Origin of the sequence: Pseudonocardia xishanensis (assembly GCF_039541715.1) — a bacterium.
In the GTDB taxonomy this organism is placed as follows: Bacteria; Actinomycetota; Actinomycetes; order Mycobacteriales; family Pseudonocardiaceae; genus Pseudonocardia; species Pseudonocardia xishanensis.
Window position 1 is genome coordinate 1 of the sequence record NZ_BAABGT010000034.1, and the last position, 56,002, is coordinate 56,002.

At 74.7% G+C, this 56,002-nt stretch carries 55 protein-coding genes and 3 tRNA genes; 29 read left to right on the forward strand and 29 right to left on the reverse strand.

Annotated elements, in window-relative coordinates; translation table 11 throughout:
• Window positions 1–107: 107 nt before the first annotated feature.
• Window positions 108–422, reverse strand: coding sequence for an EthD family reductase (locus ABD993_RS15295; RefSeq protein WP_345417887.1), 315 nt, complete (start codon window positions 420–422; stop codon window positions 108–110).
• 261 nt (window positions 423–683) lie between these two features.
• On the opposite strand from ABD993_RS15295, the gene cimA reads away from it, so the two are divergent.
• Window positions 684–2,255, forward strand: coding sequence for a citramalate synthase (gene cimA / locus ABD993_RS15300; protein WP_345417890.1), 1,572 nt, complete (start codon window positions 684–686; stop codon window positions 2,253–2,255).
• Window positions 2,256–2,326: 71 nt separating this feature from the next.
• On the opposite strand, the gene ABD993_RS15305 is transcribed toward cimA, so the two are convergent.
• Window positions 2,327–3,625, reverse strand: a complete 1,299-nt coding sequence (locus ABD993_RS15305) for an FAD-dependent oxidoreductase (RefSeq protein ID WP_345417893.1) — start codon at window positions 3,623–3,625, stop codon at window positions 2,327–2,329.
• A gap of 55 nt (window positions 3,626–3,680) precedes the next feature.
• Here ABD993_RS15305 and gltX point away from each other — a divergent pair, with 55 nt between their 5' ends.
• The 4 genes from gltX (at window position 3,681) to ABD993_RS15325 (ending at window position 5,487) form a co-directional block, all read left to right on the forward strand.
• Window positions 3,681–5,147 carry a glutamate--tRNA ligase gene (gene gltX, locus ABD993_RS15310; protein ID WP_345417895.1) on the forward strand — a complete coding sequence of 489 codons (1,467 nt, stop codon included), beginning with the start codon at window positions 3,681–3,683 and terminating at the stop codon, window positions 5,145–5,147.
• Window positions 5,148–5,189: 42 nt separating this feature from the next.
• A tRNA-Gln gene (locus ABD993_RS15315) sits at window positions 5,190–5,261 on the forward strand.
• Window positions 5,262–5,300: 39 nt separating this feature from the next.
• A tRNA-Glu gene (locus tag ABD993_RS15320) sits at window positions 5,301–5,373 on the forward strand.
• A 41-nt stretch (window positions 5,374–5,414) separates the two neighbouring features.
• A tRNA-Glu gene (locus ABD993_RS15325) sits at window positions 5,415–5,487 on the forward strand.
• A 46-nt stretch (window positions 5,488–5,533) separates the two neighbouring features.
• Here ABD993_RS15325 and ABD993_RS15330 read toward each other — a convergent pair.
• From ABD993_RS15330 to ABD993_RS15360, 7 genes are all read right to left on the reverse strand, one after another.
• Entirely contained in the window at window positions 5,534–6,415 is an 882-nt protein-coding gene (locus tag ABD993_RS15330; RefSeq protein ID WP_345417898.1) for a ferredoxin family protein, read from the reverse strand.
• Between the two features lie 56 nt (window positions 6,416–6,471).
• Window positions 6,472–8,064, reverse strand: a complete 1,593-nt coding sequence (locus tag ABD993_RS15335) for an AMP-binding protein (protein ID WP_345417901.1) — start codon at window positions 8,062–8,064, stop codon at window positions 6,472–6,474.
• Window positions 8,065–8,189: 125 nt separating this feature from the next.
• Window positions 8,190–10,349 carry a glycosyltransferase family 39 protein gene (locus ABD993_RS15340; RefSeq protein WP_425569008.1) on the reverse strand — a complete coding sequence of 720 codons (2,160 nt, stop codon included), beginning with the start codon at window positions 10,347–10,349 and terminating at the stop codon, window positions 8,190–8,192.
• Window positions 10,350–10,359: 10 nt separating this feature from the next.
• A complete protein-coding gene (locus ABD993_RS15345) occupies window positions 10,360–11,646 on the reverse strand; it encodes a bifunctional glycosyltransferase family 2/GtrA family protein (RefSeq protein WP_345417904.1) in 1,287 nt (428 codons plus the stop codon).
• A 217-nt stretch (window positions 11,647–11,863) separates the two neighbouring features.
• A complete protein-coding gene (locus ABD993_RS15350; RefSeq protein WP_425569009.1) occupies window positions 11,864–13,867 on the reverse strand; it encodes a glycosyltransferase family 39 protein in 2,004 nt (667 codons plus the stop codon).
• A gap of 187 nt (window positions 13,868–14,054) precedes the next feature.
• Window positions 14,055–15,542 carry a sensor histidine kinase gene (locus ABD993_RS15355; RefSeq protein ID WP_345417907.1) on the reverse strand — a complete coding sequence of 496 codons (1,488 nt, stop codon included), beginning with the start codon at window positions 15,540–15,542 and terminating at the stop codon, window positions 14,055–14,057.
• A gap of 7 nt (window positions 15,543–15,549) precedes the next feature.
• On the reverse strand, window positions 15,550–16,290 hold the full coding sequence (locus ABD993_RS15360; protein ID WP_345417910.1) for a response regulator transcription factor: 741 nt from the start codon (window positions 16,288–16,290) through the stop codon (window positions 15,550–15,552).
• A 110-nt stretch (window positions 16,291–16,400) separates the two neighbouring features.
• Here ABD993_RS15360 and ABD993_RS15365 point away from each other — a divergent pair, with 110 nt between their 5' ends.
• Complete coding sequence (locus ABD993_RS15365) at window positions 16,401–17,930, forward strand: acetyl-CoA acetyltransferase (RefSeq protein ID WP_345417913.1); 1,530 nt, start codon at window positions 16,401–16,403, stop codon at window positions 17,928–17,930.
• Window positions 17,931–18,146: 216 nt separating this feature from the next.
• Here ABD993_RS15365 and ABD993_RS15370 read toward each other — a convergent pair whose 3' ends face one another.
• On the reverse strand, window positions 18,147–18,875 hold the full coding sequence (locus tag ABD993_RS15370) for a siderophore-interacting protein (RefSeq protein ID WP_345417916.1): 729 nt from the start codon (window positions 18,873–18,875) through the stop codon (window positions 18,147–18,149).
• A 13-nt stretch (window positions 18,876–18,888) separates the two neighbouring features.
• A complete protein-coding gene (locus ABD993_RS15375) occupies window positions 18,889–19,455 on the reverse strand; it encodes a TetR/AcrR family transcriptional regulator (RefSeq protein ID WP_345417919.1) in 567 nt (188 codons plus the stop codon).
• Window positions 19,456–19,493: 38 nt separating this feature from the next.
• On the opposite strand from ABD993_RS15375, the gene ABD993_RS15380 reads away from it, so the two are divergent.
• The 5 genes from ABD993_RS15380 (at window position 19,494) to ABD993_RS15400 (ending at window position 25,593) form a co-directional block, all read left to right on the forward strand.
• Window positions 19,494–20,441 (forward strand): o-succinylbenzoate synthase, encoded by a 948-nt coding sequence (locus ABD993_RS15380; protein ID WP_345417921.1) that lies wholly within the window; start codon window positions 19,494–19,496, stop codon window positions 20,439–20,441.
• A gap of 200 nt (window positions 20,442–20,641) precedes the next feature.
• Window positions 20,642–21,601 (forward strand): NAD(P)/FAD-dependent oxidoreductase, encoded by a 960-nt coding sequence (locus ABD993_RS15385; RefSeq protein WP_345417924.1) that lies wholly within the window; start codon window positions 20,642–20,644, stop codon window positions 21,599–21,601.
• A 43-nt stretch (window positions 21,602–21,644) separates the two neighbouring features.
• Window positions 21,645–23,075, forward strand: coding sequence for an AMP-binding protein (locus ABD993_RS15390; protein WP_345417927.1), 1,431 nt, complete (start codon window positions 21,645–21,647; stop codon window positions 23,073–23,075).
• Between the two features lie 28 nt (window positions 23,076–23,103).
• A complete protein-coding gene (locus ABD993_RS15395) occupies window positions 23,104–24,573 on the forward strand; it encodes a CYTH and CHAD domain-containing protein (RefSeq protein WP_345417930.1) in 1,470 nt (489 codons plus the stop codon).
• An 18-nt stretch (window positions 24,574–24,591) separates the two neighbouring features.
• The gene (locus ABD993_RS15400; protein ID WP_345417933.1) at window positions 24,592–25,593 is read left to right on the forward strand and encodes a PHP domain-containing protein; all 1,002 of its coding nucleotides are present in this window, start codon (window positions 24,592–24,594) and stop codon (window positions 25,591–25,593) included.
• A 49-nt stretch (window positions 25,594–25,642) separates the two neighbouring features.
• On the opposite strand, the gene ABD993_RS15405 is transcribed toward ABD993_RS15400, so the two are convergent.
• From ABD993_RS15405 to ABD993_RS15415, 3 genes are read right to left on the reverse strand one after another with little or no spacing between them, the layout of a single operon-like run.
• Window positions 25,643–26,848 carry an RNA polymerase sigma factor gene (locus ABD993_RS15405; RefSeq protein ID WP_345417936.1) on the reverse strand — a complete coding sequence of 402 codons (1,206 nt, stop codon included), beginning with the start codon at window positions 26,846–26,848 and terminating at the stop codon, window positions 25,643–25,645.
• A complete protein-coding gene (locus ABD993_RS15410; RefSeq protein ID WP_345417939.1) occupies window positions 26,848–27,183 on the reverse strand; it encodes a YciI family protein in 336 nt (111 codons plus the stop codon). The genes ABD993_RS15405 and ABD993_RS15410 overlap by 1 nt, the downstream gene beginning before the upstream one ends.
• 44 nt (window positions 27,184–27,227) lie before the next feature.
• Window positions 27,228–27,632, reverse strand: coding sequence for a cupin domain-containing protein (locus ABD993_RS15415; protein WP_345417942.1), 405 nt, complete (start codon window positions 27,630–27,632; stop codon window positions 27,228–27,230).
• 198 nt (window positions 27,633–27,830) lie between these two features.
• Here ABD993_RS15415 and ABD993_RS15420 point away from each other — a divergent pair, with 198 nt between their 5' ends.
• Complete coding sequence (locus tag ABD993_RS15420; RefSeq protein ID WP_345417945.1) at window positions 27,831–28,898, forward strand: glycoside hydrolase family 16 protein; 1,068 nt, start codon at window positions 27,831–27,833, stop codon at window positions 28,896–28,898.
• Between the two features lie 103 nt (window positions 28,899–29,001).
• On the opposite strand, the gene ABD993_RS15425 is transcribed toward ABD993_RS15420, so the two are convergent.
• Together ABD993_RS15425 and ABD993_RS15430 are read right to left on the reverse strand one after the other, a co-directional pair.
• Window positions 29,002–29,955: a carbohydrate kinase family protein gene (locus tag ABD993_RS15425; protein ID WP_345417948.1), complete on the reverse strand. Its 954-nt coding sequence runs from the start codon at window positions 29,953–29,955 to the stop codon at window positions 29,002–29,004.
• A gap of 27 nt (window positions 29,956–29,982) precedes the next feature.
• The gene (locus ABD993_RS15430) at window positions 29,983–30,426 is read right to left on the reverse strand and encodes an SRPBCC family protein (protein ID WP_345417951.1); all 444 of its coding nucleotides are present in this window, start codon (window positions 30,424–30,426) and stop codon (window positions 29,983–29,985) included.
• A 51-nt stretch (window positions 30,427–30,477) separates the two neighbouring features.
• On the opposite strand from ABD993_RS15430, the gene ABD993_RS15435 reads away from it, so the two are divergent.
• The 4 genes from ABD993_RS15435 to ABD993_RS15450 all read left to right on the forward strand — a co-directional run bounded on the left by ABD993_RS15435 (window position 30,478) and on the right by ABD993_RS15450 (window position 34,199).
• Window positions 30,478–31,452, forward strand: a complete 975-nt coding sequence (locus ABD993_RS15435) for a CobW family GTP-binding protein (RefSeq protein WP_345417954.1) — start codon at window positions 30,478–30,480, stop codon at window positions 31,450–31,452.
• Window positions 31,453–31,478: 26 nt separating this feature from the next.
• The gene (locus tag ABD993_RS15440) at window positions 31,479–32,582 is read left to right on the forward strand and encodes an alpha/beta hydrolase (protein WP_345417956.1); all 1,104 of its coding nucleotides are present in this window, start codon (window positions 31,479–31,481) and stop codon (window positions 32,580–32,582) included.
• A gap of 115 nt (window positions 32,583–32,697) precedes the next feature.
• Window positions 32,698–33,294, forward strand: coding sequence for a hypothetical protein (locus ABD993_RS15445; protein ID WP_345417959.1), 597 nt, complete (start codon window positions 32,698–32,700; stop codon window positions 33,292–33,294).
• Between the two features lie 122 nt (window positions 33,295–33,416).
• Entirely contained in the window at window positions 33,417–34,199 is a 783-nt protein-coding gene (locus ABD993_RS15450; RefSeq protein ID WP_345417962.1) for a sigma-70 family RNA polymerase sigma factor, read from the forward strand.
• A 4-nt stretch (window positions 34,200–34,203) separates the two neighbouring features.
• On the opposite strand, the gene ABD993_RS15455 is transcribed toward ABD993_RS15450, so the two are convergent.
• From ABD993_RS15455 to ABD993_RS15470, 4 genes are all read right to left on the reverse strand, one after another.
• Window positions 34,204–34,497 (reverse strand): YciI family protein, encoded by a 294-nt coding sequence (locus ABD993_RS15455; RefSeq protein WP_345417965.1) that lies wholly within the window; start codon window positions 34,495–34,497, stop codon window positions 34,204–34,206.
• 230 nt (window positions 34,498–34,727) lie between these two features.
• Window positions 34,728–36,320 (reverse strand): HlyD family efflux transporter periplasmic adaptor subunit, encoded by a 1,593-nt coding sequence (locus ABD993_RS15460; protein WP_345417968.1) that lies wholly within the window; start codon window positions 36,318–36,320, stop codon window positions 34,728–34,730.
• A gap of 11 nt (window positions 36,321–36,331) precedes the next feature.
• Complete coding sequence (locus tag ABD993_RS15465) at window positions 36,332–37,540, reverse strand: ABC transporter permease (protein ID WP_345417970.1); 1,209 nt, start codon at window positions 37,538–37,540, stop codon at window positions 36,332–36,334.
• Window positions 37,541–37,547: 7 nt separating this feature from the next.
• Window positions 37,548–38,216 (reverse strand): ABC transporter ATP-binding protein, encoded by a 669-nt coding sequence (locus ABD993_RS15470; protein WP_425569011.1) that lies wholly within the window; start codon window positions 38,214–38,216, stop codon window positions 37,548–37,550.
• Between the two features lie 103 nt (window positions 38,217–38,319).
• On the opposite strand from ABD993_RS15470, the gene ABD993_RS15475 reads away from it, so the two are divergent.
• The 7 genes from ABD993_RS15475 to ABD993_RS15505 all read left to right on the forward strand — a co-directional run bounded on the left by ABD993_RS15475 (window position 38,320) and on the right by ABD993_RS15505 (window position 42,850).
• Complete coding sequence (locus ABD993_RS15475) at window positions 38,320–38,457, forward strand: hypothetical protein (RefSeq protein ID WP_345417974.1); 138 nt, start codon at window positions 38,320–38,322, stop codon at window positions 38,455–38,457.
• Window positions 38,458–38,638: 181 nt separating this feature from the next.
• Complete coding sequence (locus ABD993_RS15480; protein WP_345417977.1) at window positions 38,639–39,997, forward strand: mycothione reductase; 1,359 nt, start codon at window positions 38,639–38,641, stop codon at window positions 39,995–39,997.
• Window positions 39,998–40,562: 565 nt separating this feature from the next.
• A complete protein-coding gene (locus ABD993_RS15485) occupies window positions 40,563–41,291 on the forward strand; it encodes a universal stress protein (RefSeq protein ID WP_345417980.1) in 729 nt (242 codons plus the stop codon).
• The gene (locus tag ABD993_RS15490) at window positions 41,288–41,476 is read left to right on the forward strand and encodes a universal stress protein (RefSeq protein ID WP_345418099.1); all 189 of its coding nucleotides are present in this window, start codon (window positions 41,288–41,290) and stop codon (window positions 41,474–41,476) included. Before ABD993_RS15485 ends, ABD993_RS15490 begins: the two co-directional genes overlap by 4 nt.
• On the forward strand, window positions 41,473–41,847 hold the full coding sequence (locus ABD993_RS15495) for a hypothetical protein (RefSeq protein WP_345417983.1): 375 nt from the start codon (window positions 41,473–41,475) through the stop codon (window positions 41,845–41,847). The genes ABD993_RS15490 and ABD993_RS15495 overlap by 4 nt, the downstream gene beginning before the upstream one ends.
• Window positions 41,848–41,905: 58 nt before the next feature.
• Complete coding sequence (locus ABD993_RS15500; protein ID WP_345417986.1) at window positions 41,906–42,490, forward strand: Rv1733c family protein; 585 nt, start codon at window positions 41,906–41,908, stop codon at window positions 42,488–42,490.
• A gap of 165 nt (window positions 42,491–42,655) precedes the next feature.
• Window positions 42,656–42,850: a hypothetical protein gene (locus ABD993_RS15505; RefSeq protein WP_345417989.1), complete on the forward strand. Its 195-nt coding sequence runs from the start codon at window positions 42,656–42,658 to the stop codon at window positions 42,848–42,850.
• A gap of 22 nt (window positions 42,851–42,872) precedes the next feature.
• On the opposite strand, the gene ABD993_RS15510 is transcribed toward ABD993_RS15505, so the two are convergent.
• Complete coding sequence (locus ABD993_RS15510) at window positions 42,873–43,043, reverse strand: hypothetical protein (RefSeq protein WP_345417992.1); 171 nt, start codon at window positions 43,041–43,043, stop codon at window positions 42,873–42,875.
• 208 nt (window positions 43,044–43,251) lie between these two features.
• Between ABD993_RS15510 and ABD993_RS15515 the strand changes: the two genes are divergently transcribed.
• From ABD993_RS15515 to ABD993_RS15525, 3 genes are all read left to right on the forward strand, one after another.
• Complete coding sequence (locus ABD993_RS15515; RefSeq protein WP_345417995.1) at window positions 43,252–44,790, forward strand: HD domain-containing phosphohydrolase; 1,539 nt, start codon at window positions 43,252–43,254, stop codon at window positions 44,788–44,790.
• A gap of 81 nt (window positions 44,791–44,871) precedes the next feature.
• Complete coding sequence (locus tag ABD993_RS15520) at window positions 44,872–45,255, forward strand: nuclear transport factor 2 family protein (protein ID WP_345417998.1); 384 nt, start codon at window positions 44,872–44,874, stop codon at window positions 45,253–45,255.
• On the forward strand, window positions 45,252–45,626 hold the full coding sequence (locus ABD993_RS15525; protein WP_345418001.1) for a DsrE family protein: 375 nt from the start codon (window positions 45,252–45,254) through the stop codon (window positions 45,624–45,626). Before ABD993_RS15520 ends, ABD993_RS15525 begins: the two co-directional genes overlap by 4 nt.
• Window positions 45,627–45,642: 16 nt before the next feature.
• On the opposite strand, the gene ABD993_RS15530 is transcribed toward ABD993_RS15525, so the two are convergent.
• The 5 genes from ABD993_RS15530 to ABD993_RS15550 form a co-directional block, all read right to left on the reverse strand.
• Window positions 45,643–45,774, reverse strand: a complete 132-nt coding sequence (locus ABD993_RS15530; protein ID WP_345418004.1) for a hypothetical protein — start codon at window positions 45,772–45,774, stop codon at window positions 45,643–45,645.
• A 439-nt stretch (window positions 45,775–46,213) separates the two neighbouring features.
• On the reverse strand, window positions 46,214–46,945 hold the full coding sequence (locus ABD993_RS15535) for a VIT1/CCC1 transporter family protein (RefSeq protein ID WP_345418006.1): 732 nt from the start codon (window positions 46,943–46,945) through the stop codon (window positions 46,214–46,216).
• An 88-nt stretch (window positions 46,946–47,033) separates the two neighbouring features.
• A complete protein-coding gene (locus ABD993_RS15540; protein ID WP_345418009.1) occupies window positions 47,034–47,456 on the reverse strand; it encodes a hypothetical protein in 423 nt (140 codons plus the stop codon).
• 55 nt (window positions 47,457–47,511) lie between these two features.
• Complete coding sequence (locus ABD993_RS15545) at window positions 47,512–47,985, reverse strand: STAS domain-containing protein (RefSeq protein WP_345418012.1); 474 nt, start codon at window positions 47,983–47,985, stop codon at window positions 47,512–47,514.
• On the reverse strand, window positions 47,982–48,638 hold the full coding sequence (locus ABD993_RS15550; RefSeq protein ID WP_345418015.1) for a hypothetical protein: 657 nt from the start codon (window positions 48,636–48,638) through the stop codon (window positions 47,982–47,984). The genes ABD993_RS15545 and ABD993_RS15550 overlap by 4 nt, the downstream gene beginning before the upstream one ends.
• Window positions 48,639–49,415: 777 nt before the next feature.
• Between ABD993_RS15550 and ABD993_RS15555 the strand changes: the two genes are divergently transcribed.
• Entirely contained in the window at window positions 49,416–52,013 is a 2,598-nt protein-coding gene (locus ABD993_RS15555) for a hypothetical protein (protein WP_345418018.1), read from the forward strand.
• 79 nt (window positions 52,014–52,092) lie between these two features.
• Here the strand turns inward: ABD993_RS15555 and ABD993_RS15560 are convergent, their stop codons facing one another.
• Genes ABD993_RS15560 through ABD993_RS15570 form a run of 3 tightly spaced genes read right to left on the reverse strand, consistent with a single transcriptional unit; the run spans window position 52,093 to window position 53,626 of the window.
• Entirely contained in the window at window positions 52,093–52,560 is a 468-nt protein-coding gene (locus ABD993_RS15560; protein WP_345418021.1) for an RDD family protein, read from the reverse strand.
• On the reverse strand, window positions 52,557–53,327 hold the full coding sequence (locus tag ABD993_RS15565; RefSeq protein WP_345418024.1) for a hypothetical protein: 771 nt from the start codon (window positions 53,325–53,327) through the stop codon (window positions 52,557–52,559). The genes ABD993_RS15560 and ABD993_RS15565 overlap by 4 nt, the downstream gene beginning before the upstream one ends.
• 47 nt (window positions 53,328–53,374) lie before the next feature.
• Window positions 53,375–53,626 (reverse strand): hypothetical protein, encoded by a 252-nt coding sequence (locus ABD993_RS15570; protein ID WP_345418027.1) that lies wholly within the window; start codon window positions 53,624–53,626, stop codon window positions 53,375–53,377.
• 207 nt (window positions 53,627–53,833) lie between these two features.
• Here ABD993_RS15570 and ABD993_RS15575 point away from each other — a divergent pair, with 207 nt between their 5' ends.
• The gene (locus ABD993_RS15575) at window positions 53,834–55,651 is read left to right on the forward strand and encodes a glycoside hydrolase family 15 protein (protein WP_345418030.1); all 1,818 of its coding nucleotides are present in this window, start codon (window positions 53,834–53,836) and stop codon (window positions 55,649–55,651) included.
• A gap of 46 nt (window positions 55,652–55,697) precedes the next feature.
• Window positions 55,698–55,982: an amphi-Trp domain-containing protein gene (locus tag ABD993_RS15580; RefSeq protein ID WP_345418033.1), complete on the forward strand. Its 285-nt coding sequence runs from the start codon at window positions 55,698–55,700 to the stop codon at window positions 55,980–55,982.
• The last annotated feature ends 20 nt before the right edge of the window (window positions 55,983–56,002 follow it).

The window sequence follows — 56,002 nt, forward strand, 5'->3', positions numbered from 1 at the left end:
GAGTCCTCCTCGCTGCGGTCGTCATCCACGCCCGCCTCAGTTAAGAGACACGCTCTAGACCCCGGACGACGGACGGCCCCCTCGCGCGAGGGGGCCGTCCTCCTCTTCTAGACGACCTGCTGGGGCTCACCGATCAGGAGGGTCGCGCCCGCCTGGGCGAAGTTCCCGAGATCGGCGTTGGCGGCCTGGCCCTCCGGGCCGCCCATGGAGGCCTGCAACGCCTCGAGGGACGGGAACTGGAGCGTGGCGATGAGGTGGTACCGGGGGTCCGCGCCGTCGAGCCCGGGGCCCGGTCGGACGACGGTGTACCCCTGCAGGTCCGGGAGCTTGGACGCGAGCGGGATGTGCACCTCGTCGTAGTGCTTGTCGAACGCCGCCTTGTCGGCGGGCTGGTGGTACAGGACGGTCAGGGAGATCGACACGCTTCCTCCGGAGGTCGGTCCGCGGGACGCCGGTGTGCCGCGGTGGCCCCATCCTCGATGCGGTCGCCTCGGTCGGGAGCAGCCGTCCCAGGATGTGGAAGGGGCTTGGGATCGCGCGAGTACTGGGGCACACTCGGTCCGTGTTCTCGCTCACCGTGATCATTATCTGCTAGCGCGTCGGCAGCCGAACCAGGCCGACGCGCAGACCTCCCGCATCCGCGGGGGGTCTTTTTTGTTGCCCCACCACACCCGGAGAGACTCATGTCCGATGCCTTCCACGTCTACGACACCACCTTGCGTGACGGGGCCCAGCGCGAGGGCATCTCGTACTCCGTGGCGGACAAGCTCGCCGTCGCCCGGCTGCTCGACGGCCTGGGCGTCGGGTTCATCGAGGGCGGCTGGCCCGGCGCGATGCCGAAGGACACCGAGTTCTTCGCCCGCGCGGCGGCCGGGGAGCTGACCCTGCGGCACGCCCGGCTCGTCGCCTTCGGTGCCACCCGCAAAGCCGGGCTCACCGCCGAGCAGGACCCGCAGGTCCGGGCCCTGCTGGACGCGCAGACCCCCGTCGTCACGCTGGTGGCGAAGTCGGACCGGCGACACATCGAGCGGGCGCTGCGGACCGACGTCGCCGAGAACTGCGCCATGGTCGCCGACACCGTGCGGTTCCTGCGCGGCGAGGGGCGGCGGGTCTTCGTCGACGCCGAGCACTTCTTCGACGGCTACGCCTTCGACCCCGACACCGCGCTGCGGGTGCTCGACGCCGCCGTGACCGCGGGCGCGGACGTCGCGGTGCTGTGCGACACCAACGGCGGGATGCTGCCGCTCGGGATCGCCGAGGTCGTCGCGCAGGTCGGCGAACGGACCGGGTTCCGGCTCGGCATCCACTGCCAGGACGACACCGGCTGCGCCGTCGCGAACTCGGTCTCGGCGGTCCAGGCCGGGGCGACCCACGTGCAGTGCACGGCCAACGGCTACGGCGAGCGGACCGGCAACGCGGACCTGTTCGCGGTCGTCGGGAACCTGGCGACGAAGCTGGACATGCCGGTCCTGCCCGCGCTGGGCGACCTCACCCGGGTGTCGCACGCGCTGGCCGAGATCGCGAACCTGGCGCCGGACACCCACCAGCCCTACGTCGGGTCGTCGGCGTTCGCGCACAAGGCCGGGCTGCACGCGTCGGCGATCAAGGTGGACCCGGAGCTGTACAACCACATGGACCCGGAGGTGGTCGGGAACGTGCAGCGGGTGCTGGTGACCGAGATGGCCGGACGCGCGTCGGTGGAGCTGAAGGGGGCCGAGCTGGGGCTCGCGCTGGGCGCCGAGGCCGTCGCGCAAGTCGTCGGGACGGTGAAGGAGCGCGAGGCCCACGGGTGGTCCTTCGAGGCCGCGGACGCGTCCCTGGAGCTGCTCATGCGCGGCGCGCTCGGCGAGGAGTCGCCGGTGCCGTTCGCGCTGGAGTCCTACCGGGTGATCATCGAGAGGCGCGGCGGCGAGGAGGTCACCGCGGAGGCGACGGTGAAGCTGCAGGTGGGCGACGAGCGGCTGATCGCGACCCGGGAGGGCAACGGCCCGGTCAACGCCCTCGACGCCGCCCTGCGCGCCGCCCTCGAACCCGGCTGCCCGTGGCTCGGCGGGGTCGAGCTGAGTGACTACAAGGTCCGCATCCTGACGCCGGGTGGCTCCGCGGGCACCCACGCCGTCACCCGGGTGCTGGTCGAGACGAGCGACAAGCTGGGGGAGTGGACGACGGTGGGCGTGCACCCGAACGTGGTCGAGGCGAGCTGGCTGGCCATGGTCGACGCGCTGGCCTACGCCGCCCTGCACTCCCGGGGGTAGGACCGCGGACCCCCCTGTCCTGCCCGCACCGGAGCGGGCAGGGCGGAGGGGCGCCGCGGGGGATGTCCGGGTCAGCCCGCGAGGGGCTCGTGGACCCGCTGCGGGGCACGCCGGGCCCAGCTCGGCGCGTGCTCCTGCAACAGCCCCAGGCCCAGGATCCGCGCGGGCACCCGCTGCAGCCCGGGGTGCCGCTCGACGAACCGGGCGAAGGCAGGCAGCTCCGTCGTCTCGGCGACCGGCGCGTCGGGGTCGAGACCCAGCGCCTGGCCGAGGATGACCTTGTGCGCCACCCGCTGCAGCGCCTGGATCGCCGCGGTCGGGATCCAGCGCCGCGCCTGCACCCGGGCCAGCGGGAGGACCGAGTCCGAGCCCGCGCGCAGGGCCGGGGCGAGCATCCGGGCGGCGGCCACGGCGTCCGCGACGGCGAGGTTGATACCGACCCCGCCGACCGGGGACATGGCGTGCGCGGCGTCCCCGATCAGCAGCAGCCCGGGGCGGAACCAGCGCCGCAGCCGGTCCAGCCGGACGTCGAGCATGGAGACGTCCTCCCACGAGGTCAGCGTGCCGACCCGGTCCGCGGTCAGGGGGATGAGCCGGGCCATCCGGCGGCGCAGGGCGTCGAGGCCGAGCGCCCGCAGCGCGGAGTCCCCGCCCTTGCGGATCAGGTACGCGCACTGCCAGTAGTCCCCGCGGTCGATCATCACGGCGAAGTGGCCGCGGGTGAACCGCCCCATCCCGCCGACCGGGTCCTCCTCCTCGCGCGGCAGCCGGAACCACTCGACGTCCATCGGCACGCCGAAGGCCCGCCCGCGCAGCCCCGCCTCCTCCCGCACGACCGACCGGCGGCCGTCGCAGCCGATCGTCAGCGCCGCGGAGAGGGTGTGCTCCTCGCCGGTCACGCGGTCCCTCCAGCGCACCCCGGTGACCCGTGCGCCGTGTCGCTGGTCGACTCCGGGGGCGCCCTCTCCGGCCTGCAGCAGGCCGGTGACCTCGGCATTGCGGATCAGGGTGAAGGTCGGCTCCTCGGCGGCCGCCGCCGCGAGCAGATCCAGGAAGTCCCACTGCGGCACCAGCGCGATGTAGGGCCGCGCGGACTTCAGCAGGGCGAAGTTCCCGATCTGGATGCTCCCGCCGTCCAGCAGCGCACGGACGGACTGGATCCGGCGCTGGGGGAGCACGTCGAACCGTGGGCCGAGGCCCAGCTCGTCCAGCAGCTCGAGGGTGGAGGGATGGACGGTGTCGCCGCGGAAGTCCCGCAGGAAGTCCGGGTGCTTCTCCAGCACCGTGACCTCCACGCCGGCCCGCGCGAGCAGCAGGCCCAGCACCATCCCGGCGGGACCCCCGCCCACGACCACCGCATTATTCATCATGCGTTGAAATGTACTCCGGAGGCACGCTGAGCACCAGCGTTACCCTGGGCCCACCATGAGTACCGTTCGCGTCCGCTTCTGCCCGTCGCCCACCGGGACCCCGCACGTGGGGCTCATCCGCACCGCCCTGTTCAACTGGGCGCACGCCCGCCACCACCAGGGCGACTTCGTCTTCCGCATCGAGGACACCGACGCCGCCCGGGACAGCATCGAGAGCTACGAGGCGATCGTGGACGCGCTGCGGTGGCTGGGGCTGGACTGGGACGAGGGACCCGTCAAGGGCGGCCCGCACGGCCCCTACCGGCAGAGCGAGCGCGGCGACCTCTACCGGGACGCGCTCAGCAGGCTCGTCGAGGCGGGCGAGGTCTACGAGTCGTACTCCAGCGCCGAGGAGATCGAGGCCCGGCACCGGGCGGCGGGCCGGGACCCCAAGCTCGGCTACGACAACGTCGACCGCGACCTCACCGAGGAGCGGAAGGCGGCGTTCCGGGCCGAGGGGCGCAAGCCCGTCTACCGGCTGCGCATGCCGGACCGGGACATCACCTTCACCGACCTCGTCCGCGGGGAGGTCACGTTCAAGCAGGGCCTGGTCCCGGACTTCGTGCTCGCCCGCGGCGACGGCACGCCGCTGTACCCGCTGACCAACCCGCTGGACGACGCGCTCATGGGCATCACGCACGTCCTGCGCGGCGAGGACCTGCTCAGCTCCACCCCGCGGCAGATCGCCCTGCTCGAGGCGCTCCAGCGGGTCGGCATCGGCGAGGGTCCGCTGGTCTACGGGCACCTCCCGCTGGTCACCGGCGAGGGCAACCGCAAGCTGTCCAAGCGGGACCCGCAGTCGAACCTGTTCACCTACCGGGACCGTGGCTTCATCCCGGAGGGGCTGCTCAACTACCTCGCGCTGCTCGGGTGGTCCATCGCCGAGGATCGGGACGTCTTCTCCCTGGACGAGATGGTGGCGGCCTTCGACGTCTCGCGCGTGTCGTCCAACACCGCCCGGTTCGACCTCAAGAAGGCCGAGGCGATCAACGCCACTCACCTGCGCGCGCTCGATCCCGCCGACTTCGCCGCGCGGGTGATCCCGTACCTGGCCGCGATCGGCATCGAGGTGTCCGCGGACGACCCGGTGCTGGTCGCCGCGGCCCCGCTCGTCCAGGAGCGCAGCGTGGTGCTGTCCGACGCCGCGCGGATGCTGGCGTTCCTGTTCGTCGACGACCTCGTCCTCGACGAGGACGCCGCGGCCAAGAACCTCGGCGCGGACGCGGTGCCGGTCCTGGAGGCCGCGATCACGGGCCTCGCCGGCCTGTCGGACTGGACCACCGCCGCCATCGAGGAGTCCCTCAAGGACTCGTTGGTCGAGGGTCTGGGGCTCAAGCCGCGCAAGGCGTTCGGTCCCATCCGCGTCGCCGTCAGCGGCCGGACCGTGTCGCCCCCGCTCTACGAGTCCATGGAACTGCTCGGGAGCGAGGTGTCCCTCGCGCGACTGGGGGGTGCTTTGGAGCGGGCGAAGGCCGTGGTCTAGAGTCCTACATGCGAGGGACGCCGGGCCAGCCCGATGTCTCCTTGGGGTATGGTGTAATTGGCAGCACGACTGATTCTGGTTCAGTTAGTCTAGGTTCGAGTCCTGGTACCCCAGCGGAAACACTGAGTTTCCATCAGTTGAATGTGACTGTCCGGCCCCGTCGTCTAGCGGCCTAGGACGCCGCCCTCTCAAGGCGGTAGCGCGGGTTCAAATCCCGTCGGGGCTACTGAGGACGGAGACGTCTTCGCTGGTACAACTGCATACCCTGGTCCCGTCGTCTAGCGGCCTAGGACGCCGCCCTCTCAAGGCGGTAGCGCGGGTTCAAATCCCGTCGGGACTACTGAGAACACCCCTTTCCGGTTCGCTGGAGAGGGGTGTTCCCGTACTCAGGCGAGCGCGCGGACGGCGGTGGCGACCAGGGGTGCGCACCTTTCCAGGGTGCCCGCGCAGGACAACGGTCGCGCCGGTCCACGCTCTTCCTCGATCCGCACCGCCCAGCGCCCGCCCGGCCCGGCCAGGACGACCTCGGTGTGCGGCGCCGCGCTCATGGTGACGTCGACCACGGAGACGGCGTCCGCGTCCCGCAGGCCGGTCTCCGCGCGGACGGCGAGCTCCGCGACCTGGCCCGCCGGGGTCCACGCCATCCGCCCGCGACACAGGTCCGGCTCGACCTCCCCGGCCCCCGCCGCCTTCGCCGCGGCGATCGCGGTCCCGACGTCCAGCCTGCCGTAGAGGTATCCGGTCGGCAGCACCAGCGCGGTGGGCGCGAAGCGGTGTCCGCCGAGGTGCGAGCACTCCCAGACGTCCACCTGCCCGGTCCCCGCCACGTCCTGGGCCAGCGCTCGGCCCTCGACCGCGCAGCACACGTCCCGGGTCCCGTGGGTGCAGACCACCAGGCTCGGCCGCGTGACCCGCGTGCCCGCGCCGGCCTCGCCGAGTGGCAGTGCGGCCAGGTCGGCGGGCCCGTCGACGGTGAACCGGCCGACGCGGGTGCGACCGGGCGCGATGTCGGCGACCAGCACGGTGCGCGGCGCGTCCGCCGCGCGACGGCGGCCGGGCCTGCGGATCAGGAACAGCTTGCGACCGGCCTCCGCGGCCCGCCCCGCGAGCCCCGAGATCGCGGGATCCGGGTGCCGGTCGACCGACCGCGGCCATGCGCCCATGCTCTCGACGAACACCAGCCGCTCGGCCGTCGGCGCGGTGCCCGGCAGCGGTTCGGCGAGGGCGCGCGCGAGGCCGGAACAGCGCTCCAGCCGGTCCCCAGCCATGTCGAGACTCTACCTTAGGGTCGCCTAAATCGTGCGGGTGACCTCGAACGATGCGGTCAGTCGCGACCCGGTAACTCTCTGCTGAGCACCTTCCCGGTCTGGTTGCGCGGGAGCTCGTCGAGGAACACCACGTCACGCGGCACGGCGAACCGGGCGGCCTTGGCCCGGACGAGCTCGCGCACCCCGTCCTCGTCGAGGTCGGCCCCGGGGTGCAGCACGACGTAGGCGGCGAGCCGCTGGCCGAACCGCTCGTCCGACACCCCGACGACGGCGACCTCCCGGACCCCGGCGTCCGCCGCGATCAGGTCCTCGACGGGACCGGGATGGACGTTCTCGCCGCCGCTGACGATCATGTCGTCGCCGCGTCCGGTGAGGTGCAGCCGCCCGGCGTCGTCCAGGTGGCCGAGGTCGCCGGTGCCGATCAGGCCGTCGTGTATCTCGATCTCCGTGCCGGGGCGGGTGTAGCCCTCGAACGGCATGTCGTTGCCGACGAAGACGCGGCCGTCGGTGCCGGGCGGGACGGCGCGGCCGTCGTCGTCCAGGATGCGCAGGACCGTGCCGACGGGGGCGCGGCCCGCGGTGCCCGGCGCCTCGCGCAGGTCGCGCGGCGAGGCGATGCTCACCCACGAGACCTCGGTGGAGCCGTAGAGGTTGTAGAGGCAGTCCCCGTAGCGATCCATGAAGTCGAGGGCCAGCCCGCTGGGCAGCGCCGACCCGGACACCGCGACGATCCGTGGCCTGCGGCCGCGCCAGCCCCGGCCGGTCTCGTGGAGCCGCTGCGCCATGACGGGCACCGCGATGATCACCTGGACGTCCTGCTCCTCGACGGTGTCGAGCACGTCCTCCGGGTCGAAACGGCGGCGCAGGACGAGGGTTCCGCCCTGCAGGAGGGTCAGCAGCAGCCCGGCGTTGCCCCAGGTGTGGAACAGCGGCGCGGCGATCAGCACCCGGTCGGCGGCGCGCAGCGGGATGACCGACAGGATCGCGGCGGCGGGGCCGAGGTTCGAGATCGGCGGCCTGCGGGCGCCCTTCGGCGTGCCCGTGGTGCCGGACGTCAGCACGATCATCCGGCCCTCGCGGCGGGGCCGGGCGGGGGCGGGGCCGGGGGTGTCGGCCAGGGCCTCGAACTCGGCCTCACCGAGCACGGTGCGGTCGGCGGGGACGAGGTCGCGGAACTCGTCGTCCGCGATGACCGTGTGCAGGTCGAGCTCGTCGGCGATCTCGGCGAGCTGGTCGGGGGAGAGCCCGGTGTTCAGCAGCACGACGTCCGCGCCCAGCGTCGACGCGGTGACCATCGCCTCGACGGGGGTGCGGTGGTTGCGGCAGAGCACCCCGATCCGCGTGCCCTCGCCGACGCCCCGCCGGGCGAGCCCACGGGCCATGCCCCCGGTCCGGGTGTGGAGCTCGGCGTAGGTGAGGGTGCCCGCGTCGTCGACGACCGCGGGCCGCTCCGGGTGCCGGGCCGCCCCGAACGCGTACCCGCCCGCGAGGGTGAGCCGGTACCGCGCGAGCCCCGCCAGGCCCTGGACCAGCCGGTCCGGCCGGATGGGCCGCACCACCCCGGACCGGGTCAACGCGACGAGCGCTCGCGAGGTGCCGAGCGCGGAACCCAGTGCAGTCCGAAGGGGCGAGGAGTCCACACCGGCCATTCAACACACCGAACCGCGAGTCCCCCACTTCTGACGCGCGAGTCGGACATCGGGGCTCGGGTGCGGCCGGTGAGATCGGCACCAGCGCTGTCCGGTCGTGATCGAACAGCGCTGGTGCTGATCGCTCAGCCCGACGGGGTGGTGAGGTCGTAGACGGTCCGGCCGCCGATCGTCCGGGCGGTGAAATGCTGCTCCACCCAGGTGGTGATCTCCGCGGTGGCGCCGCCGCGGCCGCCCGGGCCGCCGCCCATCCCGCCGCCGACGAAGTAGTGGATGTCGCCGGCGGCCACGTAGGCCTGGAACTGTGACAGGGTCGGGTAGGGATCGGAGCCGGTGAAGCCGCCCATCGCCATGACCGACGCGCCCGAGGCGAGCTCCAGCGACGCCGCGCCCTGGGAGCCGCTGGTCGCCGCGGCCCAGCGGGTGCCCGCGTTCTGCAGGAGCGTGACGAGCTCGGCGTCCACGGTCTCGGCGCCGCCCGGTCCGCCGAAGCCGCCCGGTTGGCCGAAGCCGCCCGGTCCGCCGAGCCGGTCCGCTGCGCCGGTCGGGACGCCGGGGGCCGTGCCGCCCGGGGCCTGGTCACCCGGTGCACCGAAGCGGCCCGCACCTCCGCGCATCCCGCCGAACCCGCCTTCGGCGCCCTCGACCGCGGGGCCCGCGCTCGGGATCGCCCCGGTGTGGGCGGTACCCGCGGTGACCGCGGCGGAGGCGGCGGGGGCCGCGAGGCCGACCACGACCGCCGCACCCGCGACCACGGCCGCCCAGCGCCGGCGGCCGGAGGGGATCAGGAACAGCACCGCGACGACCATCCCGGCCACCAGGACCACCCAGCGCAGCCAGGGCAGGAAGGTCGGGGACCAGCCGAGCAGGACGAAGGCCCAGGCCGAGGTCACCGCGGTCGACGCGGCGAGGGTCGCCCGGCCCAGCCAGGTGTCCCGCGCCCGCCACGCCTCGCGCCCGCCGAGGCCGATCAGCGCCGCGATCCCGGGTGCCAGCGCCACGGAGTAGTACGGGTGGATCGTGCCGCTCATGAAGCTGAACACCAGCGCGGTCACGACGGTCCAGCCGCCCCACACGACCAGCGACGCCCGCAGCCGGTCCGTGCGCGGGGCGCGCCGGGTGAGCACGACCGCGACGACCAGCAGGATCAGCGCCGCAGGCAGGAGCCAGGAGATCTGCGTGCCGAAGGAGGTGGAGAAGAGCCGTCCCAGCCCGGCCCGGCCGCCGAACATCGCCCCGCCGGGCAAGCCGCCGGGAGCCCCGCCGAACGTCTCGCCCACGACGTCCGCCGCGGAGCCGCCCGGCACGGTGCCGCCCGGCACGGTGCCGCCGGGAAGAGCGCCCGCAGTACCCCCGCCCGGGGCGGCACCGCCCGTCGTCGCGAACGGGGCGGCGCCGAACCCGCCTGCCTCGCCCCCGCGCGCCCCCCCGCCGCCGTTGCCGGAGCCGCCGAAGATGCGGCCCAGGCCGTTGTAGCCGAAGGCCAGCTCCAGCGGCGAGTCGTCCGTCGAACCGCCGATGTAGGGCCGCGACCCGGCGGGCCACAGCGCCACCGCAAGCAGCCACCAGCCCGCGCCCACGACGATCCCGACGCCGGCGACCACCACGTCCCGGATCCGCCGCCCGAGCGTCGTCGGCGCGGCCCAGAGGTAGGCCGCCGCGAACCCGGGCACCACCAGGAAGGCCTGCAGCATCTTGGTCAGGAACGCGAACCCGAGCCCCAGCCCGGTCAGCAGCAGCCAGCGCCAGGACGCCTTCTCCACCGCCCGCACCGTGCAGTAGCCGGCGAGGACCATGAGCAGCACCAACAACGCGTCCGGGTTGTTGAAGCGGAACATCATCACCGCGACCGGGGTGAGGGCCAGGACCAGCCCGGCCAGCAGCCCCGCGCCGGGTCCCGCGACCCGCTTGACCGCGCAGTGGAGCACCCACACCGCGGCCACCGCCATCAGCGCCTGCGGGGCGAGCATGCTCCACGAGCTGAACCCGAAGACCCTGCCGGACAACGCCATCACCCACAGCGAGGCGGGCGGCTTGTCCACGGTGATCGCGTTCCCGGAGTCCAGCGACCCGAAGAGGAACGCGGTCCAGTTCTGCGTCCCGGCCTGCACGGCCGCGGCGTAGAACGAGTTGGCCCAGCCCGAGATCGCGAGGTTCTGCAGGTACAGCACCGCGGTGCCGACCACGAGGGCGACGACCGCCGGGCGATGCCATCGGCGCGGACGTGGGCCGGAGTCGTCCGCCGGGGGACGGGTGTCGGTTCCGGGGCTCAGGGTGGCGGTCACGAGGGGCCTCTCAGGCGGCGATCTGGGTGGGGAGCTCGGCGGGCGCCGCGGCCGCGGGCGTGCGGAACACCCAGGCGCGGAACAGCAGGAACCGCAGGACCGTGGCGACCAGGTTGGCGACGACGATCGTCGCCACCTCGATCCCCTGGTGCGCCGCGGGGAACAGGACGCCGAGCAGGGCGAGGGCGCCGGTCGTCAGGCCGAGCCCGAGCGCGAACACGATCAGGCCCTGGAACTGGTGCTTCGCCGCGCCCTCGCGGCCGCGGACGCCGAAGGTCAGCCGCCGGTTGGCCGCGGTGTTGGCGACCGTGGTGACCAGCAGCGCGACGACGTTCGCCGCGATCGGGCCCATGACCGTGCGGAACAGCAGGAACAACAGGAGGTTCGCGAGCGTGCTGGCGACGCCGATCGCGGCGAACCGGACGAGCTGGGTGGGCAGGCCCTTCGGGACGCCGTCGACAGCGAGCTGCCCACCCGCCCCGGGCAGGGGTGCCCGCCCGAGCTGGGCCCGGACCTCGGCGATCGGCAGGGCTCCGGTGGCGAGTGCGCGTCCGACGCGCCAGACCCCCTTGAGGTCCGCCGTGGCCGTCGCGACGATGTCCACCGTGGAGTTCGGGTCGTCCACCCAGTCCACCGGAACCTCGTGGATGCGCAGGTCCGCCCGCTCGGCGAGCACCAGGAGCTCGGTGTCGAAGAACCAGCCGGTGTCCTCGACGAGGGGGAGCAGCCGCTGCGCCACGTCCGCGCGGATCGCCTTGAACCCGCACTGGGCGTCGGAGAACCCGGCCTGCAGGGTGCTGCGCAGGATCAGGTTGTAGCAGCGGGAGATGAACTCGCGCTTGGCCCCGCGCACCACACGCGACCCACGGCCGAGCCGGGTCCCGATCGCGAGGTCCGAGTGCCCGGAGACCAGCGGGGCGACGAGCGGGAGGACGGCGTTGAGGTCGGTGGAGAGGTCGACGTCGCAGTAGGCCAGGACCTGCGCGTCGGACGCCGACCACACGGTGTGCAGCGCGCGCCCGCGGCCCTTCTGCTCCAGGCGGTGCAGCCGTACCTCCGGGATCTCGGCGGCGAGCCGGGCGCCGATCAGCGGCGTCGAGTCGGTGGAGGCGTTGTCCGCCACCGTGATCCGGAAGCTGTACGGGAAGGTGGCGCGCAGGTGCGCGTGCAGCCTGCGGACCGAGGTCTCGAGGTCGGCCTGCTCGTTGTGGACGGGGACGACGATGTCCAGCACGACGCGGGCCCCGCGACCTGCGGAGGTGCTCGGGCCTGCGGGTTCGGTGGCGACTGGGCTCATGCCGATCACGGTCGTCTCCCGGGCTGTCCCGGCTTCGTGGTCGGCCTGTGACCCGGCTGTGTGCGCGCCCCGATCGGGTGTCGGGGGTGTCACGGGGAGCGGCATGGTGCAGACGGTCGTCGGTCGGGCTGTCGTGATCATGTGTCGGACCTGTGCGCCGGCTGTGAGACGGCGAACGGCCCGCACCCGGGTCGGGTGCGGGCCGTCGGGACCGGTCTCAGGCGGTGGTGCCGCCGCTGAGGTCGTAGAGGGTGACGCCGTCCACGGTCCGGGCGGTGAAGGTCTGCCGGACCCACTCGGCGATGCGCGCCGCGGCGTCGCTGCCACCGGTGCTGCTCCCGCCCCGGTCCGCCCCCGCGCCGCCGACGAACCAGTGGATCCGTCCCTGCGCGACGTCCTGCTGGAACTGCTCCAGGGTCGGGGAGGGGTCGGTGCCGTTGAAGCCGCCGACCGCCATCACCGGCGACCCGGCGGCGAGCTGGTAGCCCGCCGCCGCGTTGGACCCGACCGCCGCCGCGACCCAGGTGTAGTCCGCCGCTTCCTGCTGCAGCAATGCTGTGACCTGCGCGGACGGGGTGGTGGTGCCGAGCAGGGACCCGAAGCCCCCCATTCCCCCGCGCCCCCCGAACCCGGTGCCGCCGGTGCCCGTGCCCGCGCCGCCCGGGCGGAACCCGGTCGTGCCGATCGGGCCGCCCTGGACGACGCCGCCCCGCATCCCGCCGGGCCCGCCCCCGCCCGGGCCACCCATACCGCCCCGGCCGACCCCGGCCGGTCCCGCGCTCGGGATCGCGCCGGTGTGGGCCTCGGCGGCGGTGGCGACCGACCACGCCGCCGAGCCCGCGAGGGAGGCGACGATCGCGCCCGTCACCACACCGGCCGTCAGCAGGCGGGGCAGCCGGTGCACGCCGAGCAGCGCACCTGCAGCGACCACGCCCAGGGCGACGGAGGTCCAGCCCAGCCAGGGCTGCCGGCCGTCGAGCAGGAGGAAGCCCCAGCCCGCGGCGACCGCGGTCGACAGGGCCAGCAGGACGCGGGCGGCCGTCGTCGAGCGGATGCGCCACAGCTCCACCGCCCCGATCCCGACGAGCGCGCCGATGGCCGGCGCGAGGGCGACGGTGTAGTAGGGGTGGATGATCCCGGCCATGTAGCTGAACAGCAGGCCGGTGATCAGCAGCCAGCCGCCCCACGCGATCACGGCGGCGCGGACCGGGTCGGTGCGCGGCCGTCGTCGGGTCAGCCAGACCAGGGCGCCGAGCAGGATCAGCGCCGTCGGGAGCAGCCAGGACGCCTCGGCGCCCATCTCGGACCCGAAGAGCCGGGTGATCCCGGTCCGCCCCCAGCCGCCGCCCGCGCCGCCGCCGACGCTGCCGGTCTCGTCGCCGGTCAGTCGGCCGAACCCGTTGTAGCCCAGCACCAGTTCGAGCACGGAGTTGGTCTGCGACCCGCCGATGTACGGCCGCGCCGCCGCAGGCCACAGTTCCACGACCAGCACCCACCAACCCGCGCTCACGACCATCGCGACGCCGGCGACCACGAGGTCCCGGATCCGGCGCCCGATCCCGGTCGGGGCGGCGAGCAGCCACAGCCCGGCCAGCGCGGGGACGATCACGAAGGCCTGCAACATCTTCGTGAGGAACCCGAAGCCGAGGAACACCCCGGCGAGCACGAGCCAGCGAGTACGGCCGTCCGCCGACCCGCGCAGCGTCGCCCAGACGGCGGCGACCAGGAGCAGGACCATCAGGGCGTCGGGGTTGTTGAAGCGGAAGATCAGCGTCGCGACGGGGGTGAGCGCGAGGACCGTGCCCGCGAGCAGACCCGCGGCGTGGCCCGAGGTGCGGCGGACCGTCGCGTACAGCAGCGCGACGGCGCCGATGCCCATGAGCGCCTGCGGGACGAGGATGCTCCAGCTGCTCAGCCCGAAGATCCGCACGGCGAGCCCGGTGACCCACAGCGCCGCGGGAGTCTTGTCGACGGTGATCGAGCCTGCGGCGTCGGACGAGCCGAAGAACCACGCCTCCCAGCTCTGCCCGCCCGCCTGCGCCGCCGCCGAGTAGAAGGCGTTGGCCCACCCGGAGGCGGACAGGTTCCAGAGGTAGAGGAACCCCGTCGCGACCAGCAGCGCCGCCACCGACCCCCGCTGGACGAGCCGCCCGCGCGGTCGGGGTGGGGGTTCGTCGGGCACGTGCGGGTCGGCGGGGCGCGCGGAGAGGGTGCTCGTCACACTGCCCGACCCTGCTCGCCCCGCCTGTGCCAACCCGGTGCCCGACCTGTGCGCCGGCTGTGTGCGTCGCCCCCGGGCGCCGATGCGTCTCCACGACGGCCGTGGTGTCCCCTCGCGCGCCGTGATGTCCGACTCGCGGGGCGAGCGCGGGGGACTCCCGGGTCGGGGGTGGGGGACTGGCGGGAGCCTATCCCGCGAGTCCCCCGCGCTCGACCCGCGAGTCCGACACCACGGCGGGTGACGCGGACGTGGGGAGGGTGACGGTGAAGACCGTGCGGCCCGGAGTGCTCTCCAGGGTGACCGTGCCGTGGTGGGCCGCGACGACGGCGGCGACGATCGCCAGGCCCAACCCGGTGCTGGGGGTGTCGTTGCGGGCGCGGGCGCGGCCGACCGAGCCGCGGGCGAAGCGCTCGAAGACGTGCGGGCGCAGGTCGGCGGGGATGCCCGGGCCGGTGTCGGCGACGGTGAGGTCGACGGCGCCGGGCCGTGGGTGCAGGCCCACGGTCACGCGGGTGCCCACGGGGGTGTGGGTGCGCGCGTTGGCCAGCAGGTTCGTGAGGACCTGGGTGAGCCGCGAGGCGTCCCCGGGGAGCACCACCGGCTCGTCCGGCAGGGCGAGCTCCCAGCGGTGGTCGGGTCCCACGGCGTGGGCGTCGGAGACGGCGTCGAGCACCAGCCGGGTCAGGTCGACGGGCGCGCTCTCCAGCGGCCTGCCCGCGTCCAGCCGGGCGAGCAGCAGCAGGTCCTCGACCAGGGTGGACATGCGCTCGGACTGGGAGGTGATGCGCCCCAACGAGTGGGCCGCCTCCGCGGAGAGTGCCGGGTCGCGAGCGGTCAGCTCGGCGTACCCGCGGATCGCCGCGAGCGGGGTCCGGAGCTCGTGGCTGGCGTCCGCGACGAACTGCCGCAGCTGCATCTCGCTCTCCTGCCGGGCGGTGAGGGCGCCGGAGACGTTGTCCAGCATGCGGTTCAGCGCCACGCCGACCTGTCCGACCTCGGTCCGGGCGTCCGGCGCGGGCACGCGGGTGGCCAGGTCCACCTCACCGGAGTCCAACGGCATGGTCGACACCTCCGCGGCGACGTCGGCGACCTCCTCCAGGGGCCGCAGGGCCCGCCGCACGACGACCGTCCCGGCCACGGCGGCGCCGCCGAGCGCCACGCCGATCACGATCAGCTCGATCACCACCAGCCGGTTCACGACGTCCGTCACCGGGCCCGCGGGCTGCCCCAGGACGAGGACGGTCCCGTTCGGACCGGCCTCGGCGACCACGCGGTAGGTGCCGAGCTCCAGGTCCACGGTGCTGGGCCGGGCACCGACCGGCAGCCCGGCCAGGGTCGCGAGGTCCGTGGCCGGGACGGTGCGGGCGGACCCACGCCGGTCCGACACCGCCGCCTCCTGGACGACGCCGCCGACGAGCACGGCGCCGAGCGTCCCGGGCCGCTGGGCCGGCCCGAGGAAGTCCCGCGGCGCGCCGGGCGGGGCGGGCTCGGTGCGGGAGAAGGCGAACCGGTCCGCGGCGGCCCGGACGTCCCCGTCGAGCTGGCCGTAGAGGAAGCCGCGCAACGCGAGCGTGGTCGCGATGCCGATCACCGCGCCGACGACGGCGAGCAGCACCAGCACCGTCGCGACGAGCCGGGCGCGCAGCGTCCGGCCACGATCGGTCACCCGCGGCATCCGCCCATCATGCTGGGGCACCCGGCTTGAGCACGTACCCGGCCCCGCGGACGGTGTGGATCATTGGGGGGCGCCCGACGTCGATCTTCTTGCGCAGGTAGGAGACGTACAGCTCGACGACGTTGGACTGGCCGCCGAAGTCGTAGTGCCACACGCGGTCCAGGATCTGCGCCTTGGACAGCACCCGCTTGGGGTTGCGCATCAGGAAGCGCAGCAGCTCGAACTCGGTGGCGGTCAGGTCGATGTCCGTGCCGCCGCGACGGACCTCGTGCGAGTCCTCGTCCAGCACCAGGTCGCCGACGACGAGCTCGGAGCCCTGCCGCGCCGCCGTCATGCCCGCCCGACGCAGCAGCCCGCGCAGCCGGGCGACCAGCTCCTCGAGGCTGAAGGGCTTGGTGACGTAGTCGTCCCCGCCCGCGGTCAGGCCCGCCACCCGGTCCTCGACGGCGTCCTTCGCGGTGAGGAACAGGACCGGGACCTCGGGGGCCTCGGCGCGCAGCCTGCGCAGCACCTCCAGCCCGTCGAGGTCCGGCAGCATGATGTCGAGGACCACGGCGTCCGGGGTGAACTCGCGCGCCGCGCGGACCGCGGACAGCCCGTCGCCCGCGCTGCGGACCGCCCAGCCCTCGTAGCGCAGGGCCATCGAGAGCAGGTCGGAGAGCGTCGCCTCGTCGTCCACCACCAGGACGCGGACGGGGCTGCCGTCGGCGCGACGGAGTGGTGCGGACTGCTCGCTCACCTCGGTCATGGTAGGGACGCTGCCGGATCCCACTGTGTCGCCCATGGGTGGTTCCTGTGGGTCTGCTGTGCGCCGGGCCCGGCCGTGGCGGTCCGAGCCGCATGCCCTAGGTTTCGCCGGTGATCGCGGAGAGGGCGCCCGTCCTGGTCGGGGTGGGACAGGTGCGCGGCAACCGCGACCGCACGGTCGCCGGCGCCCGCGAACCGCTGCGCCTGCTGGCCGACGCCGTGCACGCCGCCGCGGCGGACGCCTGCGAGACCGGCACCCGCCTGCTCCGCGAGCTGGACGCGATCTCGCTGACCCATGTCGCGAGCTGGGCGTACGACGATCTGGCCGGGCGGCTGGCCGAGAGGTTGGCCGCCGCGCCCACGCACACCGTCGCCGCATCCCTCGGGGGGCACTGGCCCGCCGCCCTGCTCGACGCGGCCGCCGCCCGCATCGCGGCCGGGGAGACCCGGATCGAGCTGGTCGCGGGAGCCGAGGCGGCGGCGTCGACCGCCGTGCTGGCGCGCGCGGGCGTCGATCCCGGGGCGGACCTCGGCTGGACCATCGACCCCGGCGGCCCGACCCCGATCGGTCCCGACGAGATGGGCTCGCCCGCCATGGTCGCCGCCGGGATCGCGCTGCCGCGGCGCTTCTACCCGATGGTCGACACCGCGCTGGGGCACGCGCTCGGCGAGGAGCCCGCCGAGACGATCGCCGCGGGCGCGGAGCTGTTCGCCGCGCTGAGCGCCGTCGCCGCGGACAACCCCTTCGCGTGGAACCCCGTGGCGCGCAGCGCTTCCGAGATCGCGCGGGTCGGACCGGACAACCGGATGGTCGGGGAGCCGTACACGCTCGGGATGACCGCGATGCCGCTGGTGGACCAGTCCGCGGCGCTGCTGCTGACGTCCGTCGCGGTCGCCCGGGAGCACGGGGTGGCCGAGGAGCGGATGGTCCACGTCTGGGGCGGCGCGGGTAGCGACGACGCGCCGGACGTCCTCGCCCGCGCCGACCTCGCAGGCTCCCCGGCCCTGTGCGCCGCCTTCGACCGGGCCCTCGCCGCGGCCGGGCTGGCGAGCGAGGAGATCGACGTCGTGGACGTCTACTCGTGCTTCCCGGTCGTCCCGCGGCTCGCGGCGCGCTACCTCGGGCTGCCCCCCTCGGCGGTGACCGGGGCGACCGGCGGGCACTCGGCCTTCGGCGGTCCGCTGTCCAGCTACACGCTGCACGCGCTGGCCGCCTGCGCCGAGCGGATCCGGGCGGGGGCCAGGACCGCGCTCGTGCACGCCAACGGCGGCCACCTGACCCGGCAGCACGCCGTCGTGCTGGGGCGGGAGGCGCACGTCGACGGGTACGTCGGCGATCCCGTGCCGCACTCGGTGGCGGAGCCGGGCCCGCCGCTGTGCGCCGCCGAGGGCGAGGTGACGGTGGAGGCGGCGACGGTCGAGTACGACCGGGACGGGCTGCCCGCCCAGGCCTTCCTGGTCGCGCTCACCCAGGACGGCGAGCGGGTCGCGGGGTGCACCGCGGAGGGGGACGCCGCGAGCGCCCGGGCCCTCACCCTCTTCCCCGACGGTCCGGCCGCCGCACCCGGCCCCGCCGTCGTCGGACGGCGGGTGCGGGTCGGGTGGGTCGGGGACCGGATCCAGGTCGACCCGGCGCGGTGATTGCACGTTTCGTGCTCTGAGCGCGGTCGGCCCCGCGCGGTGATCGCACGTTTCGTGTTCTGAGCGCGGTCGGCCCGGCGCAGTGTTCGCACGTTTCGTGCTCCGAGCGCGGTCGGCACCACGCTGAGCGCACGCAAGCGGCGATCGCACCGCGCTGAGCGCACGAAACGTGCGCTCGCGTCAGCGGGTCCGTCAGCGGGTCCGTCAGCGACCCCGTCAGCGCGCCCGCCAGTAGCCCGTCGCGTAGACGGCCCTGCGGTCGAAGCCCCGGGGGCCCAACAGGTGGGCGCGGATCTCCTTCACCGCGGCGGACTCCCCGGCCAGCCACGCCTGCCCGGTGCCGGACGGCAACGCGAGGGCCTCGACCGCCGCCACCAGCGGCTCGCCCGCGGGCGCCGAGCCCCGGTGCACCCAGGTGACCGGGAGGTCCTGCTCCTCGGCGGCGTCCGCCACCTCGACCAGCGCGATCACTCGCGCCCCGGGGAGCGCCTCCAGGACCGTGGCGATCGCGGGCAGCGCCGACTCGTCCCCGATCACCAGGTGGAAGTCCGCCGCGGGATCCGGCACCCAGCGACCGCCGGGCTCGGACACCCCGACCCACGAGCCGGGCTCGGCGGCCTGGGCCCACGCCGCCGCGGGGCCGTAGCCGGAGTGCACCACGAAGTCGACGTCCAGCTCGCCTGCTGCGGGATCGAACCGCCGGACGGTGTACGTGCGGATGGTGGGGCGGGCCTCGCCGGTCGGCCACACCGGACCGCCGGTGCTCGCCCGGGGGACCGCGGGCCGGTCCTGGCCCTCGACGGGGAAGAACATCTTGATCCGGCGGTCCGGGCCCTCGCCGGGGAAGCCGATCAGCTCGTCACCGGTGAGCGTCACCCGGATCATCCGGGGGGTCACGGCGGTGCGGCGGCGGACCTGGAGCAGGCGGGGGGCGGTCGTGGTCATGGCGGCGTCGAGGCTACCGGTGCGCCAGACCGCTCCACGCGAGGTCCATCAGATACTCGGTCGCGTGCTCGGGCGTGACGCTCGGATCCTGCTTGCGCCACACCGCCAGCCGCTCGCACGCCCCGACGATCACCCGGGCCCAGCCCTGCAGCCGCACGGCGTCCGCCGCCGGGTCGGCGAACCCCAGCAGCGCGGCGATGAAGTCCGTCTGCTGCGCGCGGATCTCCTCGAGCGCCTCGGCCGCGATGCTGCCCTCGGAGTACAGCAGGGTGAAGGCGGGGCGCTCGTCGAGGAAGCGGAAGAAGGCCAGGGTGCCGCGGCGGAGCATGTCCTCGGGGCCCGTCGCCTCCTGCGCGGCCGCGCTGGTCACCTCCAGCAGGGCGGTCCGCGCCTGCGTGACGCACGCGAGCAGCAGGCCCTCCTTGGACCCGAAGTGCGTGTACAGCACCGGCTTCGTGACGCCGACGCGCTCGGCCACGGCGTCCATCGAGGCGTTGGCGTAGCCCCGCTCCGTGAAGACCGCCGCCGCGGCGTCCAGGATCTGCCGCTCGCGCTCGTCGCGGGAGACCCTCGCCCTCATGGGGCGACCTTACCTCCTGCTGAGTACCCTCCGGGGGTATGGAGTCGCCCGCGGTCTACTCGATCCCGATGACCACCCGGTTCCGCGGGATCACGGTGCGGGAGGGACTGCTCCTCCGCGGCCCGGCGGGCTGGGGTGAGTTCTGCGCCTTCCCCGAGTACCCCGACGCCGAGGCCGCGGCCTGGTTCGCCGGGGCCCGGGAGGCGGCCGAGGAGGGCTGGCCCGAGCCGGTGCGCTCCCGGGTGCCGGTGAACTGCATCGTCCCGGCGGTCGGGCCGGAGCGGGCGGCGGAGCTGGTCCGGGCGAGCGGCTGTCAGACGGCGAAGGTCAAGGTCGCCGACCACCCGGACTCGGCGGGCGAGGACCGGGAACGGGTCGCCGCGGTGCGGGACGCGCTGGGGCCCGCGGGCCACATCCGGGTGGACGCCAACACCGGCTGGTCGGTGGACGAGGCGGTGCGCGCGATCAGGGGTCTCGACCGGGCCGCCGGGGGTCTGCAGTACGTGGAGCAGCCCTGCGTCACGATCGCGGAGCTGGCCGCGGTGCGGCGGCGGGTGGACGTCCGGATCGCCGCCGACGAGGCGATCCGGCGCGCCCCGGACCCACTGGCCGTGGCGGTGACCGAGGCCGCGGACGTCGCGATCCTCAAGTGCCTGCCGCTGGGCGGGGTGCGCCGGGCGCTGCGGGTGGCGGAGGCGGTCGGGCTGCCGTGCGTGGTGTCCTCGGCGCTGGAGTCGAGCGTGGGGCTGGCCGCGGAGATCGCGCTGGCCGCGGCGCTGCCCGAGCTGGACTACGCCTGTGGGCTGGGGACGGGGCGGCTGTTCACCACCGACGTCGTCGCCGACGCGGACCGGCTGCTCCCGGTGGACGGCTGGCTGCCGGTCCTGCGCACCGCCCCCGACCCCGTCCGTCGGCACGAGGTCGCCGCCGACCCGGACCGGAAGAAGTGGTGGCGGGCCAGAGCGGACCGCCTCGCCACCCGCTGACGCCGGGCCCGCGGGCGTGTCCGACTCGGCCCGTGAAAGTGGGGGACTCGCGTGTGGGAAGTGGGGGACTCGCGGGCAGGGGCTCCGCGAGTCCCCCGTTCTCGACAACCGAGTCGGACGTCCGGGCGGGAGGCGGATCACCCGGGCGTGGGGCCGGCGGGGCGCTCGTGGGCCGGTGGGGGTTCTAGGGTGGGGGAGTCATGAGCGTCGTGGTGGTCGGGGCCGGGCTCGCCGGGATCGCCTGTGCCCGGGAGATCGACCTCGCCGGGCTGCCGGTGCGGGTGCTCGACCGTGCCCGGACCGTCGGCGGCCGGATGGCCAGCTCTCCGCACGACGGCAGGCCGGTCGACATGGGCGCCGCCTACTTCACCGTCCGGGACCCGGAGTTCGCCGAGGTCGTGGCCGGGTGGCGCTCGGCGGGGCTCGCCCGGCCGTGGACGACCGAGCTGGCGGTGCTCTCCCACGGCGACCGCGCGCGCTCCGCGGGGCCGGTGCGGTGGGCCGCGCCCGGTGGGCTGCGCAGCCTGGTGGCGGCGTCGGCCGAGGGGCTGGACGTCCGGTTGCAGCACGAGGTGGGTCGCGTCGAGGCCGGGCCGCGGGTGGACGGCGAGCCCGCGGACGTCGTCGTGCTCGCCATGCCGGACCCGCAGGCCGCCCGCCTCCTCGACCCGGACCTGCCCGAGGCCGCCCTGGTCGCGGACCGGCCGTGGCGCCCGGCCGTGACCGTGGCCGCGGGCTACCCGAGCCGGGCCTGGCCCGCTCTGTCCGCCGCGTTCGTCAACGACCATCCGGTGCTCACCCTGGTCGCGGACGACGGGGCCCGCCGCGGCGACGGCGTGCCGGTCCTGGTGTCGCACACCACCGCCGAGATCGCCCGGACGTTCGACGCGGACCCGGCGGGCGCGGTGCCCCTGGTCGTCGAGGCCGTCCGGGAGCTGCTCGGGCTCCCGGAGGATCCGGTGTGGACGGACGTGCACCGCTGGCGGTTCGCCTCGCCGGAGAAGGACCGCGCCGAGCCCTTCCACCTCGGCGCGGGCGGCATCGGGCTCGCCGGGGACGGCTGGGGCAGCTCGCGCATCGAGACGGCCTGGCGCTCCGGGGCACTGCTGGGCCGGGAGATCGCCCGCAGGCTGACCCCCGCCGCCGTCGTCGAGCACTGAGACCACGCCGGGCGCCCGCCGCCCGGGCGCTCATAATCGAGGGATGAACGTCGACGCCGACGGGACCCTGCTCCCCGCCCTGCACGCCCCGAGCGACTCGCCTGCCCTCGCCTTCCCGGACGGTGCCCTCACCTACCGCGAGCTGGCGGCGCTGGCGAGCGACCTGGGCACCCGGATCGCCGGTCGCAGCCGCGTCGCCGTCTGGGCCACCCCGACGCCGGCCGCCGCGACCGGCATCACCGCCGGGCTGCTGGCGGGCGTGCCCGTGGTGCCGGTGAACCCCAGGGCCGGCGAGCGCGAGCTCGCGCACATCGTCGCGAACTCGAGTCCGGAGGTCGTGCTGACCGCACCGGACGTCGTGCTGCCCGAGGCGATCGCCCACCTGCCGCGGATCGACGTCGACGTCACCGCACGGCCCGATCCCGCCCCGATCCCGGCCGAGCCGGACGCCGCCGCACCGGCCCTCGTCGTCTACACGAGCGGCACCACCGGCCCGCCGAAGGGCGCGGTGCTCTCCCGCGGCGCGATCGCCGCCGACCTCGACGCCCTCGCCGACGCCTGGGCGTGGACCGCCGAGGACGCGCTGGTCCACGCCCTGCCGATCTTCCACGTGCACGGGCTGGTGCTCGGCACGATCGGCCCGCTGCGCCGCGGCGGGTCGATGCGACACCTCGGTGGGATCGACGGCACCCGGCTCGCCCGGGCCGTCACGGACGGCGCCACGCTCGTCTTCGGCGTCCCCACCCACTACCACCGCCTCGCCGCGGACCTCGAGACCGACTCCGCCGCGGCGCAGGCCGTCGGCCGCGCCCGGCTGCTGATCTCCGGGTCGGCCGCGCTCACCGCCGTCGACCACGCCCAGATCGAGAAGGCCACCGGGCTCGCCGTCCGGGAGCGCTACGGGCTCACCGAGACCCTGATCCTCACCGCCGCGCGCGCGGACGAGGAGCCCGTGGTCGGAACGGTCGGGCGGCCGTTGCCGGGCACCGAGGTCCGGCTGGCCCCGCTGCCCGACGGCGACGGGCTGGGTGCCGTCGAGGTCCGCGGCCCGCAGCTGTTCTCCGGCTACCTCGACCTGCCCGACGCCGCCGAGTGGACCGACGACGGCTGGTTCCGCACCGGCGACATCGGCCGCTGGACAGCCGACGGGCTGCTGGCCCTGGTCGGGCGCCAGGCCACGGACCTGATCAAGTCCGGCGGCTACAAGATCGGCGCGGGGGAGATCGAGAACGCCCTGCTGGAGCACCCCGCGGTGGCCGAGGCCGCCGTCGTCGGGGTCCCGGACGAGGACCTGGGGGAGCGGATCGTGGCGCACGTCGTGCCGGAGGGGGAGCCGCCCGTGCCGCAGGTGCTCATCGACCACGTGGCGGCCCTCCTCTCGCCGCACAAACGCCCGCGCGAGATCCGGTTCGCGGACTCCTTGCCCCGCAACGCGATGGGCAAGGTCCAGAAGAAGCTCCTCGGGAGCGATTGACGGGACGCCCGGTCGGGCACCCTGCGGTATGGCTGTTCGCACCTCGACCCCGCAGACCCCGCCCGTCACCTACCGCGCCCCGGCCGCCGCCGGTGCCCCGAACCTCGTCGGACTCGACGGGGTCCGGTCCACGATGGAGGGCGAGGCCGAGGTGGTGTCGGTCGACCGGTACGACACGCCGGACCTGCGGCTGGCCACCTCCGGGATCGTGGTGGCGCTGCACCGCACCGGGAACGAGGCGCACTGGCGGCTCGACCTGCCGGACGCCCTGGAGGACGAGCACCTGAGCATCCCGGTCGCCGTGCCGGACGTCGAGGGCGTGGACCCCGCGCTGCCCGCCGAGCTGCACGAGCTGGTCCGCGGTGTCCTCCGGGGCGCGGAGCTCGGCCCGGTCGGCCGGATCCGTCGTGTCCGGACGCGCGAGTCGCTGCGCGGGGGCAACCACCGGGAGATCGCCGAGATCGTCCGCGACGAGGTGCAGCTCGCCACGTTCGGCGCCGAGACCACGGTCGAGAACTGGTCCGAGACCACCGTGACGACCTCGCGGCCCGCCCTGGCCGCCGCGCTCGCCGAGCGGCTGGCCCAGACCGGCGCGGTCCCCGCCGAGTCGACCGCGGACGCCGAGCTCGGCTCGCTGCTGCGCATCGACGCGGCCCCCGCCCCGAAGCGGCAGCCGGGTCGGAAGGGCTCGGCCGGGGCGGCGCTGCTCGCCTACGTCGGAAAGCACGCCGACCGGCTCGCGGCCGCGGACCTCGGCGCGCGCCGGGACTCCGAGGACGCCGTGCACCAGGTGCGTGTCGCCGCCCGCCGGATCCGCAGTGCCCTCAAGGCGCACGCGGCGCTCGTCGACGGCGAGCGGGCCACCGCGCTCTCGGGCGAGCTGCAGTGGCTGGGTCGTGCGCTCGCCCCGGCCCGTGACCTCGAGGTGCAGGAGGAGCGCATCACCCGCGCGATCGACGCGCTTCCGGAGGAGCTCGTGCTCGGGCCGGTGCAGGCGCAGGTCACCCGGCACTTCGCCCGGGCCCGCGCCGAGGCGCGCGCGGCCACGCTCGCCGCGCTGGACAGCGAGCGGTACACGGCGCTGCGCGGAGCCCTCGAGCACTTCCTGCAGGAGCCGCCGCTGACCAGGGCGGCGCGGTCGAAGAAGGGGCTCGAGAAGGGCGTCGCCAAGGCGGAGAAGCGGTTCGAGCGTCGGCTCGAGGAGGCGCGTGCCGCCCTGCTGGCCGAAGACGACGCGGACGCCGCCGTCCACTCGGCGCGCAAGGCGGGCAAGCGGGCGCGGTACGCGATCGAGGTGACCGGACGGAAGCCGAAGGCCCTCAAGGACCGCACCCGCGCGCTCGGCGAGCACCAGGACGCCGTGGTCGGCCGCGAGGTCCTGCGGGACCTGGGCGCCCGCGCCCACATCGACGGCGGCAACGGCTTCACCTTCGGCCTGCTCTACGGCCACGCCGCCGCCGACGCGGCCCGGATCGAGGAGGGCCTGGCCTCGCGCTGAGGGTGGCAGGATGACGACGTGAGCGAGAGCCGGGACCCCGTCGCCGACCTGCGCCGGATCGCGTTCCTGCTGGAGCGCGCGCACGAGTCGACCTACCGGGTGCGCGCGTTCCGGACGGCGGCCGGAGTGTTGCGCGGCAAGGACATCGACGAGATCCGCAGGCTCGACCTGCCGAAGGTCAAGGGGATCGGCGAGGTCACCGCGCGGTGTGTCACCGAGTCGTTGCGCGGGGAGGTCCCGGAGTACCTGGCGCGGCTGGAGTCGGCGGGGGGCGACGAGTCGGACGCCGCCGTCGTCGCGCTGCGGGAGGCGCTGCGCGGGGACTGCCACAGCCACACCGACGCCTCCGACGGCGGCTCCCCCCTCTGGGAGATGGTCGAGACGGCGATCGGGCTGGGGCACGACTACCTCGTCGTCACCGACCACTCCCCGCGGCTGACCGTGGCCAACGGTCTGTCGGCGGAGCGGCTGCGCGCGCAGCTGCGCCAGATCGCGGAGCTCAACGCCGGGCTGGACGGCTTCCGCATCCTCACCGGCATCGAGGTCGACATCCTGGACGACGGCGCCCTCGACCAGCAGGAGGATCTGCTCGCCGAACTGGACGTCGTCGTGGCCAGCGTGCACTCCAAGCTGCGGATGCCGCGGGACGAGATGACCGAGCGGATGCTCACGGCCGTGGCGAACCCGCACGTGGACGTGCTCGGGCACTGCACCGGTCGGATGGTCACCGGCAGGCGCAAGCGCCCCGAGTCCGAGTTCGACGCCGACGCGGTCTTCGCCGCCTGCGCCGAGAACGGGGTCGCGGTGGAGATCAACTCACGCCCCGAGCGGCTGGACCCGCCGAGGCGGCTGCTGCGCCTGGCGGTCGAGGCGGGTTGCGAGTTCACCCTCGACACCGACGCGCACGCCCCCGGCCAGCTGGACTGGCTGGACTACGGCTGCATGCGGGCGGTCGAGTGCGAGGTCCCGGTGGAGCGGATCCGCAACACCCGCGCGCTCCCGGAGCTCCTGGCCCGGTGACCGGGCTCCGCCCGGCGCCGCGGCTCCAGGTCGTCCGGGACGGCGGCGGTCATTCCCCGACCGGTCGGTCCCGGCCGATCCGGTCCAGCCGGTTCCGGAGCCGGGTGCGCTCGGTGTCGGTGTCCGCCAGGGCGAGCGCGGCACGGTAGGCCGCCTCCGCCTCGGCGGTGCGGCCCAGGCGTTCCAGGAGGTCGGCGCGGGCGGCCGGGAGGAGCGGGTAGGTCCGCAGGGCCGGGTCCTCGGCCAGGGCGTCGAGCAGGCGCAGACCGGCCTCGGGCCCGTCCCGCATCGCGACGGCGGCGGCCCGGTTGAGCGCGACGACCGGCGTCGGGGCGAGGTGGAGCAGGACGTCGTAGAGAGCCACGATCTGGGGCCAGTCGGTCCCGGCGGGATCCGGCGCCTCGGCGTGCAGGGCCGCGATCGCGGCCTGCACGCCGTAGGGCCCGGGCGGCCCGCCGGTGAGCGCGGCCTCGGCCAGCGCGGTGCCCTCGGCGATCAGGTCGGCGTCCCACCGGGTGCGGTCCTGCTCCTCCAGCGGGACGAGCCGGGTCCCGCGGCGGGCACGGGTCAGCAGCATCAGCCCCAGCAGCCCGGCGACCTCGCGCTCGGGCAACAGCCGGTGCAGGATCCGGCCCAGCCGGACGGCCTCGTCGGCGAGGTCGAGCCGCTCGTCCGCATAGCCGGTGGTGAAGAGCAGGTAGACGACCTGCAGGACGCCGGGGAGCCGCCCCGGCAGCTCGTCCGGCCCCGGCACCCGGAAGGGGATGCGGGCATAGCGGATCTTCTTCTTCGCCCGCACGATCCGCTGCGCCATGGTCGCGGTCGGCACCAGGAACGCCCGCGCGACCTCGGGGGTCTCCAGGCCCGCGAGGCAGCGCAGGGTCAGCGCGGCGCGGTGGTCGGCGGGCAGCGCGGGATGGGCGCAGGTGAAGAACAACCGCAGCCGCTCGTCCGGCAGGCCGTCGGTGAGCTCCGGAGCGGGTTCGTGGCGTTCCCCCTCCGCGGCGAGCACGGCGAGCCGGTCGGCGTAGGTGCGGTCCCGACGCAGCCGGTCGATCGCCTTGCGTCGGGCGGTGGTCATCAGCCACGCCCCCGGCCTGGTGGGGACGCCGTCGCGCGGCCAGGTGCGCAGCGCGGCCTCGACTGCGTCGGACGCGACCTCCTCGGCGAGGTCCAGATCGCCGAAGCGGTGCACCAGGGCCGCCAGGAGGAGGCCGTGCTCCTCGCGGAACACGGCCTCGACCCGGTCGCGCATCAGCCGAAGTCGGCGATGGGGCGCACCTCGACCGCGCCGCCGTCCCGGGCGCCGGGGGAGCGCGCGGCCCAGTCGAGCGCGACGTCCAGGTCCGGCACGTCGATCACCACGAACCCGCCGAGCAGCTCTCGGGTCTCGGCGAACGGCCCGTCGGTGACGGTCGTGTCCCCGCCTGTGACCTGCACCGTCGTGGCGGTGACGAGGTCGGCGAGGGACTCGCCGGAGACCTTGACCCCGGCGTCGTGCAGGGCCTTGTCCCAGGCCTGCCAGTCCTCCACCGTGCACTCCGGCTCGGTCACGCCGGTGCCCGCGTAGATCAGCAGCATGTACTTCACGGATTCCTCCTCGGTTCGGCTGTCTGCGACACCGACGAACGGGATCAGCCCGGATCGACGGCCAGCTCGAAATCGGCGAAGTCGAAGCCGGGGGAGACCACACACGTGACGAGTGCGGGCTCCTCGCCGCTCAGCGTGGCGGACTGCCACCAGCCTGCCGGGACGTGCTGCTGCGGGCTGTGCCGGTTCAGCGTGAACGCCGGGCCGTGCCCGGGCCGCTCGCCGACGCGGAGCTCGACCCCGGAGCCCGAGTGCCACATCCACAGCTCCGTCGAGCGCACGCGGTGCCATCGTGACTCCCCGTCGAGCAGGTAGAGGATCGCCGTCGCGGTCGGTCGCGGACCGTGCTCGGTCTCGACGGTCACCGGTGAGGTCCAGGTGCGGCGGTACCACCCTCCTTCGGGGTGCGGAGCGAGGTCGAGGGCGGTGGCGAGCGCGGGTGCGGGCACGCCCCGAGTCTTCCGGTCGGCGTCGGTGCTGTCACGTGGAGTGAGTCCCGGCGGTCACCGGTGGTGACGTCACGGAGTGGACCGAGCACCGTCGGCCACGGACGGGTGGCGCTGAACCGGGTGACTCGACTGGCGTCGCTCACGAAATGCAGTGAAATGGGCGCAGTCCTGATGCAGATGTGACGAGAGGTGCTGCTGATGCGCTCCACGGTCCGGTCGCGAACGATGTCGGTCGCGCTGAGTGGCTGCGCTGTGGTCGCCCTGTCGCTGCTGAGCGGGGCACCCGCCTCGGCCGCGGAACCCGTCGGGGGAACGGGCGCGGCTGTCGGGGCTGCCGTCGGGGTCGGTGCGGCGCCCGTCGCGCCGTCGAAGTGCGCGACCACCGCCGCGGACGCCCTCGGCTGGGGGAAGCCCACCGTCCAGTCGGACTTCGAGGGGACCGCGCTCCCGCCGGACTGGCACGCCTACGGCCCCGAGCCGGGCCACGACAAGAAGGGCACCCGCTCGCCGGCGCAGATCACCGTCGCCGACGGCGTCGTGACCCTGGCGGGCGACGAGGACGGCAACACCGCCGCGATGAGCTGGCACCCCGGCCTGCAGTACGGACGGTGGGAGGCCTGCGTGCGGTCGGAGCCGGGCGCGGGCGGCTACCACCCGGTGATCCTGCTGTGGCCGGTGAAGGAGGACTGGCCGGTCGGCGGCGAGATCGACTGGATGGAGATCAGCGCCGACGACCGGCAGGACGCGGACTTCTTCCTGCACTACGGCGCGGACAACGACCAGGAGTACGGGTCGGTGTCCCACGACGCCACCGAGTGGACCGCGTGGGCGCTGGAGTGGACGCCGGAGAAGATGACGGCCTACGTCGACGGCAAGGAGTGGTACTCCACCACCGAGACCGGGCACTTCCCGCCCGCGCCGATGAACATGACGGTCCAGCTCGACCTCTTCCCGCCCGCCGGCGGGAGGACCGCGATGCAGCTGGACTGGGCGAAGCAGTGGGCGCTGCCCGAGAGCGTGCCCGCCGAGCTGTCGCTGGCCCCGGGGGCGCCCGCCACCGGCCAGGGGGACCTGCACCCCGACCGCACCCCCAAGCCCCTCGCCGACCTCCCGCGGGCCGCCGAGCCCGCCGAGACCGAGCCCGCGGCCGACGAGCCCGCGGCGACCCAGCCCTCCTCCGCCGAGCCCGCAGCGACCGAGCCCGCAGCGACCGAGCCTGCGGCGGCCGAGTCCGCGGGGACCGAGCCGGGAGCCTCGGACCGATGACTCACGGGTGGTGCGGCGATGGGTACTGGGGCCGCTGCACCACCCGTGAACCACGTGGACGGCGGCGGTGCTGGGGAGCCCTCGCCGCCGTCCACGTGTGAGCTCAGCGCCCCAGCGCCTCCGCGAGGTCCGCGCTGGTCGGCGGCTGGGCGCCCCGGCGGGAGCAGGTGATCGACGCGGCGGTGACGCACTCCTCGAGCAGCTCGTCCAGCACGAGCGCCGTGATCCCGCGCAGCGCCGCGCGCGCGGGCGCCCCGAGCAGCCCCCGGCGGTGCAGCCCGGCCAGCAGCGCGGCCGAGAAGCTGTCCCCCGCGCCGACCGTGTCGACCACCGACACCGCACGCCCCGGGGTCGAGGTCCGCAGCCCCTCCGAGGTCCCGGCGAGGACGCCGTCGCCGCCGAGGGTGATCGCGACCAGCGCGGGGCCCCGCGCCAGCCAGTCGTCCAGGATCTCCCCGGGCGGGGTGTCGGGCAGTAGCCAGCGCAGGTCCTCGTCGCTGACCTTGACGACGTCGGCGATGCCGAGCAGCTCGTGGACCCCCGGCAGCACCTGCGCCGCCTCGCCCATCAGCCGCGGCCGCGCGTTGGGGTCGTAGCTCACGGTCGCGGTGGCCGCGGCCTTCGCCATCAGCTCCCGCAGCACCCCCGCGCCCGGCTCCTGGGTCAGTGCGAGCGACCCGGAGTGCAGGGCGACGACCCCGTCGAGCGCCCCGTCGAGCTCCTCGGGGGTCCACTGCCAGTCCGCGGTCCCGTCGATCCGGAAGTCGTAGTCGGCGACGCCGTCCGCCCCCACCTCGACGATCGCCAACGACGACGGCTCCGTCGCCTCGACCGCGTTCCCGAGGTCCACTCCGTTGTCCGTCAGGTGGGCCCGCAGCCGCCGCCCGAGCAGGTCGGTGCCCAGCCGGGCCAGCATCCGGGCCCGCACGTCCAGCCGGGCGAGCCCGACCGCGACGTTGGCCGGGCTGCCCCCGGGAGCGAACTCGAAGTACCCCTCGGCGGGAGCGGGGACGACGTCGACCAACGCCTCACCCGCGACCGCGATCACATCAGCCACGCCGGACAGCGTGCCATGCGGCCCGCGTCACGACGAGACGGTCGAGGCCAGGTTGTCCAGCAGGCGGCCGTAGATGCGGGCGAGGCCCTTCGGGGCGAAGGTCTTCTCGAAGAACCCGCCGATCCCGCCCGCGCCGTTCCACGTCGTGGTGATCGAGACGAGCGCCGCGCCCTCGCCCGCCGGGGCGACCCGCCAGGTCGTCACCATCGAGGAGTTGAGGTCGGTCTCGACCACGGTGTCCGGGGTGGGCTGGGTGACCTCCGCCTTCACGTGCCGGGTGCGCTTCCTGGTGGCGTGCAGCTTCCAGGTCGCCGACGTCCCGTCCCCGAGACCGCCGGTCAGCACCGCGTAGTCGGTGTACTCCTCGGTGAGGATCCTCGGGCGGGTCGTCGCGTAGTCGGCGACGGCCGCGATCACGGCGTCGACGGGGGCGGGGACGGTCTTCTCGGCGGTCGCGGTCACCTGTGCCATGCCGACATCCTGCCCTCTGGTACTCCTGTCGCTGTGCGGAGGATCCCGGTCGTGGTCGTCGCCGGGTTCCTGGGCTCGGGGAAGACGACCCTGCTCAACCACCTGCTGGCGAACTCCCTCGACGCCCGGATCGCCGTGGTGGTCAACGACTTCGGCGCCGTCGGCATCGACTCCATGCTGGTCGGCGGGGCGGTCGGGACCGTCTCGCTGGACAACGGGTGCCTGTGCTGCGCCGTGGACGAGGACGGCGTCGGCCCGCTGCTGCAGCGGCTGGTCCGAGATGACATCGATGTCATCGTGATCGAGGCCAGCGGCATCGCCGAGCCCGGCACGCTCGTGCGGCTGGTGCTGGAGGCGGCCCACCCGCAGCTGGTGTTCGGCGGCCTCGTCGAGGTCGTCGACGCCGTGGAGTTCGAGGCGCTGCTGCGGAGGCACCCGCAGGTGGAGACGCACGTCGGCCTGGCGGACCTGGTGGTGCTCAACAAGGTCGACCGGGTGGACCCCGGCAGGGTCTGGCGGGTCCGCAGGCTGCTCCGCGAGTGCAACGCGCTCGCGCCGATCGTCCCGGCCACGCACGGCGACGTCGATCCCCGCCTGCTGTTCGACATCGAGACGGTCCCCGGCCGTCAGCTCATGCTCGGGGAGAACACCGACGACCACGCCCGACACCTGCACGCCGCCTACGACTCGGTCTCGTTCACCACCGACGAGCCGCTGGACCCCCAGCGCCTGCGGGACCTGCTCGACCGCAGGCCCGCCGGGGTCTACCGGATGAAGGGCGTGGTGGCGTTCGGCGTACCCGGCCATCGGCAGCGGTACGTGCTGCACACCGTCGGGCGGTACGTGCGGTTCCGCCGGACCCGCTGGGGCGCGGGGGAGCCGCGGCGCACCAGCCTGGTCCTGATCGGCTCCGGGATCGACACGGCCGCGCTGCGGGCCGAGCTCGAGGCCTGCGTGGCGGACGAGGCCTCCCGCACGGACGCGGACGCGATGCTCCCCGTGCTGCGGTACACCTTCGGCGGCTGAGGGCTACTCGCGCGTAACCTGAGCGCGTGATCACGCGCTCCGTGCGGGTCCTGCTGCTGCGACTCGCGATCCGAGTCCTGTTCGGACTGCCGCGCCCGGTGAAACGGCTGCTCGCGGGCCGGGAGGTCCGGCTCGACGGGCAGCTCCTCGACCTGGACCTGCAGCTGCTGAACACCACGTTGGACCGGCTCGCCCGGGTCAACGCGGCCCAGGTCGGGGTCGCCGCGCTGGCCGAGCAGCGCCGTCAGGCGGACGAGGCCGCCGAGCTGGCCGCCGAGGGCGTCTTCGACGACGTCGTGACGCGGGACCTCGAGGTCTCCGGGGCCGCCCACCCCATCCCGGCCCGGCTCTACAGCCCGCCCGGGGTGGACGGCCGCTCCGGCCTGCTCGTCTACTACCACGGCGGCGGGTTCGTCTACGGATCGATCGCCTCGGCGGACCCGCTGTGTCGGCTGCTCGCGGCGCAGGCGGGCGTGCGTGTGCTGTCGGTGGAGTACCGGCTCGCGCCCGAGAACCCGTATCCCGCCGCGCTGGACGACGCCGTCGCCGCCTACCGCCATGCGCTGGACCACGCGGAGGACCTGGGTGCCGAGAAGACCCTGATCGCGGTCGGCGGGGACAGCGCGGGCGGCAACCTCGCGCTCGTGGTGGCGCACCAGCAGGCCGTCGACCGGCAGCCGGTGCCCGCCTTCGTGGTCGCGCTCTACCCGGTCACGGACGCGGACCGGACCGGCGGCTCGCGGGTGGACTTCGGGGCGGGCTTCGGCCTCACCGCCGAGACCCTCCGCACCATGGAGCGCATGTACCTGCCGGACGGCGTCCCCGTCGACGACGCCCGCGGGGCCATCCTGCGTGCCACCGACCTGTCCGGGATGCCCCCGGTCTACCTGTCCACGGCGGGCTTCGACCCGCTGCGGGACGAGGGGGAGGAGCTGGCGGAGCGGCTGCGCGAGGCCGGGGTGCCGGTCGTCGCGCGCCGGTTCGCCGGGCTGACCCACGGCTACGCGAGCTTCACCGCGCTCAGCCGGGCGGCCCACGACGCGACGTTCGACGCCGCGAGCGCCCTGCGCGCGGGCCTGGCGCTGACCGGTTCCGGGCGGGACACCACGCCGCTGCTGCGGATCTACTGAGGTATCCGTCACATTTCCGGTGCGTAACAGGCCTGTCCTCCGTTTCGACGATGGAGGTGGCGGCCGTGGGCGGCCGCCGCGCATCCCGGTCGGTCCGCACGTGTACGAGGCAGTCGTGAGCAAGTCCCCCGAGTCCCCGCAGGAGTTCCCCCGCCAGGCCCCCGCGGACCGGCTCCCCACGCTCGTCCGCACCCGGAGCGGGTACCGGGTGTTCGATCCCGCACTGGTCAGGGGCACCCGCTACCAGATCGACGACAGCGGCACTTTGGTGTGGACGCGCCTGCCCGCGGGCTCGGTGGCGCTGTCCGTGCTGGCGGCGGGCGTCCTCGGCGCGGTGCTGCTCGGCGACGGCTGGCTGTCGGGTGCGCTGTGGTTCGTCGTGGGCGTGGTGCTCGCGGCCGGGCTCGCCGGAGTCGCCCTGTCGCTGGTCCACGCGGTCAACAGCCCGGAGCGCCGCTACCGCGTCCGGACGGGCGGGGCCCCGTACTCCGCGGACGTCACCGACACCGGCTCCCGGCCCTGGGACCTGTGCGAACGGGCCGAGCGGATCGCCGCGACCCCGTCCTGGGTCGCCGGGCGGATCGACCGCGAGCGCAGGCTCCCGGACCTGCTGTGGGCGGGCGTGCAGGGGTCCGGCGAGGCCGCCGCGGCGATCGCCGAGCTGGCGAACCCCTCGACCGGACCGAGCCTGCACCCGCACCGTCGGGGGTGACCCGCTCGGGATGCCGAGTGGGCGGCGGGTGGGTACGGTCGAGAGGAGCACCCGCCCCGGGTGTCGTCGGGTGAAGCAGTCCGCCCCTCGCAATCGGCGAATTCGACCGCCGGAGGAGGCCCATGCCCGTTCTCGCCCCGCACCCGTCAGACGAGTACGCCGAGATGATGCCCGTTCTCGAGCGTTTCGCCGGTCTGCCCGCGGAGGACCCCGAGCGGGCGAGACTCCGTGACGAGCTCGTCGTCGGGTACCTGCCCGTCGTGCAGAACCTGGCCCGTCGCCACGGCCGCGGCTATCCCGGTGGCATGGAGGACCTCGTCGAGGCGGGCACGATCGCGTTGATCACCGCGGTGGACCGCTGGGATCCCGAGCGCGCTCGCGGAGACTTCCTGTCCTACCTGGTGCCGTGCGTCCGCGGCGAGATGCTGCGGTACTTCCGCGACCGCACGTGGTCGATGCGGGTGCCGCGGCGGCTCAAGGACCTCAGTGTCGGCATCCGCCGGGCGACCGGTCCGCTCTCGCAGAAGCTCGGCCGCGCGCCGAAGCCCAGCGAGCTCGCCGAGCACCTCGACGCCGAGGTCGAGGAGATCATCGCGGCCCTGGACGCCCAGTCCAACCAGCACGCGGGCACCCTCGACGGCGGCGACGACCCGGACGAGCAGAGCCCCGCCGCCCGCCTCGGCGCGGTGGACGGCAGGCTCGACCTGGTGGAGTTCCGCGAGGACCTGCGCCCGCTGTTGGATCGGCTGCCGCCGCGCGAGCGGGAGATCCTGCTGCTGCGCTTCTTCGACGAGATGACCCAGACGAAGATCGCCGAGCGGATGGGGATCTCGCAGATGCACGTGTCCCGGCTGTTGGCCCGCACCCTCGCCGAGCTGCGGCGCGGGCTCGCCGGGGAGACGTGAGCGGCTAGAGCTCGCCGTAGAGGGTGCCCATCACGGGCTCCCACTCGGTCACCGAGTACTCGGAGACGACCCCGGCCTCGGTGAACGGGTCCTTGGCCACGATCTCCTCGATCGTGTCCCGGTCGTCCGCCTGGAACAGCAGCAGCGCGCCGGGCAGCTCGCCCGAGGCCCACGGCCCGGACAGGACCAGCAGGTCCTGGCTCACGAGGCCGCGCAGGTACTCGCGGTGCTCGGCACGCACGCGGTCCAGGGTGGCGTCGTCGTCGGTGTAGGTATAGGTCACGGCGTAGACGGCCATGGGACTCCTCAGGTCGGGCTCGCGCAGACCGTACCCGCCCGCACCGGGGGAGATCACCACGCCACCGCCCGATCCTCCGTCCGTGGCGCTCACCTTCCTCGCCCACGCCGCCGTGGACCCCGAGGTCGACGCGGCCCCGGCGCGGGACGGGGTCGCGATGCGCGCCCACCTCGCCGTCGTCCCGCGCCCCGCGGACCGGTCCGGGTGGGTCTCCCTCCGGCAGGGGGTCGTCAGCGAGGACCGGAGCCGCCCGGCGAGGCCGCGACGGTCGCCCGAGGCAGCAGGATCTGCTGGCCCTCGTCCAGGCCGGACCGCACCTCGACGAACCGGTCGCCGACGAGGCCGGGGGTGAACGCCCTGGTCTCGGGGGTGCCGTCGGCCCCGGGGACGCTCACCACGGAGCGGCCGCCCTCCTGGCGGACCGTCGAGGCGGGCACCCGCAGGACGTTCTCCCGGGTGTCGGTCAGCACGTCGGCCTGCGCGGTCTGGCCGTCCTTGAGCTGCGGGTCGGCCTGGTTGAGCACGATCGTCGCGTAGTAGCCGACAACCCCGGAGATCTGGTCCGCGGTCGGCGCGACGGCGACGACGGTCCCCGGCACGGTCAGGTCCGGCAGGGCGTCCACCGACACCTCGACGGCCTGGTTCGGCGCCACCCGCGCCGCGTCGCTCTCCTCGAACGGCACCACGAGCTGGAAGGTCTGCAGGTCGTTGAGGGTGATGAACGAGCCCGCGGCCGTGGCGCCCGCCGCGTCGGTGCCCGCCGTGGTCCCGACCGCCGCCGGGATCCGCGCGCCGCTGCCCGGGGCCAGCGCGGTGGCCCCGCCCGCCGCCGCGATGAAGTCCCCGACGGCGCCGTTGATCGCCGACACGGTCCCGGCCACCGGGGCGCGCAGTACGGTGTTCTCGAGTGCCCGCTGGGCGTCGGCGAGGGTGTTCCGCGCGTCGGCCACGACGGCGTCCTGCACGGCGACGTCGGCGGGGGCGTCGGTGGTCGCCCCGTCCAGCTGGGACTGCGCGGACGAGACGGCCTGCTCGGCGTTGGCGATCGAGACCCGGCCCGACGCGGCGTCGACCTCGCGCTTGCCCACCGCGGAGTCGAGGGCGGTCTGGGACGCGATCACGGTGCCCTTGGCGGTCCGGACGGCCTGCTCGGCGGTGGTGACCTGCTGACCGCACGTGGTGGAGGTGCTGGCCGTGCTCCCGGTCGTCGACGTGCTCGCCGGCGTCCCGAGTGACACCAGTGCGGGGCCGGATCCGGCGGCCGGGGCGGGCGTGGTCGTCGGGGTCGCGCTGCTCGCACACGCCGCCTTCGCCGCCGCCAGGTCCCGCTTCGCCAGCTCCAGCTGCTTCTCGTCGAACTCCAGCTGCACCCGCGCGCGCCGCACCGCGGACTCGTCGGCCGCGTTCGTCGCGTCCACCTGCCCCCGCGTGGCGGCGAGGATGGACCGCGCCGAGTCCAGCGCCGCCTCGGCGGCCTCGACGGTGTTCGCGCCGCTCAGCTTGCCCAACGTCGCGTCCTGCTGGTCCAGCGCCGCCTGGGCCGAGGCGAGCTGGGAGCGGGCGGCGGCGTCGTCGATCCGGGCCAGGGGCTGGCCCGCGGCGACGACGTCACCCACCTCGACCATCAGCTCCGCGACCTGCCCGCGGTCGGCGAACCCCAGGTTCTGCTGGGTGATCGACACCAGTGACCCCGACGCGGACACCCCCTGCGACACCGCGCCGCGGTCCACGACCACGGTCGGTGCGGGCGCCTCGCCCCCGGTGCAGGCCGAGACGGCCAGTCCGGCGAGCACCAGGCCGCACGCGAGCCGGGAACGAGTCATGGTCCAACCCCTCACTGGTGGCGGAGAGCGTCGATGGGGCGCATGCGCGCCGCGCGGTTGGCGGGGAACCCGCCCGCGAGCAGGCCGATCAGCAGGCTCACGCCGAAGGCGAGCACGATCGACCCGACGGACACCGACGGGGCGGGGAAGTCGGTGACGAGCTGCGGCAGCACGATCCCGGCGGCCACGGACACCCCGATGCCGAGCAGGATCCCGAGCAGCCCACCGATGCCGGTGAGCACCATCGCCTCGATGAGGAACTGCTGCAGGATGGCCCGCCGCCGGGCACCGATGGCCTTGCGGATGCCGATCTCGCGGGTCCGCTCGGTCACCGTGACGAGCATGATGTTGGCGACGCCGATGCTGCCCACGACCAGCGAGATCCCCGCGACCGCGGCGACGAAGATCGTCACGAAGCTCAGGACCTGGGAGGACTGGTCCAGCAGGCTCTGCAGGGCGGTGACGGTGAAGTCCCGGTCCTCGGGATCGCGGATGGCGTGCCGCTGGTCGAGGATCGCCGTCGCCTGCTCCACGGCCTGCGGCACGGCGTCGGTGCTCACCGCGCGCACCGTGACGGAGTCGACGACGTCGCCGCCGCCCAGCAGGTAGCTGCGCGCCGCGCCGAGCGGCATGAGAGCCACGTCGTCCTGCTGACCGTTCCCGGCGAGGACCCCGATGACCTGGAAGGTCGCCCGGCCGATGCGCACGTCCCGGCCCAGCGCGTCCCCGGCCTGTCCGCCGAAGAGCGTGGCCACCGGGTTGGGCCCGAGCACCACGACCTTCGCCTTGCCGGTCACCTGCTGGGCGTCGAAGAACGACCCCACGACCAGCTCCCGGTTCGCGACGTCGAGGTAGTCCGCCTCGGTGCCGGTGATCCCGGTGCGCACCGCGCCGCCGCCGGGCACCTGGAGCTGGGCGGACCCGGCCACGGAGGGGGAGACGGTGGCGATGGCGGGCGCGCGGCCCGAGTCCCGCAGGGCCCGGACGTCCGCGTCGGTGAGGTCCTTCGCCCCGATCCCACCCACGTCCTTGGCGATCTGGATCTGGTTGGCCAGCGGGCCGAAGGCCTCGGAGACGAACCGCTGCAGCCCGTTGCCGAACGCCACGAGGATGATCACCGCGGCGACGCCGATGATGATCCCGAGCATGGTCAACGCGGAGCGCAGCGTGTTGCTCCGCAGGCCGCGCAGCGCGATGCGGGCGGACTCCCACAGGTTCACGGTGTCGTCACTGCCGCTCGTCCGACACGATGTGGCCGTCCCGCAGCGTCACGACGCGCCGGGCGAACTCCGCCACCTCGGGCTCGTGGGTGATCAGCACGACGGTCCGGCCGGACTCGTTGAGCTCGACGAACAGGTTCATCACGTCCACGGTGGACGCGGTGTCCAGGTTCCCGGTGGGCTCGTCGGCGAGGATCATCGTCGGGTCGGTGACCAGCGCCCGGGCCACCGCGACGCGCTGCTGCTGGCCGCCGGAGAGCTCGTTGGGCTTGTGGTCGGCGCGGTCCGCGAGCCCGACGCGCGCGAGTGCCCGCCGCGCCCGGCCGCGCCGGTTGCGGGTGCCGGAGTAGACCATCGGCAGCTCCACGTTGCGGATCGCCGAGGTGCGCGGGAGCAGGTTGAAGGACTGGAAGACGAAGCCGATCCTCGTGTTCCGGATGTCCGCCAGCCGGTTGTCCGACAGCCCGCCGACGTCGATCCCGTCGAGCAGGTAGGTGCCCGAGGTGGGGACGTCGAGGCAGCCGAGGATGTTCATCATCGTCGACTTGCCGGAGCCGGAGGGGCCCATGATCGCAACGAGCTCGCCGTCAGCGATGCGGAGGCTGACGTCGTCGAGGGCACGCAGTTCCATCGTACCGGTCCGGTAGACCTTCGACACGTGGTCCAGCTCGATCATCGTCCCCCCGACGTCACCCGTTCGGCCCAACGAGCGGGGTGATCGTGAGGAGCGTCCGGTCACCCGGAGGTGTGGCGTCGGAAATGTCGGGTACCCAGTGCCCATGCCGATCGTCGAGAGCATCAAGCGTTTCCTGCAGAGCCCCAACGGCCGCAAGGCCACCGAGCACGGCAAGCGGCTCGCCGCCGACCCGCGCAACCGGGAGCGGGCGAAGAGCCTGTTCGCGCGCAAGCGCCCCTGATCGCCCGCGGAGCCCCCATCCGATCTCGGATGGGGGCTCCGTCGTGCCGCTCCACCGCGGGATGGCCGTGCACCACCCGCTCGACCTCGTGATCACCGTGCTGGTCGCCCGGGAGTACCGGTTGCTGCGCCGCGAGACCCCCGGGCGCGCGTAGACCCCGCGAACGGGGTACCCCGACGCCATGGCGTCTCACCATCATGACCTGGTCGTCGTGGGCACCGGGTCCGGCAACATGGTCGTCGACTCGACCTTCGCCGACCTCGACGTGGCGTTCGTGGAGGAGGAGCAGCGGTTCGGCGGCACGTGTCTGAACGTCGGCTGCATCCCCACCAAGATGTTCGCCCACACCGCCGACCTCGCCACGCAGATCCGCTCGGCGGGCAGCTTCGACGTGCACGCCGACCTGCGGGACGTCTCCTGGCCCGCCGTCCGGGACCGCGTCTTCGGCAGGCTGGACCCGATCGCGCGGGACTCCCGCCGCTCCCGGGCGGACACCGACGGCATCACCGTGCACACGGGCACCGCAGTGTTCACCGGGCCCCGCGAGCTCGACGTGGACGGCGACCGGGTCACCGCCGACCGGATCGTGCTGGCAGTCGGGTCGCGGCCGGTCGTGCCGCCGCCCGTCGCGGAGTCGGGGCTGCCCTACGAGACGTCGAACACCGTCATGCACCTCGACGCCCCGCCCAGCCGGCTCGTCGTGCTCGGCGGCGGGTACATCGCCGCGGAGCTCGCCCACGTCTTCGCCTCCGTCGGTACCGACGTGACGATCGTCGAGAGCGCGGACACCCTGCTCGGCGGGCAGGACGAGCAGGTCGCGCACGCGTTCACCGAGCTGGCGGCCAAGCAGCACACCGTGCACCTCGGACGGCGGCTGACCGAGCTGCGCGGCCGCCCGGGAGAGCTCGAGATCGTGCTGGACGACGGCACCCGGATCGGCGCGGACACCCTGCTCGTCGCCACCGGGCGGACGCCGAACGGGGACCGGCTCGACCCGGCGGAGGGCGGCGTCGAGCTGGACGACGGCGGCCGGATCGTGGTCGACGCCCACCAGCGGACGTCCGCCGAGGGGGTGTGGGCGCTGGGCGACTGCAGCACGTCGGTGCCGCTCAAGCACGTCGCGAACCGGGAGGCGGACGTGGTGCGGCACAACCTGCGCCACCCCGACGACCTCCGCACGGCACGGCACGACGTCGTCCCGGCGGCGGTGTTCACCGCCCCCCAGATCGCGGCCGTGGGCGCGACCGAGGCCGAGCTGCGCGACCGGGGTGCCGAGTACACCCGCAGCTCCGTCGACTACGCCGACACCGCGTTCGGCTGGGCGCTGGAGGACCCCGTCGGATTCTGCACGCTCTACGCCGACCCGACGAGCGGGCTGCTGCTGGGCGCCCACATCCTGGGCCCGGACGCCCCGGTGCTGATCCAGCCGCTCGTCGTGGCGATGACGCTCGGCATCCCCGCGAAGGACCTCGTCGACCAGCCCTACTGGATCCACCCCGCGCTGACCGAGGTGGTGCAGCAGGCCCTGCTGGGTCTCTAGCAGTCGCCGGGGTCCGGCGCGGACGGGGTGTTCTGGGCGATCTCGAGCTGGCGCTGGAGCTGCTCCACCTCGTCCTCCGCCTTCTCGCGGTCGTCGCGGGCGGGCTCGTCGGGGGTCCGTTCGGTGCTACTGCATCACCATCATGGGGCGACTCCGATCCGGTGGTCGAGGACGGTGTGGACACGCACGGCGGGGAGGGAGGGGCGCCGCCGGGTCATCGCGCGACCACCAGCCCCCGGAGCAGGCCGAGGAGGCCGCGGACGGCGGCGTCGAAACGCCCTTCGTCGCGCTCGGCCCTGGCCACCACGTAGGCGCCCTGGAGGCGCCGGTGAGCGTCTCGGCGTTCAGGCGGATCGCCGCCACCGCCAGCTCCTGCTTGCCGCCGAAGTGGTGGTACAGGTGGACACCCGATCCCCGAAGCGGCGCAGACCTGCCGCAAGTCCCGTTCCACCCGTGACCATCTGCCGTGGTCCGTCGCGGCGGAGCGTCCCTACGGTCGAGCCGTCGCCCTGGGTGGACCTGCCGCACCGGCGCGCACCGAGACCACCGTCGGACGGAGACCGCCATGACCAGCCACCACCGCGAGATCGTCGTCGGCGTCGACGGGTCGCCCTCGTCCGGCCGGGCGGCGGTCTGGGCGGCCGACGAGGCGGCGCAACGTCGTCTGCCCTTGCGGGTGGTCCATGCCCTCGAGACGACCGTGCTCACCTACGGCGCGTGGGTCGCGCCGCCCCAGAGCTTCTTCGACGAGCTGCGTGCCGAGGGGGAGCGGATCGTCGTCGAGGCCCGGGCCACCGCCCTGCGCCGTCATCCGGGCCTGGACGTCTCCGTCGCGGTGTATCCGGCGGGGCCGGTCCCCGCGCTGCTCGACGAGAGCCTCTCCGCGGAGCTGGTCGTCATCGGTGCGCACGGCCGGGGCGACCGGCGCAGCCTGCTGCTCGGGTCCTGCGTCGTGACCGTCGCGGAGCACGCTCGGTGTCCCGTCGCGGTGATCCGGGGCCACGACGAGGGCCCGCCACCGACCCGCGGACCCGTCGTCGTCGGGGTGGACGGCTCCCCGATCGGCGACGCCGCGGTGGCGGCCGCGTTCGACGAGGCCTCGTGGCGCGGGACCGGTCTGACGGCGGTGCACGCCTGGACCGATCCGTTCGCATCCCTGCGCCGCGGTGACGCCGAGGCGGCGGCGGTCGAGGCGGGCGAGCGGACCCTGCTCGCCGAACGCCTGGCAGGCTGGGGGAGAAGTACCCGGACGTCGCCGTCCGGGAGGTCGTCGACCGCAACCACCCGGTCCTGACCCTGCTCGAGCGCAGCCGCGACGCGCAGCTGCTGGTGGTCGGCAGCCGCGGCCGCGGTGGGTTCGCGGGCCTGCTCCTCGGGTCGACCAGCCGGTCCCTGATCCACCACGCCACCCTCCCCGTCCTGGTCGTCCGCGCGGCGGGGACGACAGCGCCCGACCGGGCCCGGGAGGCACACCGGTGACCCGGCAGCCGCGGGCCCGACTCGCGCTCACCTCCCCGGCCCGCGGCGTCCACGTGGTCGCCGTCCACGGGACGCTCGACCGGGTGGCCGGGATCCGGCTCCTGCGCCTGGTCGAGGTGCGGGTGCGGATGATGCGGGACCAGCGCGCCCCGACCCGGCGGTTGATCATCGACGTCACCGACGTCGACGGCGCGGACCGGGACGGTCTGACCACGCTGCGGATCGCCCGGGATGACGCCCGTCGGCGCGGGGTCACGATCGACCTGGTCGGAGACCTGTCGGCGATCGCCGCGCCGTCCAGCCCGGAACGACGCTCGCTCGCCCTCCTCGCCCATCCCACGCTCGGGGCGGCTCTCGACGCCCGGACCTGACACGCCCGCCGGTGCGCACCCCGTGCCTGCCGGGCCGAGGACGAGGAGGTGGTGGCCGGTGGCCGACCGACACAGAGGCGGGCACCGCAGGGCCGGGCTGCCCCCGATGCGGCCTCGGCGCACGGATCGGGTGGAGGCGGCCCTCGTCCCCGCCGTCCGCATCCTGGGCATCGCGGGCGTGGTGATCGCGGTCCTCTTCGGCTGGGCGGCGGTCTCGGGCGGCCGGATCCGGGCGGTGCACGAGCAGACCTCGCGTGCCCGGGTCGAGGCCACCGTGCTCACCGCGGGAGTCCGCGACGGCGTCGAGGGCGGCCGGACGCGCGTGTCGGCGGTCTGGCGCCCGCCCGGCGCCGGTCCACACACGGGGCCGCTGATGGTGACCGGCGTGCCGCGACCGGGGGACGTCGAGCCCCTCTGGGTCGACCGGACGACCGGCGAGCCCGCCCCGCCGCCGACGAGGGTCGCGACCGCGGTCGTCCGCGGCCTGACGACCGGGGCGGTGGCCTGCGCGATCGTCCTCGCCGGCGTCGCGCTGCTGTGGTTGGGGGTGCACGCCGGGACGCGTCTGGTGAACTCGCGGCGGTGGGCGCGCGACTGGGCCCGGGTGGAGCCGACCTGGTCGGGTCGGTCGCCGCCGCGCTGACCACCGGGTCGTGGCGCTCCGGGTCGGGTGGCCGGAGGACGGGGGCCGAGCGGCCCTGATCCGGGCACCCGGCTCGCCGTACAACAGACGCACGGAGGGTCGGAGCGCCCGGCCCCGTGGTCGACGTCGACGGCGACGTGGGCCGGAGGAGGAGAGGAGTCCGAGATGGTCCAGCTGTGCCTGACCGACGACGAGGCCGAGGCGTTGCACGACCTCCTGGACACGGAGCTGGGTCGGCTCTCGATGGAGATCGCGGGCACGGACAACCCCCGCTACCGCGCCATCCTGCGGGAGCGGCGGCAGGCCCTGACGTCGGCCCGGGCCGCGCTCTCGACGCGGACCGCCACCCAACCGTCCTAGCGACCGCCCGGTAGCCCCCGGCTCAGGACTCCCGGAGGAACCGGAGGGTGAAGGCCCCGAAGACCAGGACGATGCCGATGTTGACGAGCAGCCGCTCCCACGGGTGGTCGCGGAGGAAGAGGACGTCCACACCGACCACGACGATGATCAAAGCCACCACGGTCACCGCCGTCGCGATCGGTCGTCCCGCCACCTGAGCACCTCCCGGCCCGGAACCGGTCGCGACGGACGTCGGCGGCGCGGCATCGCGTCGACGGTGGGCCTTCGTCGCCGCGGCGGGGCAGGGCCGAGCGGTACGCAGGGCCCGGGACGTTCGGCCCGGGGCGGACAGGCCGGGACATCCCGCTCCCGGTCAGCTCCCCGGGCGGGGGCGTCGCAGCCTAGAGTGCGCCATCGTGGCGATGGGTGGGCTTCCGTCGGGAGTGCGCCGGGCGGAGCTGTTGGCGGCTCTGTCGGTGGCGACCGACCTCGGCCTGGGGCTGCCTGAGGAGCATGTGCTGCGGCAGACCGTGGTCGCGTGCCGGGTGGCGCGGTTGGCCGGGCTGTCGGAGGCGGCCCAGGAGGCGGTGGTCTCCGCGTCCCTGCTGGCCTGGGTGGGGTGCGTCGCGGACGCCCACGAGATGGCCCACTGGTTCGGCGACGACCGCAGGCTCCGGGCGGAGAGCTACGCCGTGGACAAGGCCGGGCTTCCGATGCTCCGGTTCCTCGTCGAACAGGTCGGCCGGGACGCGGGACCGTGGCGCCGGCTGACGGCGATCGGCCGGTTCCTCGTCGCGGGTGGGCTCCCGGCGGTGGCGGGCTCGATGGTCACGCACTGCCAGACGACCGGGGACATCGCCGAACGGCTCGGGCTGCCCGCGGACGTCGGGCGGGCGCTCGGGCAGGCGTTCGAACGGTGGGACGGTCGCGGCGTGCCCGGCAGGGTGGGGGGAGCCGAGCTCGATCCCGTGATCAGGATCGTGCACATCGCCGACGACGCCGAGCAGCACCACCGAGCCTTCGGCATCGACGCGGCCACCGCCATGCTGCGCGAGCGCCGCGGCACCGAGTTCGACCCGGCGCTGGTCGACCTCGTCTGCGCGCACGCCGAGGAGGTGTTCGACCGGCTCGACGCCCCGCCCGCGGACGCCCTCCCGGCGGTGGGGGACGAACTGACGGAGGCGGAGCTCACCGGTGTCCTCCGCACGTTCGGCGACTACGCCGACCTCAAGTCGCCCTCGTTCCTGGGCCACTCCGCCGCGGTCGCGGTGCTGGCGGCGGACGCGGCGGTCCGGCTGGGCCTGCCCCCCGCCGGGGTGACCCTGGTCGAGCGGGCGGCCCTGGTCCACGACCTCGGGGTGCACGGGGTGTCGGCGGGTGTGTGGGCCAAGCCCGGGCCGCTGACGGCCGGGGAGTGGGAACGCGTGCGGATGCATCCCTACCTGACCGAGCGGACCCTGGCGCGGGTGCCACGGTTGGCCGAGGTCGGGGCGGTGGCCGCGCTGCACCACGAGCGCCTCGACGGCTCCGGCTACCCCCGCGGGCTGCGGGGCGACGCGCTCCCGGTGACCGCGCGGGTGCTCGCCGCCTCGGTCCGCTACCGGACCGCGCTGGAGGACCGGCCCCACCGGGCGGCCGTGGACCCGGTCGCGGCGGGGGCCGCCCTGCGCAGGGACGCCACGGCGGGTCGGCTCGACGGCGAGGCGGTCAACGCCGTGCTGGCGGCCGCCGGACACCGTGTCCGGCGTCGTCCGGTGCTGCCCGCCGGGCTCAGCCCGCGGGAGGCGGAGGTGCTCGGTCTGGTGGCGCGCGGACTCTCCAACCGGGCCATCGCGGGAAGGCTCGGACTCGCGCCGCGCACCGTCGGCAGCCACGTCGAGCACGTCTACTCCAAGATCGGCGTGTCGACCCGGGGGGCGGCGGCCATGTACGCGATGCGCCACGGGCTGGTCGGGGACTGACCGGAACATCGGGCGAACACCCGAGGCGTGCCGTCCCGTCCGCGACGACGATCCCTCCACGACCGACCGTCAGGAGGGCCCATGTCCACCGTCCCGCTCACCCCCGCTCCGGTGCAGACCGCCGGGCGCCTCGTCGACGCCGTCGCCGCGCAGGACTTCGCGGCCCTCCGGCGGTGTCTCACCGACGCCGTCCGGTTCCGGGCGCTGCTCCCGCCGGGCGCCGTCGAGATCGTCGATCCCGTCGCGGCCACGGACCGCTTCCTGGCCTGGTTCGGCGGACCGGACCGGCTGGAGGTCCTCGACACGGTGATCGGCGCCATCGGGTCCAAGGCGAGTGTGCGGTGGCGGGTGCGACGCACCGCGCCGGACGGCACGGAGCGACTCGTCGAGCAGCACCTCTTCGTCACCGGCGACGGCAGACTCGACACCCTCGACCTGCTCTGCTCCGGTTTCGTGGGGCGGTGACCGCGGTGCCGGGCAGGGCCGTGGTCAGCCTGACGACCGGGCTGGAGGACGCGGAGCGGGTCACGGTGGCGTTCCTCGTCGCGGTCGGGGCGGCCGAGGAGGGGCGCCCGACGCTGATGTTCCTCACGAAGGAGGCGGTCCGGCTCGCGGTGCCCGGCGTCGCCCGCGGTACCGCGTGCGAGGGTTGCCCGCCACTCGCCGCGTTGATGGAGCGGTACCGCGCGGCGGGCGGCAGCTACCTGGTGTGCCCGATCTGTGTGGATGCCAAGGGGCTCTCGGACACGGCGTGGATCGAGGGCGCCGAGGTCGGCGGCACCGTGCCGATGTGGCGGTGGATCGGCGACGACGGCGCCACGACCTTCAGCTACTGACGGCGCCCCGCCCCTGTCAGGTCGTGGCGTGGTCGCCCGGGCGGGGGCGTCGCGGACCCACGGCGCCCGCCACACCCAGGACGGCGACGAGCGCGGCGAACCCGAGGAGGCCGACCTCGACCGTCGCGACCGAGGCGAGGCCTTCCACGCCCCGTAGGAGCCGAACACCCGGCCGCGCCGGCGTCCGCCGAGCCGACCCACCATGGCGCCCGCCGCGGGGGAGAAGGCCGAGGCGGCCGCGCCCTGGCCGAGCCTCGCCGGCGTCGACGCCGCCGTCGCGGCGGACGGGGTCGTGAGCGCCCCGAGACGCCGGCGTAGCCGAGGGAGACGACCGCGAAGAACACCAGCCCGCCGAGCAGCACCCGGCGCGGACCCCAGCGGTCGGCGAGGCTGCCGAACACCGGCTTGAGCACGACCTCGGCCCCGGACACGGGGTCGGGACTGGACATCGGCGGTCCCCCTCGCGGTCACCCTGTCGGCCTGCGGCACAGTCTCGCCGAGTCCCGGTCCGCGGGACCTCCGGGCCCCGGCGCCGCACCGACCCGACTCGACCCGCACCGACCCGACCCGACCCGACCGGCGCGGGACTACCCGACGGCCGCCCCGAACAGGTGTCCGACGAGGTAGGTGACGGCGAGGCCCGCCGCGCCGCCGAGGACCACGCGCAGGACGGCCCGCCGCGGGTCGGCTCCGCCGATCCGGGCACCCGCCCACCCGGCGACGGCCAGGGCGAGCAGCACCACCGCCACCGTCACCGGCACCCGCCAGGCCGGTGGGGGCAGCAGGATGGCCAGGAGCGGGAGCAGGGCGCCGAGGACGAAGGACGCGGCCGACGCGACGGCCGCCTGCCAGGGGCTGGTCAGCTCCTCGGGGTCGAGGTTCAGCTCGGCCTCGAGGTGGGCGGTCAGCGGATCGTGCGCGGTCAGCTCGCGCGCGACGGTGTCCGCGGTCTCGGGTCGCAGGCCCTTGGCGCGGTAGAGGGCGGCGAGCTCGGCCAGCTCCGCCTCGGGGTCGCTGCGCAGCTCACCCTTCTCCTGGGCCAGCAGCGCCATCTCGGAGTCGCGTTGGCTGCTCACGGAGACGTACTCGCCGAGCGCCATGGACACGGCACCGGCGACCAGGCCCGCCAGCCCGGCGGTGAACAGCGGGCCGCGGTCGGTGGTGGCGCCTGCGACGCCCACGACGAGCCCGGCGACGGAGACGATGCCGTCGTTGGCGCCGAGCACACCCGCTCGGAGCCAGTTCAGCGTGCCGCCCAGCCCACCCCTGTGCGGCTCGCCGGGGTGGGTGTCTCGAGGTCCTTCGGAGGGTGCGTCCACGTCCTCAGGAAACCGCCCGGAGCGGCGCGCCGCCGGCAAGGAGAGGCGGCCCTGAGACAGGCCGCAGGCCGAAGCGCCGTGTGCCCCCTCAGCGCTGCCACGTGGCGGAGCGGTCGGGGGCCTGCTCCGTCTGCCCATCGGTCGACGCACCGGTCGACGTGACCACGCTCGGATCGGACGCCGAGAGGGGCTCGTCGGTCGGGGCCGTCGTCGCGTCGGCGGGTGCGTCGGCGGGGCTGGTGGACGGATCCCACCCCTGGGCGTCGCTCACGGGCACGGACGTCGACGTGCCGTCCTCACCGGTGGTCCCGGACCGCGCGGGCAGCCGCCTCTTGAGGGCGAGTGCCTGGTCACCCGCGACGTCCCGGGCCCGTTCTCGGGCCCGCTTCACCTCGGGGCGGTTGACGAGCTCGGTCGCCCGCGTGCGCGCCTTGCGCAGCAGGGCCGTGCCGTCCGGACGCCCGACGATGTAGCCGGCGCCGAACACGAGGGCGGTGCGGATCAGACCCATGACGTTCTCCTCGGTGGTCGTTCCCGACCGGATCGACAGCCCGGTGGTGGGCTGCTCAGCGGCGTTTACCCGCTTCCACGACGTCTAGCCGGCTTTGCCTGCGGTCGAGTGCCGAAGAGGTGGAACTGCCGCCGAACAGCCCAGTGCCGATCGGCGGGGCGGCGTCCTCGGGGACCGGTCGGTCCCGGACCGAGCGGACGTCGAGGACCCCGTCCAGTCGGGTGAGCTCGAGCGGTCGGGTCACGGTGCGGTTCCCGGCGCCCGGGACGACCACGAGACGCGCCCCGCGGACGCGGGCCTCCCCGTCCGCCTCCAGGAGCATCGCGAGCCCGCGCGACCCGAAATAGGTGACCTGAGTCAGGTCCACGACGACGGTCTCGCCCTCACGGATCAGGGCCCGCACCGTGTCGGTGAGGGGTTCGACGGTGACGGTGTCGATGTCGCCGCAGACCTCCAGGCGGGTGACGCCCGCGTCGTGCTCGACGACACGGAGACTCCATCCCTCCGGAAACGGCCAGGGTCCGTTCATCCGTCCTCACCCTCTCGCGGGTCGGCCTTCCTGGGGCCGGCCGGGGTCCCGGCGCGCCGGGCCTGACCCGGCGCTTCGGGCGCGACGGCGGCGGCCGTGGAGCCCGGCTCCTCCGCGCCGCGCGGTGCGGACGGGGCGTCGGCGACGGGTGCCGGGTCCGATCCGCAGCCGGCCGGCGTGCACTCCTCGACGATCCCGGCGCCGCTCACGGGGCGGGTGGCGTCGGTCTCGGCGCGCGGAGCCCGGTTCCCGAGGGTCCCCGCCCACATCGCGGCGTCGCCCACGGCCGCCGCCGGAGTCCCCACCCAGACCGCAGGCCCGGGACGTGGCGACGGCGTCGCGGGAGCGGGTGACGGCCGGCTCGCGGCGATCGCGACGCCACCCGTCGCCGTCCCGGCCAGAGCCAGGACGGCGATGATCGTCCTCGCGGCGACGAGGCGAGGGGTCCGCACGGGGTGTGGCAGACCCGTTGCCGCCGCGGCGAAGGCGGCGCGGGCACCGCTTTCGCCGCGGAGCTCCCTGGCCGACCCGAGCGCCGCCGCGGCGTCGAGCAGCCGACGCAGGTCCCGGCGTCGACCCCCGCCGTCGAGCAGCCGATCGGCCTCGGCGGGAGACAGCCACACCCGGCTCGGGCCTCGACGATGCTCACCCATCCCGGTCCTCCTGTCTCCCGCTGTCTCCCGGGGGCGCCGAGCGCCTCCTCGTCGCGGGTCCGGGCCCGGTGCCCCGCTCGGGCACGCCCACGTCCGGTCGATGACGGGCCGGGCGTGGGGGGGTACGCCCGACCCGTCACGCCACCAGCGCCGGACCGCTGCCAGGTGTTACATCGCGCCCGGTGCCGCCGACGGCGAGAGCTCCTGCCGGGCCGGATCGTGGCGCCGAGGGATCCGCCGAGGGCGGCGACCATGGTGAGGCCGAGGCCGAGGGCGGCCCATCCGGCGGTCTGGCGGGCGTTCTCGACGCGCCTGCGGCGACACCGCCGAGGAGGAGCGCGAGGAGGCCGGGCCACTGACGACAGCGCGCACGCTGGTGTCGGCGTTGCCGTCGAAGCCGAGGTCCAGCCGGCCGAGCGCGTGGAACAGCAGCTGCAGGACGAGGGGACCGGTCCGGTCCGGGGTCCGCGGAGTGCGTCCGCCGGGATCAGGAGCGGAGGGCGGCCTGCTCCCCGACGGGGCGGCTCCCCGACGGGGCCCGGCCTCACCGGGGCGGGTCACCCGGTCCGCGGGATTCACGCGCCGCGGTGACGTGACGACGTCGGGGGATCCTGAGACGGAGCGCTCGAGCCCGCCGATCAGCAGCTGGGGCGTGCCGACGGGACCGGGTGGCGGGCGGGCCACCTCACCCCCGGCGGATGAGGGGGACGGTGGTCCCGCGGGACACGATCCGGGAGATCAGTCCGTTCCGGGACCATCTCGCTCGGAGGCCCTCAGGTGCGACGACGACGGCGGCTCGCGGCACTGGTCCCACTCGTCATGGTCACGTGGTTCCTCGCGGCGCCGGGCTCGGCCGTCGGGTTCGGCACGATCGACGCGGGCGGCCAGAACCGGGAGCACGAACGGATCACGCGTGCCGCCCTGTCCTGCGGGACCTGGGCGCTCGCCGCGGAGTGCTTCGCACCGAGGACGCTGGACTACCTCGCGGGTCACGGGCGGGAGTTCGGTGCCGTCGGGGCACCGGACAGCGACGAGCTGTCCGATCCGGCGGCCCACTGCGACGACGCGGACTTCCTGGCAGGCCCCTACCCGCGGTCGCGCGAGGAGGCCACCGCCGCGCTCACGGCCTGCGTGGAGAGCATGCGAGGGCGGTTCGCGACGGCGGTCGAGGCGGCAGGCAGGCTCGTGGACGACCGCGGGCACCTGGTCGAGGGCGAGGTCGACCCGGCCACCGAGTGCAGGGCGGTGGAACGGAAGGAGGAGCGCGCCAAGTGCACGGTCCTGGAGATGTTCGGACGGGTTCTGCACGGGGCGCAGGACTTCTACGCGCACAGCAACTGGGCGGACGAGGCCGATCCGGCTCGTCCGATCGGGGACGGCAACCCGCCGGGGCTCGGCCTGCCCGCCCCGAGCCCCGTGCTCGACCTGCGGAGCGGGACCGCCCCGAGCATTCCCGCGGAGCTCTCGACCGGATGCTTCGTGGTGCGCGATGAGGTGCCGGGCGTCGGCGCCTGCACCGGGCGGGTGACGCACGCGGCACTGAACAAGGACCGGGGGATAGTCGATCCCGTGACCGGCGAGGTCGCAGACCCGACGACGTCGCGTGGGATGGTCGGCCACAACTTCGCCGCGGCCGTCGCGGCGGCCGAGGCGGAGACCGCCCGCCAGTGGCGGGACCTCCGGGCCGAGCTCGTGGTCCGCTACGGGGCGGAGCGGGGCGGGCTCATGAGGTGCGCCCTGGTCCGGGACGACCCGGTCGAGGAGTGCCGGGGCGGGGGGTCGACGGCCTTCGTCGGCATCGTCGTCGGGTCGGGACTCGCCGCCGTCGCGGCCGTCGCGCTGCTTCTCCGCAGGCCCCGCACCCGGCGTCGGGGCACGGTGTCGGGCGCCGAACGCGACGGTGGCGAGCACGGTGGCGCAGAGCCCGCAGGCGATGGCCTGCACCGCGCGCGGCCGGGGGACTCCGACGTCCTCTCATCCCTCGCGGGTGACGCGGAGACGGTCCCGACGGGAAAGCCTGCTCACGCTCCGCCCGTGGCGAGTGGGGAGGCCGACATGACGGCTCAGGATGCATCACCCGAGGTATCGGATGCGCTCGATGCCGGCGAACGGGCCGAGCTCGAACGGCTGCGGCAGGAGAACTCCGCGCTGCGGGCCGGACCGCCGCGACGGCGGGCCCGGATCCGGTGGCGCTCGGTCGTGGCCGCGGTACTGATCGTGCTCGGAGTGGTGCTGACCCCGGTGTCGTTGGTGTCGGTCTGGACCCGTCAGCAGCTTTCGAACACCGACAGCTTCGTCGCGACGGTCGGGCCGGTGATCGACGACCCCGCGGTGCAGGCGGCCGTGACCGACAGGGTGACCACGACGGTGTTCTCCTACGTCGACGTGCAGCAGCTCGCCGACGAGGCACTCGCGGCGCTCGCGGCCCAGGGGCTGCCACCCCGGCTCGTCGAGCGGCTCGGTTCGTTCACCCCGGCCCTGCAGACGGCCGCGACCGGGTTCGTGCACGACAAGGTGGGCCTGCTCGTCGCGAGCCCGCAGTTCGCCGAGGCGTGGGACCGGGCCCTGCGGCTCGCCCACCAGCAGCTGGTCGCCGTGCTGAGCGGCGACAGCCAGGCGGTGGTCGTCCAGAACGGGACGGTGTACCTCGATCTCGCGCCGGTCATCGACGCGGCGAAACAGCGCCTGGTCGCCGAGGGGCTCACGGCCGCGGGCGCGATCCCCGAGGTGCATCCGACGATCGCGCTCGCGCCCGCCGACAAGCTGGTCCGTGCCCAGTGGGCGTACACGACGTTCACCTCGGTGGCCACGGTGCTGCCGTGGATCACGCTGCTCCTGCTGGCCGTGGGCGTCTACCTCGCCCGACGTCGGCTGCGTGCGCTCATCGGCGCGGCCCTGGGCGTCGCGCTGGCGCTGGTGGTGCTCGCCGCCGGACTGCTCGTGGTGCGTGGGGTGCTGGTGGGGGCCGTGCCGCAGACGGGCGCGGTCGCCGCGGCGTCCGCGTTCGACCTCCTGGTCGGTTCGCTGCGCACATCGGGGCGGGCGTTGCTGGTGCTCGCGCTGGTGGTGGCGCTGGGCGCGTTCCTGGCAGGCCCGTCGGCGACGGCGACCGGTCTGCGGCGGCGGACCGCCGGACTGGTGGCCCGGATCCGCGGGGGTCGGTCCACCGGCCCGGTCGGCGCCTGGGTGGGGGCCCACGTGCGGGTCCTGCGGATCGGGGCGGTCGCGGTGGCCGCGCTGGTGTTCGTGTTCCTCTCGCAGCCGACGGGGGTCACGATCCTGGTCATCGTGGCCGTGCTGCTCGTCGTGCTCGCGGTGATCGAGTTCCTGGCGCGCCCCGCCGCAGGCCGGGACCCGTCGGAGACCGCCCCGTGACGGACGAGACCGACCGGGGCCGCCACCGGTGCGGGCACGGTGGGCGGGAACGTCGACGGCGGCCGGAGGCGCGTCGTGCTCACCGGTCGCGCGGGCTGCCGATCGCGTCGTCCCAGTCGTAGGTCACCGTCGTGCGCAGGACGACGTCCTGCAGGGACCGGCGCCACGGACTGACGAGCACCCACAGCAGGCCGAGCGGGAAGACCACACAGAGCACGGCGCGCAGCACCGACCGCACCCAACCCGGGTGCCCGCCGCCGCGGGAGAGCACCCGTAGCCCCAGGACGGCGTCGCCGACCGTCCGGCCCACCGTGGCCCAGCCGAGCGCGAGGTACGTGACCGCGACGATCCCCGCGACCAGGACCGACAGCGGCCAGGAGGGGGCGGGCCAGTGGAACGACAACGGTGAGACCACGAACCGCGCACCGGCCGCCACGAGCAGGACCACGCCCAGCAGCACGAGGACGACACCGAGGTCGGTGACGGCGGCGAGCGTCCGACTGACGATGCCCGCCGTCGAACGGGGGCGGGCGGCGGGCGGGATCACGGGGGGACCGCGGCCCGCGTGCTCGAGCGGCGCAGCAGCCGGTCGACGACACGGGCCACGACCTCGTCCGCCTGCTGGGCCTCGCTCCGGACCCCGCGGACCGTGTCCGAGGTCAGCGTGCCGGTGGACTCGCGGACGATGCCGGGCAGGTCGATGGCGTCGATGACCCCGCGGGCCAGGCCGACGAGGTCGAGCCGGGCGACGACGGCGTCCAGGTCGACCCCCGCGACCACCCGGTCGAGGTCCAGGCGCGCGACGACGGCGTCGAGGTCCACCCGCTGGAGTACCGCGTCGAGGTCGACCCGGGCGACCACCCGGTCCGGGTCGAGCCGCGTGGCCACGGCGTCGAGGTCGACCCGCCGCATGACGGCGTCGAGGTCGACCCGCCGGAGCACCGCGTCGAGGTCGACCCGGGCGATCACCCCGTCGACGTCGAGCCCGGCCGCGACCCGGTCGAGCTCGACGTGCTCGACGACCAGCGCCGTGAGGTCGGTCGCCGCGAGGAAGGCCTCGACCGTCCGGCCGATCACGGCGGACACCAGGGCCTCGACCCGGCGTCTCGTCGCGGCCGTGGCGGCGAAACCCCGGGCGGCGAGCTCCTCGGTCAGCTCGGCCGGCACCAGCACGTCGGCCGCGCTGCCCGCGATGCGCGCCGCCGCCGCCGACATCGTCCGCAGCGGCCGGCCTGCCCGCCACGCCAGCTCCGCGCCGAGGACCGCGGCTCCTGTCGCGAGGACCAGGGCCGGCCGAGCACGGGTCGCCCGCATCGGGTGGAGTCCGTGACGCTCACCGTGTCGCCGCAGCGGGTCCCCGGTCACGAGGTCCCCTGGTCGATCACCAGCACCAGGCGGGCGAGCAGCTGGTCGGCCTGGGCGGGGGTGATCGTCTCGGTGCGGATCGCCGCCCGGATCTCGACCGCGAGCATCCGCGTCAGACGCCGGCGCCACACCTCGGTGGGGAGTGCCTCCGGCTGCGCCGCGACCGGCTCCGAGATCGTCGACATCATCAGCCTCCACCACGGCGGGTCCGTCAGCGGAGTCTCCAGGTCGCGGCGGGCCCCCGCCATCACCCCGACGGGGTGGCCGGGTGGCCTCGGCGCGCACCGCGGGGCTCTCACCCGCCACGGATGAGGGGGAGGCGTCGTCCTCGGACCATCATCGTCGTCCAGTGGGCGTGGGCGACCGGGGCGACGTACGCCTCCGACCGGGACGCGCCCGCCGGGCCGAACCCACGCGCAGGGCGTGCCGTATCCCCGAGACCCGAGGAGACCCCCATGACCGAGGCAGCGATCGCCGACCACGGGCTGATCGGGGACCTGCAGACCGCCGCCCTGGTCAGCACGGACGGATCGGTCGACTGGTTCTGCTGTCCGCGTTTCGACTCGCCGAGCGTGTTCGGCGCGCTGCTCGACGACGAGCGGGGCGGACACTTCGCCATCCGTCCGGCAGCTCCGGGGTACCGGGTCACGCAGATGTACTTCCCGGACACCGCGGTGCTGATCACCCGGTTCCTGACCGAGGCGGGCGTGGGCGAGGTGGTCGACCTCATGCCCCCGGCTGGCCCGGAGGCCACCGACCGCCATCGGCTCGTCCGCCTGGTCCGGTGCACCCGCGGGAGGATGGAGTTCGAGGCCGAGGTGGCACCGCGGTTCGACTACGGCCGCAGGCCGCACACCACGGAGGTCACCGAGAACGGGGCGGTCTTCCGATCCGACGGGCTCACCCTGACCCTGCACGCGGTGCGGAACCCTGGTGACACCCGCGTCGCCAGGGGCCGAGTCGACGACGGCGACGTCCGGGTCTCGTTCACCCTGCGGCAGGGCGACGTGCGCGGCGTCGTGCTCGAGTCCGCCGCGGACGGTCCGCCCCGGGAGATCCCGCTCGCCGAGTTCCAGCGGATGCACGACGACACCATCGCGTTCTGGCGGTCCTGGCTGGGCCGGTGCACCTACACCGGACGGTGGCGGGAGAACGTGCACCGCTCGGCGATCACGTTGAAGCTGATGACCTACGCCCCGTCCGGCGGGCTCGTCGCGGCACCGACGATGGGCCTGCCGGAGCAGGTGGGCGGCGAGCGGAACTGGGACTACCGCTACACCTGGGTGCGTGACGCGTCGTTCTCCGTCCAGTCCCTGCTGCGCCTGGGGTTCCTCGAGGAGTCCGCCCGGTTCAGCGGTTGGCTGCGGGACCGGGTCGCGCAACGGGCCGGGACCGACAGCGGCCCGCTCGACATCATGTACCGGGTCGACGGGTCCTCGGACCTCAAGGAGGAGACGCTGGAGCACTGGTCGGGCTATCGCGGCTCGGCGCCGGTCCGCCTCGGCAACGGCGCCGCGGGCCAGCTCCAGCTCGACATCTACGGCGAGGCCCTGGACAGCATCTTCGTCGCCGACCGGAGTGGGCTGGAGGTCGGACACCGCGGGTGGACCGAGATCGGTGCGCTGCTCGACTGGCTGACCGAGCACTGGGACCAGCCGGAGGAGGGCATCTGGGAGACCCGGGGCGGTCGCAGCGACTTCACCTACGGCAGGTTGATGACCTGGGTCGCGTTCGACCGTGGGATCCGGATGGCGGCCGCACACGGCAGGCCCGCCGCCGTCGCCCGCTGGACCGCGGCCCGCGACGCCGTCTACGACCAGATCATGGCCAAGGGGTGGAGCCCGACGCGGAAGGCCTTCGTGCAGCAGTACGGCAGCGAGGTGCTCGACTCCTCGCTGCTGCGGATGCCGCGCGTCGGCTTCCTCTCGGCGACCGATCCGATGTGGGGCTCCACGCTCGCCGCGATGGACGACGAGCTGGTCACCGACAGCCTCGTGTACCGGTACGACCCGGCCGCGTCGCCCGACGGCCTGCAGGGCTCGGAGGGCACGTTCTCGCTCTGCTCGTTCCTCTACGTGGACGCGCTCGCCCGCGCGCGCCGACTCGGCGACGCCCGGCTGGCCTTCGAGAAGATGCTGACCTACGCCAACCACGTCGGGCTGTACTCGGAGGAGATCGCGCTGACCGGCGAGCAGATCGGCAACTTCCCCCAGGCCTTCACCCATCTCGCCCTGATCGACGCCGCGCTGACGCTCGACGAGGCGCTCGGCTGAGCCGACGACCGCGCACCCCACCGGACCCGAGCGAACGGAGCACCCCATGTCGGACGTCGAGGTCAGCCGGACCGACGCCCTCTCCCGCCAGGACGCCGCGCGCAGGCTCGCGGCACTGGCCGCCGCGCTCGCCGACGGCGACACCGTGAAGGTCCAGCTCGGCGACACCAGGCTGAAGCTGCACGTCCCCGACGACGTCCGCTGCGAGGTCGAGGTCGAGGTGGACGGCGACGAGGTCGAGCTCGAGGTCGAGCTGAAGTGGTCGACCGCCCCGGTGGCCACGGACCGGGGCCCGGCCAAGCCCGCCGGCCGCGGGCGGAACCACGGCTGAGCACACGTCGCGACCGACCG

Coding starts and splice junctions, on each gene's coding strand:
- ABD993_RS15360 (WP_345417910.1), bottom strand. CDS start 16,290: ATGACCGAGGTGAGCGAGCAGTCCGCACCACTCCGTCGCGCCGACGGC.
- ABD993_RS15520 (WP_345417998.1), top strand. CDS start 44,872: ATGTCCACCGTCCCGCTCACCCCCGCTCCGGTGCAGACCGCCGGGCGC.
- ABD993_RS15450 (WP_345417962.1), top strand. CDS start 33,417: ATGCCCGTTCTCGCCCCGCACCCGTCAGACGAGTACGCCGAGATGATG.
- ABD993_RS15480 (WP_345417977.1), top strand. CDS start 38,639: ATGGCGTCTCACCATCATGACCTGGTCGTCGTGGGCACCGGGTCCGGC.
- ABD993_RS15370 (WP_345417916.1), bottom strand. CDS start 18,875: ATGACCACGACCGCCCCCCGCCTGCTCCAGGTCCGCCGCCGCACCGCC.
- ABD993_RS15460 (WP_345417968.1), bottom strand. CDS start 36,320: ATGACTCGTTCCCGGCTCGCGTGCGGCCTGGTGCTCGCCGGACTGGCC.
- ABD993_RS15420 (WP_345417945.1), top strand. CDS start 27,831: ATGCGCTCCACGGTCCGGTCGCGAACGATGTCGGTCGCGCTGAGTGGC.
- ABD993_RS15380 (WP_345417921.1), top strand. CDS start 19,494: ATGGAGTCGCCCGCGGTCTACTCGATCCCGATGACCACCCGGTTCCGC.
- ABD993_RS15455 (WP_345417965.1), bottom strand. CDS start 34,497: ATGGCCGTCTACGCCGTGACCTATACCTACACCGACGACGACGCCACC.
- ABD993_RS15475 (WP_345417974.1), top strand. CDS start 38,320: ATGCCGATCGTCGAGAGCATCAAGCGTTTCCTGCAGAGCCCCAACGGC.
- ABD993_RS15570 (WP_345418027.1), bottom strand. CDS start 53,626: ATGGCGGGGGCCCGCCGCGACCTGGAGACTCCGCTGACGGACCCGCCG.
- ABD993_RS15345 (WP_345417904.1), bottom strand. CDS start 11,646: ATGAGCCCAGTCGCCACCGAACCCGCAGGCCCGAGCACCTCCGCAGGT.
- ABD993_RS15505 (WP_345417989.1), top strand. CDS start 42,656: ATGGTCCAGCTGTGCCTGACCGACGACGAGGCCGAGGCGTTGCACGAC.
- ABD993_RS15580 (WP_345418033.1), top strand. CDS start 55,698: ATGTCGGACGTCGAGGTCAGCCGGACCGACGCCCTCTCCCGCCAGGAC.
- ABD993_RS15540 (WP_345418009.1), bottom strand. CDS start 47,456: ATGGGTCTGATCCGCACCGCCCTCGTGTTCGGCGCCGGCTACATCGTC.
- ABD993_RS15390 (WP_345417927.1), top strand. CDS start 21,645: ATGAACGTCGACGCCGACGGGACCCTGCTCCCCGCCCTGCACGCCCCG.
- ABD993_RS15375 (WP_345417919.1), bottom strand. CDS start 19,455: ATGAGGGCGAGGGTCTCCCGCGACGAGCGCGAGCGGCAGATCCTGGAC.
- ABD993_RS15550 (WP_345418015.1), bottom strand. CDS start 48,638: ATGGGTGAGCATCGTCGAGGCCCGAGCCGGGTGTGGCTGTCTCCCGCC.
- ABD993_RS15430 (WP_345417951.1), bottom strand. CDS start 30,426: ATGGCACAGGTGACCGCGACCGCCGAGAAGACCGTCCCCGCCCCCGTC.
- ABD993_RS15515 (WP_345417995.1), top strand. CDS start 43,252: ATGGGTGGGCTTCCGTCGGGAGTGCGCCGGGCGGAGCTGTTGGCGGCT.
- ABD993_RS15330 (WP_345417898.1), bottom strand. CDS start 6,415: ATGGCTGGGGACCGGCTGGAGCGCTGTTCCGGCCTCGCGCGCGCCCTC.
- ABD993_RS15545 (WP_345418012.1), bottom strand. CDS start 47,985: ATGAACGGACCCTGGCCGTTTCCGGAGGGATGGAGTCTCCGTGTCGTC.
- ABD993_RS15335 (WP_345417901.1), bottom strand. CDS start 8,064: ATGGCCGGTGTGGACTCCTCGCCCCTTCGGACTGCACTGGGTTCCGCG.
- cimA (WP_345417890.1), top strand. CDS start 684: ATGTCCGATGCCTTCCACGTCTACGACACCACCTTGCGTGACGGGGCC.
- ABD993_RS15485 (WP_345417980.1), top strand. CDS start 40,563: ATGACCAGCCACCACCGCGAGATCGTCGTCGGCGTCGACGGGTCGCCC.
- ABD993_RS15565 (WP_345418024.1), bottom strand. CDS start 53,327: ATGCGGGCGACCCGTGCTCGGCCGGCCCTGGTCCTCGCGACAGGAGCC.
- ABD993_RS15355 (WP_345417907.1), bottom strand. CDS start 15,542: ATGCCGCGGGTGACCGATCGTGGCCGGACGCTGCGCGCCCGGCTCGTC.
- gltX (WP_345417895.1), top strand. CDS start 3,681: ATGAGTACCGTTCGCGTCCGCTTCTGCCCGTCGCCCACCGGGACCCCG.
- ABD993_RS15395 (WP_345417930.1), top strand. CDS start 23,104: ATGGCTGTTCGCACCTCGACCCCGCAGACCCCGCCCGTCACCTACCGC.
- ABD993_RS15470 (WP_425569011.1), bottom strand. CDS start 38,216: ATGATCGAGCTGGACCACGTGTCGAAGGTCTACCGGACCGGTACGATG.
- ABD993_RS15405 (WP_345417936.1), bottom strand. CDS start 26,848: ATGCGCGACCGGGTCGAGGCCGTGTTCCGCGAGGAGCACGGCCTCCTC.
- ABD993_RS15575 (WP_345418030.1), top strand. CDS start 53,834: ATGACCGAGGCAGCGATCGCCGACCACGGGCTGATCGGGGACCTGCAG.
- ABD993_RS15385 (WP_345417924.1), top strand. CDS start 20,642: ATGAGCGTCGTGGTGGTCGGGGCCGGGCTCGCCGGGATCGCCTGTGCC.
- ABD993_RS15305 (WP_345417893.1), bottom strand. CDS start 3,625: ATGATGAATAATGCGGTGGTCGTGGGCGGGGGTCCCGCCGGGATGGTG.